We start from the raw sequence: 57,671 nt of genomic DNA, 5'->3' as shown, positions 1-57,671 counted from the left end.
TGTCGGCTTGCTTGACGATAGCATAGTCATCTTTGTCTACCTGATGACTATCGAGTAGTGGGGCGTAGTCATCACGGAATTCCTCGGGCAGCATAGACAGTAACTTCTTCTCGGCTGCGAGCTCTATCTTTTTATATTCCTCGGCAATAGCCGGATTGTAGTACTTGATGGGGGTGGGCATATCGCCAGTCAACACTTCACTACAGTCGTGGAACATTGCCAGCAATGCTATTCGCTCAGGGTTGGTGTTGCCGCTGAATTTACGGTTTTTGATCAAAGCGAGGGCATGGGCGACAAAAGCGACCTGAAGGCTGTGCTCTGAGATGTTTTCGGTTTCGACACTGCGCATCAACGGCCAGCGTTGGATCAGTTTCATTCGGGCAAGATGAGCAAAAAAATGGCTTTGTTTCATAGCGATACTTCTTGGCAGTGAGGACAGGGAACAAAATCAGATATGTTTTAAAGGTAACAGAATTTACCGCGAAGCAAACGATAATAAATAGGAAAGAGAAGCTACTTGGGTATAGATTGCCAAAAGCCCCTCACTGAGGGGCCTTAAATTATTTTGCTCTATCGATTACTGACGGTAACCGTGTAGGAAACGCTCCAAACGTCCCATCGCCATTTCTAAGTCATCGACTCGTGGCAAGGTAACAATGCGGAAATGATCCGGTTGCTTCCAGTTGAAGCCGGTACCGTGGACAACCAGCACTTTTTCTTGCTGGAGGAAGTCCAAGGCGAAGCGCTGGTCATCGATAATGTTGAATTTCTTTTGATCCAGTTTCGGGAACAGGTACAAAGCCCCTTTTGGCTTCACACAGGACACGCCCGGGATCGATGTTAACAGGTCATAGGCACGATCACGTTGCTCCAACAAACGGCCGCCCGGCAGGATCAGTTCATTGATACTCTGGTAACCTCCCAGCGCGGTTTGGATGGCATGCTGCATCGGCACATTGGCACACAAGCGCATCGACGAGAGCATCTCGAGCCCTTCGATATAGCGTTTAGCCAAGTGCTTAGGGCCGGACAAGACCATCCACCCGGCACGGAAGCCACATACCCGGTATGACTTGGATAGACCGTTGAAGGTCACACAGAAGACGTCTTCGGCAAGCGGTGCAATCGAGGTGTGTTGGGCACCTTCGTATAAGATCTTGTCATAGATCTCATCGGCGAAAATGATCAGCTTATGCTGGCGGGCTATTTCTACCACTTCCAGTAGGAAGTCCCGGCTGTATACTGCTCCTGTCGGGTTATTCGGGTTGATCAGCACAATCCCACGGGTGTTTGGGGTGATTTTGCTGCGGATATCGTCGAGATCTGGATACCAGTCGGATTGCTCGTCACAGGTATAGTGCACGGCTTTGCCGCCAGATAGCGAGACTGCGGCAGTCCACAGCGGATAATCCGGTGATGGAACCAGCATTTCGTCATTGTTGTTGAGCAACGCTTGCATCGCCATCACAATCAATTCGGATACACCGTTGCCGATGTAGACATCTTCCACATCCAGATCTAGCATTCCGCGTTTTTGGTAATGCTGGACTACCGCTTTTCGGGCCGAGTAGATACCCTTGGAATCACAGTAGCCTTGAGATGTTGGCAGGTTACGGATCACGTCCACCAGAATTTCATCAGGGGCATCAAAACCGAACGGCGCAGGGTTGCCGATATTAAGTTTGAGTATTTTGTGCCCTTCCTCTTCCATGCGTTTTGCATGCTTCAGAACGGGACCTCGAATGTCGTAGCAGACATTATTGAGTTTTGATGACATCCCGATGTTTTGCATTAGTGGTGGTATCCTGTTTCAAGCCGTTAATTACAACAAATTACACTATAAAACCTTAATAAATAAACACCCAGCAGGAATAAGTAGCGTAAAATAGTGGTTTGTATAATTAAATTCTAACTTGTCAGGTTGGATCCACTGGCTGGGTGACAAAACAGCGGGGATTTACCTCTTTGAGTAGAATAAAATATTACAATGCAGGGAATTGCTGGAGATTTCAGCAAAAAGTGGTGCTATTTGAGTCGGAATTGTCGAATTTGACGGCAAAATAATATCTTGTTAGTCCGTTATCGGCACGGCTTGGTAATTATGGGGCTGAAGCATTAAGTTGTGATGAGATATGAAGATTCATGTTGAGTCATTACTTTATTAGTCAGAATGGGAGTTCTGGGGTAGAATGCGAACATTCGGTATGTGGTCTATTGCTTCCAGCTGTATGACTTGCTGGGGGACCACATATAGGGCGAAAGATGCTAATTGATTAGCCATTTACCATCAGCCAGGGATGAGCCAATTTTGTGCTTGAGAGCTGAGTGAGGTTACCTTGACCGCGTTACAAAAAGCCGTTGAGTTACTACTTGAAAAAATTCGACAATCCACGCCAACAACTCAACGAATCACGGTAAAGCTGGATCTGCCAGCCAATACCGATCTGATTGATTGGATGGAATCCCAACCCCTGTTTCCTAAGTTCTACTGGCAATCCCGTGATTGTCGCGAGGAAGTAGTGGCGCTCGGGCAAATTAAAACATTTACCGATCCTAAAGCTGCCGAGAAAATCTTGGCAGATGATCAGCGTATTTGGGGAGGCCGCTCATTTGATGGTCGCACCCAGCGTAACAGACGATGCATGCCTTCTTTCTTCTTCCTGCCGGTATTGGAAATCTTCCGTTTGGACGGTGGTTGGAATGTTGCGGTAAACCTGTCTACCGAGAGCCAAGCCAAAGTGGGTGAGGCTTTGACCCAGCTAACGCTTGATACGGTTGAGGTCCCGCAGATCACCAGCAAGATATTAGGCCGGACATATAGTCCGGACTTCGCGGGTTGGTCACAGATGATAGGCAGCGCCCTCGATGCAATCTCCCAGAAAGTGTTCGAGAAGGTGGTCTTGGCGCGTAAAACGACCCTGACCCTCGATACGCCTGTCTCTCCGGCCCAGCTGCTAAAAGCGAGCCGTGACAGTAACCATAACAGCTTCCATTTCATGATGGCACTCGATGCGAAGCATTGCTTTGTCGGCTCGACGCCTGAGCGGTTGTTCCTGCGCCAAGAGCAAGATCTGCTTACCGAGGCGTTGGCAGGCACTATCGGCCGTGGTGTAGACATGGCGGAAGATAATCGCTTGGCACAATGGCTGCTTGATGACAACAAGAACCGTTATGAAAACCGCTTGGTGGTTGATGATATCGTTGACCGTCTGGTCCCTCGTTGTATCAGCATGAATGTGGCTCAGACGCCGGAGCTTATCCGCCTGCGTAAAGTCCAGCATCTCAAGCGGGGGATCGATGCCCAGCTTAATGACGGCGTTGAAAACTCTGAATTGCTCGATAGCCTACAGCCTACGGCGGCCATTGCAGGTTTGCCGAGGGATAAAGCGTTGGATTTTATCAGCGAGCATGAACCCTTTGCCCGCGGCTGGTACAGTGGTGCGGTCGGTTTTCTGGGCGCGCGCCGCAGCGAATTTTGTGTCGCTATCCGTAGTGCGTTGATTATGGGTGATGAACTACATCTGTTTGCCGGAGCCGGTATTGTTCCTGGATCGACCGCAGACAGTGAGTGGAAAGAGCTGGATCGTAAAACATCGACTCTTTGCAGTTTGCTGGCCAGTGATGAGCCTGATTGGGAGCGCCAGACGGCATGAGCAATGGGGTTTTGACAAGAGCTGCCTTGAACCAGTTGTGGGCAGGGCTGATGCTCGAAGAGTTAGTACGCCATGGGGTAAAGCATATCTGTATTGCCCCTGGCTCTCGCTCTACACCGCTAACACTGGCAGCCGCAAAAAACGGCAAACTGGCAATTCATACTCATTTTGACGAGCGTGGCTTGGGTTTTCTGGCTCTTGGTCTTGCCAAAGCAACCAATGAGCCTGTAGCAGTAGTGGTAACATCCGGTACCGCCGTGGCCAACCTGCTACCTTCAGTCGCAGAAAGTGGCCTGACTGGGGAAAAGCTAGTGTTGCTCACCTCAGATCGCCCGGTTGAACTCATTGACTGCGGTGCCAACCAAGCGATTCGTCAACATGGTATTTTCTCAACCCATGTCTCCGCGTTTGAAGATATTCCGTCGCCCACTCAGGACATCAGTCCGGCATGGCTGCTATCTACTGTAGATAAAGCTATGTACCAGCAGGCACAGCGTGGTGGTGCGATACATTTCAATTGCCACTATCCTGAGCCGCTATATGGTGAGGAGTGCGATTTTTCCGACTACCTCCGTCCGGTTCAATATTGGCAAGAGAGCCATTCGCGTTTTACCCAGTATGTGGATGCCGAGCGAAACAGCGTTGCTCTCGATGCTGAGCAGTGGCAAGCAATGCAAGGTAAGAAAGGGATCGTGATTGTCGGCCGAGTGGCTCCGGATGAATTCGCCGCTGTGAGTGCGCTGGCACAGGCGCTTGGCTGGCCGTTGTTAGCCGACCCACAAGCGGGGGGGAGCAGTGATTGGGCAGGGTTCGATGTCTGGTTGCAAAACGAGGCATGCCGTCAGTATTTGCTGCAAGCGGACAGTATTATTCAGTTTGGCGGTCGTCTGGTGTCCAAGCGATTGGGACAGTGTATTAGCGCCAAGCACTGGCAGGATTATTGGTTGGTGGATCCATTGGCAGTCGCACTTGATCCAAGCTTTGCGGCAACGAGTCGAATCCAAGCCAACATTACTGATTTTTCGAATTTACTGACGGAGCACACCGCCAGTGTGGTGAGTAGCGGTTGGGCTGATAACCTTAAAGGGGCTTCAAGCCTTTGCCTTAGCACTATCCAAAACAATTACATGGCGCTGAATGAAGTAAGTTTGGCGGCCAATATGATGGATTGGGTTGTCCAAGACACGACTCTGTTCTTGGGCAATAGCCTGATTGTCCGCTTATTGGATATGTGCGGTCGTATGCCTCAAAGTGCGACGTTTGCCAACCGCGGAGCATCGGGTATCGATGGCTTGATAGCCACTGCCGCCGGTGTGCAGCGTGCGGGTGAGCAGCCAATGCTTTGTGTGCTGGGTGATACCTCGCTGCTTTATGACCTCAATTCACTGGCCTTGCTGAAAGACATCGAGCAACCGGTGGTTGTCTTGGTGACTAACAACGACGGTGGGGCGATCTTTGATTTGCTACCGGTGCCGGATACTCAGAAAGACAGCTTATACCGCATGCCCCATGGCCTAAGCTTTACTCATGCTGCAGATATGTTTGGGTTGGAGTATGCCTGCCCGACTACTCTGGATGACGCTAAAATGGCCATCAAAAATGGCTTAGCAACTGCTGGAGCGACACTGGTTGAAGTTCAGACTCCAGCAGGGGAGAGTGGCGACTTGCTGCGCGAGATGTTTAGCGAGATCAAGCATGCGACTTTACTCTGAAACATTTTCTTCTGTTTCGCCTTACTCCATCCCTCAAGTCGACCAGACTCCACCGACCCTGGTGTTTCTGCATGGCTTGCTGGGTTCAGGCCGAGATTGGTTGCAGGTCATCAATCAACTGAGCGGGCAGTATCCCTGCCTGACCGTTGATTTACCCGGTCATGGTCATAGCCGATTAGTCCAAGCTGACGGCTTTGCACAAACCAGCCAATGGCTAACTGATACCTTGGTCACCCGTGGGGTGAAACACTATATCCTGATTGGCTATTCACTCGGCGCGAGGGTGGCGATGTACCATGCCTGTCATCAAGGTGTTGAACAGAAAGTAAAACTGTCCGGCTTGGTTTTGGAAGGGGGGCATTTCGGGCTACCGCAAAGTGAGCGGGCCGCAAGGCAGGACAATGATCAGCGGTGGGCGCAGCGATTTGCTTCTCAGCCCATTGCTGATGTGCTGAGCGATTGGTACCAGCAACCGGTATTTTCATTACTGAATCATGACCAAAGACAAGGTTTTATCGCCAAGCGCAGTGATAATCTTGGCTCTTCTATAGCACATATGCTACTGGCTACATCGTTAGCCAAACAACCTCTCCTGCAGTCTCAGTTAACCGGGTTAACTATACCTGTGCATTATCTTTGCGGAGAGAAAGACCAAAAGTTTACGCGTCTGGCCGAAGGCTCCGACTTATCTTATCAGGTGATTGAAGACGCAGGCCATAATGTTCATGTTGAGCAGCCATACGCTTTTGCCAGAGCAGTAGACGATTTTATTTTAAGTACATTATTTTAAGCACATTCTTTTAAGAATAAGGCAGATGGAGTTTTATGATGCGTAGCGCGAAACTATACCAATACCAGCTTCCTATGGACTCCGGTGTGATCCTGCGTACCCAGCGGTTAGTTAACCGTGAGGGTTGGGTTGTCGAACTGCAAGACGGCGATCAAAAAGGCTACGGTGAAATTGCGCCATTGCCTGAGTTCAGCCAAGAGAGTGCAGAGCAAGCTGGTGAGCAGGCACAAGCATTGTTGGATCAGTGGGTAGCAGGTCAAGCTATCGATTTAGAAAAAGCGCTTCCATCTGTTGCGTTTGGTCTGAGCATGGCAGAACTTGAACTTCAAGGCGGTTTGCCACAAGTCGGTAACTATACAGTTGCTCCGCTTTGTTCGGGTGATCCCGATGATCTGGTTATTGCATTGAATGACATGCCGGGCGAGAAAGTGGCCAAAATCAAAGTAGGCATGTACGAAGCGGTGCGTGATGGCATGGTCGCTAATATGTTTATCGACTCTATTCCAGGGATCCGCCTGCGTTTGGATGCCAACCGCCAGTGGACACCACTGAAAGCCCAGCAGTTTGCTAAGTACGTGAAACCGGAGAATCGCGGCAGTATCGCTTTTCTTGAAGAGCCTTGCCAGTTGCCAGCCGACAGCTTGGCCTTTGCTCAGGAAACCGGGATTAATATTGCCTGGGATGAAACCGTGCGTGATGAAGGCTTCGAGGTAAAAGCAGAGCCGGGTGTGGTGGCGATTGTGATTAAGCCTACATTGGTCGGTAGTGTACAGCGTTGTATCGAACTGGTTAAACAGGCGAATGAACAAGGTTTGACTGCTGTGATCAGCTCAAGCATGGAAACCAGCCTTGGCTTGAACCAGCTAGCCCGTTTTGCTGAATGGCAGACTCCGGATGTGATCCCTGGTCTTGATACCATGCAGTTGTTCCTCAGCCAGCTGGAAACACCGTGGCCGCAGTGTGAGTTGCCGCTGAAAACCTTGGCTGAGCTGGATTTGGCATGGTCGAAGTAAGAAATAGTGTTCATGTGGAAGCCGTCGCGGACGTGACGTTTTCCACTTGGCCATGGCAACATTGGGCAAAAGAGCGGCCGTCAGCGGTCGCTCTCTCATTTGGCGAGCAACAATTCAGCTGGACTGAACTGGCTGAGCGAACCGATGAATATGCACAAGGCTTGGTAGAGCAGGGGCTGAAACGTGATCAGCTGGTTGCCGTCGTTGCGCCTAATTCAGTATCTGTGATCTGGTTGTTGTTAGCCATCTTGCGAACCGGGGCGCGCTATGTTGGGCTAAACCCACGCTTGAGCCAGCAGGAGCTATCTAACCAACTGGCACAACTTGAGTGTGACTTTGTTTGGTATCCGGCTAAATCGGGTATTGCGTTGGACCGTGTCCAAGGCTGTGAACCGGACAGTAAACAAGCGTTACCACCGCGCTTACAGCTGCTGCCACCGCAAACGCCGCGTATGGTGCCGGTTACTTGGCAAGCTTCTCGTGCCGCTACCATGACCATGACCTCAGGATCGACAGGTAACCCTAAAGCTGTAGTGCATAATGCGCAAAGTCATTTGGCTAGCGCAGCAGGTTTGCTGCAATGGATGTCGTTTGATGCTGAGGATAGCTGGCTGTTGTCACTGCCGCTATTTCATATATCAGGTCTGGCGATTGTCTGGCGTTGGCTATATCGCGGCGCGCAATTGACCGTTGAGCCATCGCAGGATTTGGATGTGGCGCTCAGCAAGGTTACCCATGCTTCATTGGTACCGACACAGCTTCAGAGAGTGCTGGACAGTAATAGTGCCGTGGTATCAACATTGAAGCGAGTACTGCTTGGCGGGGCGGTGATCCCGATCAGCCTGACCGAGCGTGCGAAACAAGCTGGTATCGAGTGCTGGTGTGGCTATGGTATGACTGAAATGGCCTCGACGGTCACGGCTAAGCCTGCTGATGGCAGTGCGGGTGTCGGTTCAGTATTGCCAAATCGTGAGCTAACGCTTAAAGATGGCGAAGTGTTTGTTAAAGGGAAGACCTTGGGAATGGGGTATTACCGTAATCGCACTATCTTTCCTTTTTCAGATCAAGAATGGTTTGCGACTAAAGATTTGGCCGATTGGCATGACGAAGAACTGTTTATCCGTGGCCGCAAGGACAATATGTTCATTTCTGGCGGTGAGAACATTCAGCCGGAAGAAATCGAGAAAGTGCTACTGGCATATTCAGGTGTGTGTCAGGCCTTTGTGTTGCCTGTTGATGATGCGGAATATGGACAGCGTCCAGTTGCGATAGTTGCAACCTCTTGTGAACTTGAAGAGCCACAGGTATCGGAGCTTGCTGATTATATGAAACAGCAAGTGACTAGCTTTCGTCGCCCGGTGAAGTACCTGCCTCTACCTTCGCACCTTAGTGCTGGCGGTATTAAAATATCCCGCAAACAATTGGCGCTGTGGTTGGCTGAACAAACCTAATACCAATCTGGATAAATAGTTGGACAAATATTTATGTAGATTGGTATAAGCCCTTCAAATTAAAAAGGCCCGCAGTAAACACTTCGGGCCTTATTCTGTTCGCTTATTTATAGGTTCTAGGGGTTTTACCTGTTATCCCCACGCAGAGTCAGTACTTCTTCCCTAAGGTGGACACTGTTAGTCTCTTCAGGTGAAATAGGCTCACCCGCAACAATCGTCACTTTTGACCAGAAGCGCTTGGGTACTTTCAACAAAGCCCGGCCGCCTTCTCGGCTAAAAATACTTCCCCACAAACCCTGGATAGCTACAGGTATTACCGGAACTGGAGAGCGCTTGATAATAAGATCAATCCCCCGCATGAAAGGCCCCATTTCGCCATCATAGGTTAATTGGCCTTCGGGAAAGACACAGACCACATCACCACGTTCAAGCTGCTTGCTGACATCGACAAAGGCTTTCATGACCGATCTTCTATCCGTTGCATCAATTGGCACCACTTTACAGGCACGGCAAAAGGCGCGGATCATCGGCAAGTTATAAATGTCCCTATCCATCAAAAAGCGGATAGGGCGCGGACAAGCGCCGGCTAGCAGCAGCGCATCCATATAACTCACATGGTTGCATACAATCAGCGCGCCGCCTTTTTCTGGAATATTGGTGAGGTTTTTATGGGTCACCCGGTACATGGTGTGGCTGACAAGCCAGACGATAAAGCGCCAGAAGAAATCCGGAGCCTGAATATAAATGTAGACCACCACGATAAGGTTTAGCACCGAGAGGATCAGGAAGAACTGAGGTATGGTGAACTCCAGTACCGACAGCACCACAATCCCACTGATTGCACTGGTAACCATGAAAATGGCATTCCAGATATTGTTGGCTGCAATAACCTGAGCCCGCTCTGTTTCTTTGGCTCGATGCTGCATCATGGCATACAGTGGTACGATGAAGATCCCACCCGATACCCCAAGCATGGTTAAGCATACAAACACACTTAGCAGTTGTGGATCTGTCACAAACGCGATAATGGACTGGGTCTCTGGCAACGAACTGGGTGTACTGAACATCAGTCCTGCACCAAACAGGGTTATCCCCATGCTACCTAGAGGTACGATACCCGGCTCGATGCGATGGCCCGACATGCGATCACACAGCAGCGAACCGACAGCGATGCCAACTGAAAATAGTGTCAGCAGGAAAGAGACCGAGGCGGCATTTCCCCCCAAGTACAGCTTGGCAAAGTTCGGAAACTGTGTCAGGTAGCTGGCACCAAGGAACCAGAACCAGCTAATCCCCATAATACATTGGAAAACGGTTTTATCTTTGCGGGCAATCGCCAAGGTCTTACGGGTCTGGCGTACCGGTTGCCATTTGAATTTCAGATCCGGATTTCTCGGTTTAGTCGAGGGGATCCCTTGTGAACACAAATAGCCAATAATCGCAAAGCTAACCACACTGATTGCGGCGATATAGGTTGCCTGCTCTTCATTGGCAATGACGCCGGCGAGCAAGGTACCAATAAGGATAGCAAGGAAGGTTCCGGTTTCGACCAAGGCGTTACCCGATACCAGCTCTTCTTTTTTCAGCTGCTCGGGAAGCAGAGCATACTTGGCGGGACCGAAAAATGCTGACTGGGTACCCATCAGGAACAGCAAGATCAGCAACATTAGGTAGTTTTCGCTGATAAAGGCAAAAGCTGCCAGCGACATAATGACAATTTCAGCCATTTTCACCACCCGCATGATAGTGGCCTTGTCGTACTTATCGGTGATCACACCAGCGGTCGCGGAGAATAGGAAAAAAGGCAAAATGAATAAGCCCGCAGCCAAGTTGATGATTAGATCGCTATCTACCGGCAAGGTGCCAGGTGCCGCAAAAGCAATCAGGATAAGCAAAACATTTTTGTAGATGTTGTCGTTGAAGGCTCCGAAGGCCTGCGTAAGGAAGTAGGGCAGAAAACGCCGCTGGGTTAGAAGTCGAGACTGATCTGACATGAATACTTTAGCCTGAGTTCGAATTGATCATCGAAAGTAATCACCGCAGGTATTGCGGGTTGAAAAATGACGTTATCACTTGTTGACATGAGAGTATAGATATCTGGCCTCAAACAAGGCCAGATATGGCATAATTATGCGTCGTTAATTAACCTTTCCAAGCATTGAGGTAAGTGCTTAGTAGGTTATTAATCAATGCCTTGCCATCGACAGGTACTGAAGTGAACAGCTTGTCATCAACGGATAGCAAGGTGATCCCGTGAACGCCAGACCAGATAACACGGCTTGCCTCAAGGGTTTCATCGCTGCTGAGCTGAGGGTTGATTTGTTGGATCAGGGTTTCTAGCATACCTGTCATGTTGTTGATTCGTTCCGACTGCCACTCAGGCAGCTCTTCACCGTTCATGGTGTGTTGGAAAATCAACTGCCAGCGGTATGGGTTTCGCGAGGCAAAGTCAAGGTAACAAAAGGCAAGGCGCTTTAGGGCATCTTCCGCTGATGAGGCTTCTTTCATTTCTGCTTCTGCTTCTGCGAACAACTCATCAAGAGTCTGAGCAACAGCGTGTAGCAGTAGCAGGTTGTAGTTGCCGAACACGTTAACCAAAGTACTTGGTACATAGCCAATCATCGCTGCAACTTTGCGCAGGCTAAGTTCATGGTGAGGGTGCTGGGCGAGAAAGTTTTTGACTTGCTCCAGTGTCATACTTACCAACTCTTCGCGAGTATGGTCGTTTCGTCTTGCCATCGAAGTTACTCTTAATCGAATAAGTCTTATTTTGCTTAATTGTAATATGCCCAACTAAAGAGGGTATGATGCAAAATAAGTTTTTTTGCAGAAAGGCAAAAAATAATTAGAACATTGTTCGATATTCTAGTGTTAACCACAAGAATAGGTCAAGTCTCTTATCTTTCTCGATAACTATTTCTAACAATTACTTGGTGAGTTGTGAGCCTAGTCATGGCTAATGCCAGCACTTTTCTGAATGCTGGCATCATTATTGACGACTTTGGAAGCGTAGTTAAGCCCGGCGCCGCTCTTGGTTTTGAATCGAGACTTGATCGTTGAGGGTCCAGAAGTCGACTAAGATGCCAATTAGGAAAAAACCGAAGGTACAAAGGTACAAAATACCGGTGAGCCATTTCCCCATGTACATTCGATGCAACCCAAACACGCCAAGGAACGTCAACAGTAGCCAGGTAACGGTATAATCGATCTCTCCGCCCTGAAAACGCATGTCAGCTTCCCTGTCCATTGAAGGGATCAGGAACAGGTCAATTAACCACCCAATGCCGCACAGTCCCAGCGTGAAAAACCAAATAGTGCCAGTGACCGGTTTGCCGTAGTAAAAGCGGTGGGCACCAGTAAAACCGAAAATCCACAATAGATATCCGATCAGTTTGCTATGAGTATCTTGCATATATGAACCCGCCTAGATAAATATTATTAACACTTTGAAGTTATTAAGGTTAAATCCTTACCCAGTCTAGCATGACACAGTAAAATTTCATCGATACTAAATATTAGTAACAATTTGCTTGTGCGGTTTGGTTGACATTCAGTTGAAGCGGTTTACGATGCAATCTCTAATATGAGGCAAAGGTAATTCACTCAAATGAAACGCATCTTCACAATATTTGCTCTGATAATAACGGTCGCGTTTGTCGCTCCGCAGGTTGAGGCAAAGAAATTTGGTGGCGGTAAATCATTTGGCAAAAGCTTTAAAACTGCGCCAGTGAAAAAGCAGCAACCGCAACAAACGGACACCCTGAGACAGCAGCAGCAACCAGGTGCTAATCAGGCAGCAAAATCAAGCAAAAAAGGACTGATGGGCGGCCTGATGGGCGGACTATTGGCGGGTGGGTTACTTGCAGCCTTCTTTGGCGGTGCGTTTGAAGGTATCCAGTTTATGGATATTTTGATCATGGGCTTGATTGCCTATGTTATCCTCAAATTATTCAAAACCATGCGCAGCGCGAAATCGACCCCGATGGGTCACCGCGAAGCGTATTCTGGTAACTCCCCGCGTCAGCCGCAGCAACCGAACCAGTTCCGCCAGCAGGCGAACCAGGGTGGTCAAGGTGGCATGGCACAGGACGAGTACGTATCAACCGATAGCGATGTACCATTCAATCTGCCTCCGGGCTTTAATATGAATGCATTCCTAAACGGTTCTCGTGAGCACTACCGTACGATCCAAGGTGCGTGGAATCATAATGAGCTAGATAAGATCCGCGAGTATGTCAGCCCGGCATTGCTTGATGATCTGATTGCCGAGCGTGCCAAGCTAGACGGCGAACAGCATACCGAAGTGATGTATGTGGATGCTGAGTTGGTTCGTGCTGACTACGATGCGAATATCGCGCAGCTGAGTATTAAATTCTCTGGCCGTTACAAAGATGGTCAGGAAGGTGTTGAAGAGGATATTACTGATATCTGGCACCTTGAACGTGACCTGCGGGCACCAAATGCCCCTTGGCTAATCGTTGGTATTCAAGCATAACGGTTAAGCGCAAGAATTAATAAACCGCCCTTCTGGGCGGTTTTTTTATAACAAAAATATGATCTTGCTCGCTTTCGTGATGTCACTGAATTGATCTCAACACCTACTAAAATTCTGCCAAGCCGCTAGTATTATTGTTAGGTTAATTCAGTAAGAGAGAAAAGCATGCCGTACAATGCCGATTTAGTTCATGAGATGAACTTGCTAGTGAAATTCCCAATGCACAGTGATTTGGAGGGGATAAAAGTACGCAGTGATGCCATGCCTGAGCTGGTGCAAGCTGCACAGCGGTTGTATGCAAAAGGGTTGGTTACACAGGAAGATGGCGGTTACCTCACTCACTCAGGACACCAGGCCGTTGAGCACGCCAAGTCTGTTTTGCGTATCTTAACCGGTAAGATTGCGGTTTAGGTCAGACTTTCCAATTCGGTAATATTATCCAATGCCTGCTTGTTACTACTCCCACACAGTGACGGGCAGGCTTTAAATTGATGACAGACAGCAGGACGTTCTGGCTTGCCGAAAATCTTGCACAGGTTGTTATCATTGAGCTGAATGCAGCGAACGCCCGCTGGTTTACCTTTTGGCATACCGGGGATCGGCGAAGAAATACTTGGTGCAATACAGCACGCTCCACAGCCTAATCGACACTCCATCACTTACCACTCATCTACACTAAATATAAAGGTTGCGCACGTTACCACTCTCTCCGCTAGGGATCAAAAAAATGTAGCTTTATCGGCTATGGATAGGAGTGATTCTTATTACATGATGATATTGGCGCTAAAGGGGCGGAAGTACTTGCACTTTGTGGGTGTGAAAGCTATAAAACCGCCTATCATGATAGGCCTTGACTAGTCGCAAGGTGAGAGCAACAGAAGGCAAAGTGATGACGCACTATTGGCAAGAGAAAGATTTGAAGGAAATGACCGACCAGGAGTGGGAAGCGCTCTGTGACGGCTGCGGTAAATGCTGCCTGCACAAACTGATCGATGATGATACCGATGAAATCTACTACACCAATGTTGCCTGTAGCTTGCTGGACAACAAGACCTGCTCTTGTAAAGACTACCCAAACCGCTTTGAATCCGGTGAAGAGTGCCTTAAGCTGACCCGTGACCGCATCGACGAGTTCGTCTGGCTGCCGGAAACGTGTGCCTACCGCTTGCTGGCTGAAGGCAAAGCACTGCCTGAATGGCACCCATTGCTCACTGGCTCGAAAGATGCCATGCATGCGGCTAATGAGTCGGTGCGTGATACCGTGGTGTACGAGATTGATGTTATCGATTGGGAAGACCACATTTTGAATCATCCTAATCGCTAATTTCAGCCGTTTTGTACCTTCCCTCTTTAATTGTTATTGAGACTCAAGAGGGGAGGTGAAGAGCTTGTTTACCCCTCCTTCCTTGATTGAAAGCACCCTAAGCCTTATAACTTCAAGCCTTCATATATATTTTCTTTTACCATCAAACTCTTGAAAAAATTGTCTGCATATGGATACTTACTCGAAATGATGATGTAGGGTAAGTGCAATGAGTGCTCTGAGGCGGGCATACAAGCCAAGAATTCCGATGCCAAGCCACCAGTGCTCAATGGTCAACCGTGAGACACTGCCGCGGGAGTGTGGGGTGTACGCCATTTCGCAGGGGTTCGAGTGCCTGCTGGTGGGGAGTGCGACTGATGTGGGGAAAGCACTGCAATCTCTGCATAAGGTGGGTGATGTCCAGATCACCCATGGCTGTACAGCACAGTTCTGGCGTTGCAGATCAGAGCACCGGCAGGCAATGGAACTGTCGTTTATCTATTCGATGGATCCCAAGTTCAATATCCACCTGCCGGATGACTTCGTTAAAATCATGACTGACTACCTCAAGCCGGATTCGAGTTTGGCGGTAGAAGATATCGAACGTTTCTTCCAGCATTTTCAAGCCAACCGGGCGTACAAAGTGCATGAGCAGGAAGAGCGCCATCGTAAGAAAGAAGTAACCCGGCTTGCCTATTTGGCGGCGTTTAGCAAGCTAAGCGATGACGAGCTGGATACGGTTCAGGATGCATTGGATCAGATCCGGCGCGAACGCAGGGTGTGAGCCCTAGCGAGTTGAATACTTGATTAAGTACTCATCCAGAATGGTAATTTAGTCCAAAACAGAAAAAGCCAGCATATTCATATATTGCTGGCTTTTTTGTATTTGGATACCGATGGAAATCAGGCTGCGATATCGGCGTAGCTGCGCTGGAGAATATCAATAATAGGGGCCGCTTTGTTGTGCTTGCGGATATCGGCAAATAGCTCTTTGGCCTGCGGGTACTCCTGACGTAGGTAGGCAAACCACTGTTTGATCCGGTTCGGGTAATACAGCCCTTTATCCCCTTTGATTTCATAAGTCGAGTATTTCAGTAAGAGTTGAAGTACCGCTTCCCAGCGCATGTGATCTTCATTGTATTTCATTACATTGCCAAGGTTTGGCAGGTTAATCGCACCACGGCAAACCATCAGGGCATCACTACCGGTAGTCTTCATGCAGCGCTGGCCATCCTGATAATTCCAGATCTCGCCATTGGCAATGATTGGCGTGGTGATTTTTTCTTTTAGCTGGTGGATGTAATCCCACTTAATCGTCTCTGCCTTGTAGCCATCGGTTTTGGTACGGGCATGGACTGCAATCTCATCGGCACCAGCTTGAGCCACGGCATCGGCAATTTCAAAGCAATGGCTAGGATCATCCCAGCCCAAACGGACTTTGGCCGTGACAGGAAAGCGGGGATCGGTTGCGGCACGTACAGCTTTGACAATGCCGTACATCAAGTCCGGGTCTTGGAGCAGCACAGCTCCGCCACGGCTTTTATTGACCGACTTGGCCGGGCAGCCGAAGTTGATATCAATACCGGGGGAGCCAAGTGAAACGGCGCGGTGGGCATTTTCAGCCAGCCAGTTTGGGTCCTGCCCCAACAGTTGGACACGAACCGGCGTACCCGAGACGGTTTTTCCGCCTTGATGTAACTCGGGGCACAAGCGGTAGAAGACACTGTTTGGCAATAGCTGATCAACCACACGGATAAACTCCGTGACGCACAGATCATAATCATTGATGTCTGTCAGCATTTCCCGCATCAGGTGATCAAGAACACCTTCCATCGGGCCTAGAATTACTCGCATGTGATTTCTCTTTTGTGCCAATGTGCAAAAGTATAGGCGAGGGCTGATCCGATTTGTCAGCGCAGAGCCTGTTGGGAGCGAGATTCTAGTGGGTAATGGCCAGCTTGTCCAATTCCAGAATATGACTCAGCTTGAGGCAAGCATCCGGCCCGAAAGAGTAAATACTTTCGGTAGTTCGTGCCTTTGGGCCTCTTGGGCAAGTGCTAACATTTTCTGGGCAACTTGTTCTGCAGGGATAGGGTCAAGGTTGGCGAGAGGGCCAACAGCCAGCGGGTGGAGCACATCGAAGATCCCTTGAACCAGCAGCTCGTCTTTTCTGGGTTTGCTGCGATCTCCCTTGAGTGGACCAGGACGGACAAAGATGCAGTGTTCAAAGCCCATTTTTACCAGCGCTTGCTCCATTTTCCCTTTGCAGCGAAGGTAGTGAGAGGGTGACCAAGGGCTGGCAAACAGGCTGGATATCACTACGATATGTCTGACGCCCAGCATCTTCATGGTTTTGGCGACGTTTTTGACCAGTTGGTAGTCCACCGCTTCCAGGGCTTTCTTGGTCCCTGCCTGTTTCTTGGTGGTGCCTAGACAGATAAACCCCACGGTGGGAGTTGGAGAGGAGTCTTCCCATTCGGTGATACGTAATTCGGGATGAATGATCTGACGAAGCTTGCTGCCGTGCAGGGGCAGTTCGCGCCGGGAGAGGGCGTAAACTGTCGCTATTTCCGATTGCTTGAGAAGAAGATGTAAGAGTTCATCACCGACCAACCCACTGCCGCCAGCGATGATTGCACTGCTACCTGTCATTTATTTCCACCATCCTGATGATAACTCCTTCTTTTTGCCACCAATTGCTGCAAAGTTCAACAGGTTTGTCTTTTTGTCGGCATTTTCCTGTTCTGGCGCAAAAAGCGATATGGCTAAGTAAACTCTGAATCCTGCAACTTGCTGTGACTTGGGTATATAATCAGCTCACGAAACAGACAACGAGAACCGACCATGACACAACTAATGACATTACCTGAAGCTTGGGAAGGAATGCCGGCAACTTTTATAGAAGGGGCCTTGCTAGCAGCCAATGCTAACCCAAAACCGCTAGCGCCAGAAACCTGGCTACCAGTACTGCTTACAGGTGGTGTTGACGAAGATGAGCCGGTTGCGCTGGGCCAAGATGACAAAATGGCGGTGTTAAACCATTTTGAACTGCAGTATCGCTATATCAAGGCTGGTGAGTATTTACTACCATCAGAGCTGAGTTTTGAACACTCTGGTGAACTAACTGAAGCGATGCAGCAATTTGCTCAAGGCTTTTTGGCTGTGTGGCCGCATATCGAACCTAGCTGGGCCGAGCAACCGCTGACTGACGGCACAATGCGAATGCTATCGGCATTGATCACAACCGTGATGCTGATGATGGATGAGCAAAATACCCTAGTTCAGATGCAAGAGGCCGGCATAACAGGAATGCCAGCACCTGCAGAACTGTATGCTCAGTTGCCGCTGATGTTATCTGAAGTCGTTATGGCGGCTGATGACCTTCAGCAGGGCAATGCTGCTAAAGCGGTGAACCCATATAAAGAGATAGGCCGAAACGATCCTTGCCTGTGCGGCAGTGGCAAAAAGTTCAAGCAATGCTGCGGTAAATAGTTTAATGGCATCTGATCTAAAGACAGTTAAGCCCGTTATTCTGGTGGTGGCTGGCGTGATAGAGAAGCAGGGTAAGTTTCTGCTCACTCAGCGTTATGAGCATGCTAGCCAAGGCGGCTTGTGGGAGTTTCCCGGTGGTAAGGTAGAGGCCGGGGAAAGTGATGCACAAGCACTGGAGCGTGAATTACACGAAGAGTTGGCAATTGAAACGACGACTGGAGAGTTCCTTGCCGACAGTGTGTTTGACTACGGTGATAAAGTCATTCATCTAAAAGGCTATTTGACTCATTGGGTATCCGGTGAACTGGTACTCCATAGTCATCAGGCTGCGACATGGGTTGAGCGTGATGAAATTAAGGACTTTACGCTCTGTCCGGCAGATTACCCTATCGTTGAGGTACTTCAATCACTGCCACTAGAGTGACAGTTTTAGAATCACGGCCCACAGCCTCAAGCCCTAGCTTTTGCTGGGGCTTTTTATTGAATCATCCATGGAGAACAGCGACTAAATATTCTCATCTACCCTAAAGATTTAACTGCTTATTATTGCAGCTTGGTTTGATTTTGTGTTGTTAGGGTGAATAAATGATTACCTTTTATGGTTTTTTCACTTGATATACGCAGCTTAAATTAGGAATATTTATCCAGGTGATTTACCACTCCAGTGGCTTGAATGTTATTTTTATATTTATACCCTATAAATCAATGAATTATGATTAAAGCCTGCCACTATAAATAATGTTATGAGTACTTTGCTATAGAGCTGAACTTCATTGGTATCTTTACCATAACTTCCAAAATCATAATCAAAACGGCCATTAATGCACTCCAATTACCCACTAAATGCTGTCTTTTGGGGGGTAGGAGAGGTGTTGATACAGGTTGTGGCACGCTAGATCTGCTTGAGTAGCTGATCGTGCCAAAGAGTGAGTCATAATTAGTTGTAAACTTACAAACAATAACGATCTTTGGTGGGTAATTCTTTAAATTTCCTGTTCTAATACGCACATCAACTGGGTTGTTGTCGTTTACCCAGTTCATCTAACTGCTCAGATTTCAATGTCTGGTTATATTTACTGTATTTTGAGGTTTTGTTATGTCTGTTAAAGGGCAATTTAACGTAAGAAGTGCTGCCGCCGATACTTTTGCGATGGTAATTTTTAGTTTTATTACAGGCATGATGATAGAAGTGTTCATTTCTGGAATGACATTTGAACAGTCACTTGCTTCAAGAACCTTGTCGATTCCGGTAAATATTGCGATAGCTTGGCCATATGGTGTTTTCCGCGACCTGATGATCCGACAAGGGATGAAACTGTCATCGTCTGGTTGGATGAAAGGACTATCTGATATGTTGGCCTACGTGATGTTCCAGTCGCCGGTTTATGCATGTATCTTGTTGGTCGTTGGAGCCGACATCGATCAGATCATAACAGCGGTTACTAGTAATGCTTTTGTTTCCGGTGCACTCGGCGTGGTTTATGGTCAATTTCTAGAAATGTGTCGCCGTATGTTCCGAGTACCTGGCTACTACCAGCAAGCGTAAAAGACACAAAGCCGCCACATATATTTGCCCCTGAAGGATAATGCCTTTAGGGGTTTTTCGTTTACGCCTACAAGATCTGCACATAGCTCCCTCGTTAACCATCCCAACATTCTCTTCGTGTCTAATATTTTTAGGCTACTTGTGCATATCTGCTTCTAAATTGCACGAAAGTGCTTGGATAAGCATTGAACAAGCTGTTTCTGATTGTAAGAACATATCTCTGAGTGTGATGCTCATGAAAGAGCTTAAAGTTGATTAACATCAAGGAAGTGTTCGTGGTAATGTTGGGTTGTTGCTTGTTTGTTATCCTTGCTTGGTGTTTTGTCTTTTTATTTTAAATAAAATCAATGTGTTATATTTGTAGTATTATAATATGTTAATTGTTTGCTGTGTTTTCACGGTTGGGATCTTTGATTTCATAAATGGTTGGACGGGGGCGAAAGTGAGCAGTTCAGGTTAAATTCAGTTACAGCCATAGGCATATTATTCATGATTTTATTGGCATAGTTACCTCAGTCAGTTCTGCAAGCAAAACTATAAAAAGTGGGGAAGTAAAATGATTGAGGTACATTGGTCGCTAGCAGCAATGTTAGGCGTTAGTCAGTTTGTCCTATGGTTGAAAATTGGTCTTTTTGGTCGCTTCTTTTCTTGGGTAGACCGCTGTTGCCAGGGCGTTGCAAGTAACATGATTCGCGTTCTCTACGTGCGGATGCGTCCGACCAGCAAGGCGGCCGTGGCACCTTCTGAGTTACCCTATATCTTGCGAGGTAAACCAGCCTCGATGCATTTAGGCAGCTATATCCAAATGCAAAATGACCGCGCTGCAGAACGAAACAAATAATTAGAAAAAAGCCCCGAAAGGGGCTTTTTTGATATTGGAGCAATCAAACCTACGATGTCGTTGTACGGCGACGCTTCATCTGTATTTCAAGCTGCGGGTTGGCTATTTGGATACCGTGTCGCTTGAACTTCTCTTTGATCCGGTTGTGTAAGTCATGGGTCAAACTTAGGCGGTGTGACGTTTCTGCCGCATAAGCTCTGACCTCGAAGTTCTGGCTATCAGCGGTTAGGGTCAGGAAGAAGACCTCAGGGGCTGGGTTATCCAGTACTAGGTCGCATTCATCTGCCGCTTCAAATAACAGTTTGGTAACCAAATCGGTATTGGCTGAGTAATTCACACTGATTGACAGGGTTACTCGGGTTATTGGATCTGACAGTGACCAGTTGATGAACTGCTCGGTGACAAAGGCCTTGTTTGGCACAATCACTTCCTTTCGGTCAAAATCGACAATCGTTGTGGCGCGGGTATTGATTTTGGCAATGATCCCAGTCAGATTGCGGATCGTGATGGTATCCCCGATACGAATTGGTCGTTCAAACAAGATGATCAGGCCAGAAATAAAGTTGGCAAAAATTTCCTGAAGGCCAAAGCCCAAACCGACACCAAGTGCAGCGACAAGCCATTGCATTTTGGACCAGTCAAATCCCACCAACCCTGAGCTAATCAGGATCCCCATGGTGATAGCGACATAGCGCGTCAAAGAGGTAATGGCATAACCTGTGCCCGGTGATAGATCCAGATGCTGGAGGATCAATAACTCCATGGCACCTGGTAGGTCTCGGGCAACGATGGCAGTCAGCCAAACGGCGAGAAGCCCCAGCAATACGCTACTGACCGAAATAGAGCTGAGTTCATCGATACCATCAATTTTGCTGGTTACATCCCACAGGGTCACATCACCAAGGTAGGATATTGCCTGATAGAAGTCGGCCCATACCGTAGAAAGGCAGGCTAAATAAATCAGTAGCAACAAAGAGCGTAGCAAGCGAAGTGACTGGGCACTGATTTTATCCAGATCCACTTCTGGCTCTTCGATTTCAATCTGCATTTCGTTGCTGCCAAAATGCTCTTCTTTATCCTCTTCTACCTCAGCGATCCGCTGGGCGATGATCTCTTGACGTTTGGCCTTGGCGCGCTCAAAAGCCAATCGCCGTTTTTGGATCAGCATCAACCGCTTGACGAGGTAGTAGATCAATATGGTGATCACCCCAATGACCGCCGAGAACTCCAGCTTGTGCATCACATCCTGCGATGAGGAAAGATAGCCTTTGAGTGCGGTGTAATTCAGCCCCTGTGGAACAAAAATCAGTGTCCACCAAAACAGGTGGTGGCCAATATGGGCTTTACCTTCCGGCAGATTGCCATAGGTCATCGGCAGTTTTTCCTTGCACATCCGCCACAAGAAATAGCTGATTGAGATATTGCTGATGATAAATGCCAACCGGCCTAAGGTAGCATTCACATCAATATCGCTGTAGAGGTGGGCAAATTGCTGGATCACCATCATCGGCAGGTAGATCCACAACAGTTGCTTATAATGGGTAAAGCAGCGACCAATAAGATCTTGTTCCCATTCAAAATGGCTAACCAACAAGCCATTAGGGCGCACTAACTCACGCATGAAGCAGAACATGACAAGAGCCATCGGTAGCGTCAGAGCCTGACCGAGGTGATGGACAAATGGGTATTGCCAGCCACTGGAGAATATTAACCCCACCAAACCAATAATAATCGGGATCGGCCATGCAAGTAAAAACGAGAAGAAGACATTGTTATAGCTGTAGCGGAAGGTATCTTGGGTGACCTTGCCGATTTTCTTGCTGGTATCGGTAAGGTAGCGCTTCCAGTATTTTCGGCACCAGCTCAAGCCGAGAATGATGACGGCAATGATGGTCAGTGCGAACGACAGTTTCACTTTATCGGCAACCGCTGGAAACTTGATAAAGCCAACCCATTGGTAAGGAGAAAAGAACCACTTGAGCTTTTCCCAGGTGGCAATAACAAAGTTGATGCTAACCGGGTTGGTATCAGGAGCCCAGAACAACTGCTTGTTTGCTGAGGTATGCAAGTCGTTGAGATTACTGTTTAGCTGCTCGTAAGAGACTTTCAGTGTTGCTTGTTGATAGATCAGGGTATCGGTTTGGTCTATGAGTTTTTCGAGTAGTATCTGGTTGGCTTCAATGAGCGCATTTTCCTGTAATAGCTGTTCTTCATTCAGATCGCCAGTACTTGGGGAAGAGTGACTTTCTTTAAGTGAGTCAGCCAGTTGTTGGTATTCGTATTTTTTGATTTGATTTTGGGCGATATCTTTGTCTAGCTGCTCAATGGGCGGGTTAGCCGGTAAGCGGCTGATGCGGGTGCGTAAGTTTTCGCTGAATGCAGGGCTGAGCTTGAGCCATTCCGCCATAGTTTCCAGATCGTCGGCAGTGCTTTCGACTTCGCGAATTTGTTTACGGGTGGTGGTGAGGCTTTGCTGGACCTGCTCACTGCGCGATGTGATGCCCTTTAACGCCGCTATGTAACGTTTGTTGTTGATAGTCAGCTGGCGAAGGCTATCAGGCTGGTCGTCAAGATCCAACTCAAACTGGTCGTTCTCCTCCGAGGATATGTCGGTATCAAGACGTTGCTGGCGGGATAACTCACGTTGTAACGTATTGCGGTAAGCTAGCCGTGCATCAATCTCTAGGTTCTGTAGTTGGATACGTTGCTTAACGAGGGTGCGGCGGTTACCGGCACTGAGCTGCTCCGCTTCCAGCATATACAGTTCGCTGACATAGTACTGGTGAGATATTTGATGGACCAGTTGCTGGTTGTTGGTATCTGGCTGGTTCTCAATTTGTCTCAGCGCTTGTTCTTCTTGCTTGATCAAGTCACGCAGTTGGGTAGAGCGGCTAGAAAACTCATCGATCCCTTTTTCAATCGACCCTAACTCGTTTTTGCTGCTGTTACGGCTTTGCTCCAGCTGCTTGATTTTAGCGTCTTGCTGTTTAATGGCATCTGCTAACTCTTTTTGCGACAGCTCCCTGAAGTCAGGAAATTTGGTGGTGGCAAAGCTATCGACTTGCTGTTTTAGTTTGTCACTAAGTGCTGGAAACTCTTCGATCAGTTGGCGGTAGCCTTGCGTTTTTTCATCAAAACCGACCGCGTTCTCAATCATCCCCTTGGCATTTTGCAGGGTATCAAGCTCTTTGACTATTTCTGGTGTGTTGTCCTGGGCACTGAGTTGTTTAATTTGCGCATCCAGAGTTTGGTTCCAAACGTCGTAATGTCCCTCTAACGCATGGCTGGGGGGAGCAGCAAGGCTTAACGCGAGGAAGAAGAGAGCAGAAAATAGCCGGAAGATCATAACACTCCAAAAAGACAGAGACTCAAGCCTGAATGAGACAGTTAGGTAAAATTGGCTTGAGAGATAATAGATTGATAATACGTGTTAAATTGTAGTGTATCTTGCGTATATAGCACACGCCATCGATATTTGGATTAGCGTTTTGCTGGACATTGGTACAATTTGAACCATTCCTCGCCAGTTGGAAAAGAATTCGGTAAAAGCACTTGACCCTGATACGCTAAGTGATTACATTAGCCGCCGTTGAGACGCAAGGCGTCAAAGCAACAATGTGGTGAGGTGTCCGAGTGGCTGAAGGAGCACGCCTGGAAAGTGTGTATACGGCAACGTATCGAGGGTTCGAATCCCTCCCTCACCGCCATCATCTTTTAAGGTGATACAATTCGGAGAGATGGCTGAGTGGTTGAAAGCACCGGTCTTGAAAACCGGCATACGTTTGTAGCGTATCTAGGGTTCAAATCCCTATCTCTCCGCCACATTTAGAAAAAGCCCAGCAGAAATGCTGGGCTTTTTTGCGTCTATACCTGCTTAACGTATATTTCTTCAAGCATGAGCTGCAACTCCGGCAAGCAACTTCCGCATCCGGTCCCTGCTTGGGTCGCATCGCTGATCTGTTTCACCGAACAACAAGACTTTGCTCGAATTGCGTGTTCTATGGTTCTAACGCCTACTTGCTTGCACGCACAAACCAGCCGTCCATTTTGGTGTCCCGGTGGCGCTTTGCCGGTAAATAAGGCTTGCACGAGCGGGTCTGATAACGGCCTGCCGATTAAGGTATATAAGTAGTCATAATCGCAATGGTGTAAGTCAGCGCTAACAATAAAGGCACTGTGGATATGGTTGTTTTGAAATAGGGCATAACGGCTTTCATTGTTCACTTCAATATTAATGAGCTGCTGGCCTTTCCCCCGAACACTGCTCTGCACATTGCTAAGGTGCGCCGCAAGCGATGCATGTAATTGCTCTGGTTGTTGTTGGGATATCACCCGAAAAAGGTGACCGTTATGGGTGCGCTGGCTTGTCCAATGCGCTTGGTGGCTCATACTCGTTGCAGCGCGCTTATCCTGAGTGATCAGTAGCGCTTCACTTTGATAGGGTGATGGTTCAATGTTTACCGGTGTTGCCTTGAACTCCGGTTGCCCTGATAGTGGGTCTCGCTCTGCGGCGATAAGCGTATTCACTTTGCCCATACTGGTGGTGCAATTATTCCAATGAAACGGGGCAAAGACTTGGCCGGATTGACACTCCTTGCTGATCCGTGCCCGTAGAAATATCTCACCCTTGTAGCTGGTGACTTTAATCAAGGTGTTGGGCTTTATTGAGAATTGTTTGGCATCTTTGGCCGATAGGGCAAGGTAAGGCTCGCTGATATGCTCGCTGAGGCGAGGAGATAATCCGCTTCGGGTCATGGTGTGCCAGTGATCCCGTATTCGACCGGTATTCAATAGCAACGGGTACTGGGAAGATGGGATCTCTGCGATAGGCCGATAGTCGGTGGCAATAAACTGCGCTTTACCCGAAGGGGTGGCAAACTCACCATTGCCAAATAGCCGTGTCGTCGGTTGGTTATAGGTTGTGACTGGCCATTGTTGCGGAGGCATTTGGTGGTACTGTTTTGCTGTTAAGTCAGTAAGCCCTGACAGGTTCAGCGGTCTGGACAGTGCACAGACTCTATGTTTAGGTATATCGGCAATTTCTTCCCCTTGGCCCAGAGCTGTCATCTGGGCATATTCGCGAAAAATGTCGGCTTCATTTTGGTAGTCGAAGGCATAGCCAAAGCCCATCTTTTTGGCCACTTCGCTGATGATCCACCAGTCGGGTTTGGCCTCGCCCGGTGACGGCAATAAGCGTCGCTGTCGGGAGATCCTTCGTTCCGAGTTGGTGACGGTGCCTGACTTTTCACTCCAGCCTTGGGCGGGCAATACCACATTCGCATGGCGCAGTGTATCGGTATCGGCCATGCAATCAGACACCACCACATAAGGGCAATTCGCTAAAATCGTGTTGATACAGTCGCTTTCTGGCAAGCTGACAGCGGGGTTGGTTGCCATTATCCAGATGGCTTTGATTTGCCCGCTCTCGACGGCGTTGAACATATCAATAGCTTTGAGGCCCGGTGCAGAAGCGAGATTATCCGTTTGCCAAAATTCGCTGATCTGTTGGGTATGTTCAGGGCTGTCAAAGTCCATATGGGCAGCCAACATATTGGCCAGTCCACCAACCTCGCGTCCCCCCATCGCATTGGGTTGACCAGTTACGGAGAAGGGGGTGCAGCCCGGTTTACCTACTCGGCCAGTCGCCAAGTGGCAGTTGAGAATACTGTTGACCTTATTGCTGCCTGATGTGGACTGGTTGATGCCTTGCGAGTATACAGTAACGGTTTTCTCGCTAGCGGCAAAAAGTTGATAGAAAGCGAGGATCTGCGTTTTATCGAGCCCTGTCACAGCCTGCACCGATTCAATATCACCAAACCGGAAAGCCGTCGCTAATGCTAGAGCCAGCCCTTCAGTTGCTGCTTCTATGTACTTATAATCTAATGCGTTATTTTCACTGAGGAAAGCCAGCAAGCCATTGAACAGGGCGATATCGCTGCCCGGTAAGAGTGGAAGGTGCATGTCGGCAATGTCACAGGTCGGTGTCTTGCGTGGATCGATCACGATAATTTTGCAGTGTCGTTTGGCTTTAGCCTCTCGCAGCCGCTGGAAGAGAACGGGGTGACACCAAGCCAGATTAGAGCCCGTTAGTATGATTAAGTCAGCCAATTCGAGATCTTCATAACAGCCCGGCACAATATCCGCTCCAAATGCCCGTTTATGCCCAGCGACACTGGAAGACATGCAAAGACGAGAGTTGGTATCGATATTGGCGCTGCCGATGAACCCTTTCATCAGCTTATTGGCGACATAGTAATCCTCCGTCAGTAATTGACCTGAGACGTAGAAGGCCACTGCGTCATTGCCATGTTGCTCGATAATATGTTTGAACCGAACTGCGACGTCGGCCAGTGCTTCCTCCCACGAGACATCCTGTTGGTTAATTTGCGGTTTTAGCAGCCTTCCTTCTACCCCTACCGTTTCTCCTAGGGCTAACCCCTTAGAGCATAACTTGCCAAAATTGGCGGGGTGCTGGCTATCGCCACGAACTTCCAATGTGCCATGACTGTTTGCTCTCGCTTCAATGCCACAGCCTACTCCGCAGTAGGCACAGGTCGATTTAATCCAGGTATTTTCTTTTTGGTTCACCTGTTGTTCTCCTTGGCTTTGAAAATCAGTACGTCGAATAAGAGATGAGCAATAACCAGGCCAGCTTTCTTGGTGCTGGTATGGGTAGATGGGTTGGTGGATTGAATGGTTTTTTGGTTGTTTTATGGTTAAAAGCTCCGTGTGTACCCCTAAAGTAGTACCTTTGTTTGTATAAAGTACTGGGGTGGTGGCTATTTTGGTGCAAGGCAGGGCTTTCTTTGCACGGGGACTGGGCAGTCATCGGAGGAGAAAAGTGGTTGTTGCCAGCGCGGCAGGTTTTACGCTTTTTAATTAAAGATATTAATAACAGTTACTTGGCAATGCTATTGGGTTCGGCCAGTTGTAATTATTTTGAGCTGGCATCGTCTTTGCTCACTATCTAGTAACAGATTTCAAAGGATATGAACGGGTAGGAGATGTATGCCAACGATCAGAGAACGTGCTGGGGTGTTGTACCCAGCAGAGAGCATCCAGATAGGAGCATCGCCTTTAACCGGGCGTAAGGTAGGGAAAGTGGACTTGGTCGGGGCCGGACCTGGCGATCCTATGTTGCTGACACTTAAGGCGGTGGAAAGTATTGAGCAGGCGGATGTCATTGTCTATGACCGCCTCGTGAGCAAGGATATACGGGCACGATTTCCGGCGGATACCCAAGCTTTGTATGTCGGCAAGGCGAAGGGAGAGCACAGTGCCAGCCAAGAGGCGATCAATGAGCTGTTGGTGAAACTGGCCTGGCAGGGTAAGACGGTTTGCCGGCTTAAAGGGGGTGATGCCTTTGTTTTTGGCCGTGGTAGTGAAGAGATGCTGGCACTAAAAGCCGCTGATGTGCCTGTTGAAGTTGTACCGGGGATCACGGCGGCAGCAGGTTGTACCAGCTATGCCGGTATCCCACTGACGCATAGGGGCTATTCACAAGGATGTACTTTTGTAACCGGGCATGCCGAGCAGTCATTGGATCTTAACTGGCAAGTGCTGGCACAGCTTGATCATACCTTGGTGTTTTATATGGGGGTCAGTAAATCAGCCATGATCCGGGACAAGCTACTTGCCGGTGGCGCAGAGCCTAACACCCCCGTGGCCTTGATCGAGAAAGGATGTTGCCCCGAGCAACGAATAGTGACCGGATTATTGCAGCATTTACCTGAACTGGTACAGCGCCATCAGGTGATTTCACCGGCTTTAATTGTTGTCGGTGAGGTCGTTGCCCTATCAGAGCAACTGCAGTGGGTTAGCCTGGTTGCCGAACAACAGATCCAGCTGTCGGCTTGAGAGCAACAGAGAGTAAGCAGTGAAGTCAGTCGCTCAGGGGAGAGCAGAAATGGATAAGAAAAAAATTATTGTGGTCGGCAACGGTATGGTTGGGCACAAGTTCATTGAAGACATGTTGGTTCAGGATAAGCAACAGCAATTCAGCATCCTGACCTTTTCCGAAGAGCCAAGGTTGGCCTATGACCGAGTGCAGTTAAGTAGTTATTTTGGCGGAAAAAGTGCGCAAGATCTGGCGTTAGCGAATGAGCTTGATTATCAAAATAATAAGGTCGAGTATCTGCTCAATGAACAGGTCAGCGAGATAGATACCTCAGCAAAGATCATTGTCACCCAAAGTGGGCTGCGTGAGCATTATGACAAACTGGTGCTGGCAGCAGGGTCTTACCCCTTTGTTCCGCCAATCCCCGGTAACGACCAGCCGCATTGCCATGTTTACCGAACAATCGAAGATTTGGATGCCATTGCCCACTCTGGAGCCCAGAGTCAAGTGGGTGTCGTTGTGGGGGGCGGGCTGTTGGGGCTTGAGGCTGCCAATGCGCTTAAACAGTTGGGAGTCGAGACCCATGTGGTGGAGTTTGCGCCGCGCTTGATGGCGGTACAGTTGGATCAGGGCGGAGGAGACTTGCTCGCTCGCCAAATCTCAACACTTGGCGTATCGGTGCATACCGAAAAGGCCACGACCGAGATTGTTGCTGGTGAAAGCTGCCGGTATCGGATGAATTTTGCTGATGGCTCATGCTTGGAAACCGATATGATCGTGTTCTCAGCGGGGATCCGCCCACAAGATACGCTGGCTCGCCAGTGTGGTCTTGAGGTTGGGGAGCGGGGCGGTATTGTGATTGATGACCATTGCCAGACCAGTGCGGACGATGTCTACGCCATTGGTGAATGTGCCCTGTGGCAACAGCGGATTTTTGGACTGGTTGCTCCCGGCTATCAAATGGCAAAAGTACTGGCAAATCACTTCTGCCAGCCAGATGCGGGTTTGTCTTTTGTCGGTGCGGATATGAGCACCAAGCTTAAATTACTGGGAGTCGATGTTGCCAGCATTGGTGATGTCAGCGGCGCAACACCCGGCGCACTGTCTTACACCTATAGCGATGACTTGGAACAGGTCTATAAGCGCTTAATTCTATCCCCCAATGGCGACAAGATACTGGGTGCCGTGCTGGTGGGGGATGTCAGCAACTACCAGTCATTGCTGCAGATCAAGCTTAATGGCATGCCTTTGCCAGAAAATCCGGCGGTATTGATACTGCCCCAGCTCGAAGGGGAAGGCGCGGGGGCTGGGCTGGGGGTCGAAGCGCTGCCCGACAGTGCCTCGATATGTTCATGTTATGACGTGACCAAAGGGCAAATCAGACAGGCTGTGGCTGATGGCTGTTCATCGATGGCTGATTTGAAAACGGCCACCAAAGCCTCAACCGGTTGCGGCGGTTGCTCGGCATTGGCTAAGCAAGTGATGGATGCCGAGTTGGCTGCGATGGGCGTTGAGGTGAGCAACCACCTCTGTGAGCACTTTGCCTATTCCCGTCAAGAACTGGCTGACTTGGTCAGAGTGAAAAAGATCACCACCTTCGATGCATTGCTCAAAGAGTATGGCAGCGGTTTGGGCTGTGATATCTGCAAACCTGCTGTGGGCTCGATGCTGGCGTCGTACTGGAATGACTATGTATTGGCCGACTCGCACCTAGAGCTGCAAGATACCAATGATATCTTCCTCGGCAACATGCAAAAGGATGGTACTTATTCGGTTGTGCCAAGGATCCCGGGCGGGGAGATCACTCCGGACAAGTTGATAGTGCTGGGGCAGGTGGCGAAGCAGTTTGATCTCTATACCAAGATCACTGGTGGGCAACGGGTGGATTTGTTCGGCGCCCAACTGCATGAATTACCTGAAATCTGGCATTTTTTGATCAATGCCGGTTTTGAGACAGGCCATGCTTATGGTAAGTCGGTTCGTACCGTCAAATCTTGTGTCGGGAGTACTTGGTGTCGATATGGCGTGGCAGACAGTGTCGGCTTTGCCATTGATCTCGAGCACCGCTACAAAGGGCTACGCGCCCCTCACAAGCTCAAGTTTGCCGTATCAGGTTGTACCCGAGAATGTGCTGAAGCCCAGTCTAAGGATATTGGTGTGATTGCAACAGAAAACGGTTGGAATCTGTATGTCTGTGGTAACGGAGGAATGCGTCCTCGCCATGCCGATTTGCTCGCTACTGATTTGGATGCTGATACCCTGATAAGTTATGTCGACCGGTTGCTGATGTTCTATATTCGCACTGCCGATCGTCTGCAGCGAACATCAGTATGGTTGGAAAACTTAGAAGGTGGGTTGGATTATCTCAAAAAGGTGGTGGTTGATGATCACCTTGGTCTGGCTGAAGAGCTTGAGCAGGAGATGGCTCGCACGCTCAGTCAATATCAGTGTGAATGGAAAACGACCTTGGCCTCGCCAGAGAAGCTGCAGCGCTTCAAACACTTTATCAATAGCGAACAGCAAGATAGCCAACTGGCCTATGTGTCAGAGCGGGGACAGCGTAGGCCACAGACTCTTGCGGAAAGGAGCCTGCAGGTTAACTTACCGCAAGGGAGGGGGGCTCAAGGTGTAGCCGGCGAGCAGATCAATGTCATTGATATTACTAAGTAGATAAGTGGGGGTGAGCATGGAGCAGAAGCAGGCAAAGTGGTATACCGTGTGCCATAGAGATGCATTAATCAAAAACGCGGGTGTTTGTGTCTTGTGGGGACATGAGCAAGTGGCGATTTTTTATTGTCATCGTACAGATTCATTATATGCGGTTGATAACTATGATCCGGTTGGTAAAGCCAATGTGCTGTCACGAGGGATCTTAGGATCGAAAGGGGATGACATTGTTGTCGCATCTCCCTTGTATAAGCAGCACTTCAATCTGTTAACGGGTCAATGCGTTGAGTTACCAGAGGTGAATTTGAAAACTTTTTCGGTAAGATGTCAGGGTGAAGATGTTCAGCTAAGTGTGTAAAGGTAAGCTTTATATGAAAAATCACAGCATAAGCTGTGATTTTTTATATCTATTCTATTTATGAGCTACTATGAAAGAATATTTATATGTTGTAGATGTGGGTTTAACCGCCTGTTATTGAATATTTTGGTTAAATGTGGTGCTTACTTTTTTGTTTTTGATTCATATTGGTGCTTCTTGTGGTTTTATTTGATCTTTGTGTTTATAACATTCTGATAAAGTAGAATTTTATTTTTTGGTATGAACAATGCATGACTAATGGCAAGTCAGTATAAAAAGGAAACACCAAGATGTCAGAAACAGGCAAGTTCAATATCTTTTCGTTTAAGGGGAAAATGAAAATTCTCCACCTTAGCTGGTTTGCGTTTTTCATTACCTTTTTTGTGTGGTTCAACTTTGCTCCTCTACTTCAATCGGTAAAAAGCTCTTTAGGATTAACCACGGCGGAAATAAAGACCCTACTGATCCTCAATGTCGCTTTTACCATTCCCGCGCGGGTGGTTATCGGGATGCTCACCGATAAATATGGACCACGGTTAGTCTACTCCGCGCTGTTAGCTGTTTGCTCTATTCCCTGCTTTGTCTTCGCTCTTGCCGACAGTTTTGTTCAGGCAGCGATAGCCCGTTTTGCGCTCGGGTTTATCGGTGCTGGGTTTGTTGTCGGGATCCGCTTGGTCTCCGAGTGGTTCCCGCATAATGAACTGGGCACGGCTGAGGGCATTTATGGGGGGTGGGGTAACTTTGGTTCGGCTGCCGCTGCCTTTACCTTACCCACTGTCGCTATTATGTTCGGTGGCGAAGATGGTTGGCGTTATGCCATGGCTATTACTGGTGTCATGAGCCTACTTTTCTCCTTTGTGTTTTACGCCAATGTGACGGACACACCCAAAGGGGCAACCTACTTTAAGCCGAAGCAGTTAGGGGCGATGGAGGTGACGTCCAAAGGTGACTTCTTCCTGTTGCTGTTCATGAAACTGCCTATGTACGGTGCGTTGGCCTTGTTGGCTTGGAAATTATCACCGTCGGGGATCGGAATGCTTGGTGATGTTGCCGTCATGGGGATCTATGTCCTTTTAGTCTTGATTTACTGTTATGAAGTCCTGCAGGTATGGCGCGTTAATAAAAACGTGTTTGTAAAACCGGTTTCCGAGGTACATCGTTACAAGTTCAAGCAGGTTGCGGTGTTGAATGTGTTGTACTTTGCGACCTTTGGCTCTGAACTGGCTGTCGTCTCAATGTTGCCGCTGTTTTTTTCGGAAACTTTTGAGCTGACCCCCGTGATGGCTGGGATGGTTGCGTCTGCTTATGCCTTTATGAACCTGATGTCTCGTCCTGGCGGAGGTTGGATCTCCGACAAGTTTGGTCGTAAACCCACCTTGCTTATCTTGACTGCCGGTTTGGCTGCCGGTTACTTCTTGATGGGCCAGGTCGACAGCAGCTGGCCGGTATGGTTAGCAGTGGTCGCCGCGATGGCATGCTCTTTCTTCGTCCAGTCGGGTGAAGGGGCTGTTTTTGCCACCGTACCACTGATCAAGCGCCGGATGACCGGACAGATCGCCGGGATGACCGGTGCCTACGGTAATGTCGGGGCCGTGTGCTACCTCACCATTTTATCGGTAGTTGATTACAGCACTTTCTTCTATGTCATTGCAGCAACAGCGGTGATTGGTTTTATCACCTTGTTGATGATGGAAGAGCCAAGCGGCCAGATTGCTGAGGTGAATGAAGACGGCAGTATCATGATGATTGATGTCGCTAATCGATAAGCCTTTCCGGCTTACTCGGCAACGGTTGAGTAAGCCGGTCAACTAGTTTGAAAGGTGATGTGTATGAGCGAGATAATGCACTCGAAAGTAGCCGCTGACTTGAAGCGGCAAAACCATCAACAGGTTAAGGAAACCAATACCTTGCAACTGGATATTGGCGGGTGTTCGGTGGCGGGGCGTAAATCCAGTAATCAGGATGCCTTTGCGGTTTACCAGCCCAAGCGGCGTGATGAGTGTTTGCACAAGGGGATTGTCGCCTGTCTTGCTGATGGCGTGAGTTGCAGCGAGCAAGGCCAGAAAGCGAGCCAATTATGCGTCACCCAGTTTATAGAAGAATACTATGCAACCCCGAAAACGTGGGGGGTAAAGCAATCAGCAGGAAAAGTGCTTCACGCTCTGAATCAATGGCTTTTCCATCAAGGTCGTCAAACTGAGCTGCAGCATAACGGGTTGGTAACAACCTTCTGTGCCGTGATCATTAAATCCAATACTGCTTATATCATGCACGTGGGCGATACCCGCGCCTACCTGTACCGCGACCAAGCACTGATCCAACTCACCCAAGATCATCGCCGCCATCAGTATGGTCAGCAGTACTTTTTAACCCGTTCGCTAGGCATGGATAGCCATCTTGAAGTTGACTTTCAGCAGATACGGTTAGAAAAAGGAGATCGCCTGCTTCTGGCGACAGACGGGATCCATGAATGGCTGGATGACGTCGATCTGCAACGTATGTTGTCGTCAATGCCCTCGCCGTCAGATGTAGAACAGCAATCAGAACTGCTGGTGGAAGCGGCGCGAGATGCAGGAAGCCAGGATAATGTGTCGAGTGTGCTGCTTGAGGTGACGTCTCTCCCCACCCTTACTGCGGATGAATATATTGAAGAGCTGACAAGGCGGGTGATCCCTCCAGTGATGGAAGAGGGGAATCGGATCGATCAATATCGAATTTTACGGGTATTGTACAGCGGACCACGCAGTCATATTTACTTGGCCGTCAGTGAATTTGATACCAAGCGCTATGTGCTGAAGATGCCTTCACTGAATTTTGCAGAGGATTACCAATACTTGCAAGGCTTTGTCCGTGAAGGTTGGATCGGTGAGCAGGTATCCCATCATAGAATAATGAAGATCTATCCTTTTTCTCACCAATCTTCGTTTCTCTACCATGTTTGTGAGTGGGTAGAGGGCAAATCACTGCGCCAATGGATGGAAGACAACCCTTTACCTGATTTAGAAAAAGTACGGGTTATGGCGGAAGAAATAATTAAATCCGTTCGAATTTTACAACGCCACAGGCTTATTCACCGTGATATTAAGCCAGAAAATTTGATCGTTAATCAATTAGATCAAATTGTTATTATTGACTTTGGTTCCGTGTATTCAGAGCATTTCGATGAATTAAATACACCGCTAACAGAAACCCTTCCTGTTGGTGACGTAAAATATTTATCACCAGAAGGTTTATTAGGGGGGGAAGTAACAATGAAGTCTGATATGTATTCAATATCTATCATCATTTATGAAATGTTGACTGGCCATTTTCCCTATTCATTTCCAAATATATTTAAATCACCATCCGCACCGAAGCCCTCACCACTATCAAAGCCTTCACAATCAATAAATCAATGGCCGGAATATATACCTTTGGAGAATTACCGTGATGACTTGCCGATGTGGCTGGATGTGGTGATAAGAAAAGGGTGTTTCCCCCAAGCCAGTCAGCGCTATGAGGCACTGTCTGAACTCGCAGGTGATCTCTACCGTCCATCCTCTGAGGTATTAAAACAGGCAAGTAGACGTCCTTTGAAGAGTAAGAACCCGACCAAGTTCTGGAAAATAATCTCGTTCTGTTTGTTTTTTGTTGTTATTGTTCAAATTGTCATCCTTGCCTCCTGATATTGCCTTCATAAATAGGCTTGATATTTATATTGGTTAAGTAAATGCTTCTTGATGAATTAAATATTTCATTTCAATCAATTAATTTTATTTATCTTAATGAATGAAATTAAATGAGATCACCATTCCATTCTTAATTACTGTTTTTTTGCTGGCAATAAAAAACAATCTATAAATAAATTCGAATCACTTCAATACACGGGATCAACTTGAACCAACGTTGGAGTGAGTTACCTTTATAATCGTCAGCTAAAGGCTAAACAAAATAATCATAATGGAAGCTAAACATGAAAAATGTGATTAACTTTTCTTTGGGCGCGATATCCATCATGGCCGCCCTTTCTCCGTTGCACGTCAGTGCTCACGGTTGGGCCGATTTCCCTGCGGCTCGTCAAGTGATCTGTGAGTCTGATGGTGGTCATTGGGGGCCGTCTGATGGCTCGCAGATCCCTAATGAAGCTTGTCGTGCTGCATTCCAGGAATCTGGTACTTATCCACTGGTGCAGAAAAATGAATTTGCGGCGTTGGTACCAGACTACAACAATATGGATGCGGTTAAAGCGGCTGTTCCCGACGGTTCGATTTGTTCGGGTGGTGATGGACGTAAGAGCGGTATGAGTGTTGCGTCACAACACTGGCAGCGTACTGATATGAAATCCGGTGAAACTTTCACCTTGCGATATCGCGCAACGGCGCCGCATAACCCGAGCTTCTGGCAGTTCTACCTGACCAAGCCAAACTACAATGCTGGCCATAGTCGTTTAGGGTGGGATGATCTGGAGTTGATTGATACCGCGGGTAATGTGGAAGTAACGCAGGAAGCGAATGGACAGTATTACTACATTGATGTAACGCTTCCTAGCGGCCGCAGCGGTGAAGCCACGCTGGTATCTCGCTGGCAGCGTAATGATCCTGCTGGTGAAGGTTTCTATAACTGTAGTGATATCCGTTTCGATGGTGAAGTACTACCACCAGAGTGGACCTCGAAGGGCCAGTACATTAAACCGGGTGTTGAAGCCCAAGATGGCGATAGTGTTTGGTTCCGTATTTTCAATAAGCAAGGTTCGGAGGTTGTGTTCGAGAAGCTGGCTATTACCGCAGCGAATGAGAACATCAATACGTGGTCCTATGAACTGGCTCAGTTGATCAACGAGAAATACGTAACTGTTACCCAAGTAGGCGTTGAAGAAGCCTCTGGCGACATTATTTATCAGCCATCGGATCTGTATACCAACCAAGTATTTGTCACCAACGCGGATTATAACTATGCACTGGATGTGCGTGATGGGGACGTGATTGAACCTGCTCCGGTAACAGTCCAAGGCCTAGAAAGCGAGTATACCCAGGGTGCTGATGGTAAAACCAATATTGATGCAACGGTGAGCTCTGAGGGACGCTATTTAATCAATATGAAGCTGCTAGATAGCACGGGTCACCAGCTGGCACTGGCGAGTGACATTGTCGACAAAGGCAACATTGATTTGTCGCTGTTTACGACCCAAACCGGATCGTTCAGCGTGGTTGTGACTGCTGCCAAACAAGACAGCAGTGAACATAAGGTGGTTGAGACCAAGTCACTGACTATCAAGGATAGCTCAGGTGGTGGTGATTATGACTACGCTTACCCAGAGGGCATCGGTAGTTATGTTCCGGGTCAGACTGTGGTTCTAGGTCGTGATGGTAGTACTTACCAGTGCCGTCCGTTCCCTGAAGGTGGCTGGTGTAATATTGATTCACCGTATCATTATGAGCCGGGATTTGGTTCAGCGTGGCAAGACGCTTGGATCAAGCAATAATCAATAAGCAACGACTTGTAGGATCAGAAAAACGCTGGCATAAGCCGGCGTTTTTTTATGAGCGTTAAATCACAAATTACCGTCATGTTTAGTGATAAATCGAAAGGTAGTGTTTCCAGTGGTGGACAATATTGATATGTAACTTGTTGATTTGGTGATCTGGCTCAAACTACACCGAATGAATTTTTCTTGGGGATTTATAACTTGTCCAAGATCAATTTGTTGCACGCATTTTAGGTGGTAGCTTTTATTCGCAGAGAATAAAACTGATTACGTCTAGCCTGTTTAAGCATAGTGATAAATGTTGTTTGTAAGCTGGTTAAGGTAATTAGTTTTTGATAATTATGGAGAATTTATCATGAGTAGTGCATTTTTCATCCCTGCCGTAAACTTGATGGGTGCGGGCTGTTTGACTGAAGCTGTTGATGCGGTTAAAGCGCATGGCTTTAAAAAAGCCCTGATTGTAACTGATAAAGTGCTTAGCCAAATTGGGATGGTAAAGCAGGTTTCGGACTTGCTTGCACAGTGTGATGTTGATTCTGTTGTCTTTGACGGTACACAACCAAACCCAACCATTGGTAATGTGGAAGCGGGTTTGGCACTGCTTAAAGAGGGTGAATGCGACTTTGTTATTTCATTGGGTGGCGGCTCTCCACACGATTGTGCCAAGGGTATTGCTTTGGTGGCCTCTAATGGCGGTAAGATTGCCGATTATGAAGGTGTTGACCAATCAGCTAAACCTCAACTGCCGTTGGTTGCAATCAACACGACAGCGGGAACAGCAAGTGAAATGACTCGCTTCTGTATCATTACAGACGAAGCGCGCCACATCAAAATGGCCATCGTTGATAAAAATACCACACCGTTGATGTCGGTTAACGATCCTGAGCTGATGCTAGCTAAACCTGCGTCTTTGACGGCGGCAACCGGTATGGATGCATTGACTCACGCGATTGAAGCTTATGTGTCTACTGCGGCAACACCAATTACCGATGCGGTTGCAATTAAAGCGATCGAATTGGTTCAAGCCCATTTACGTACAGCTGTGAAGGATGGCCAGAACATTGAAGCCCGTGAGCAAATGGCGTACGCACAGTTCATGGCGGGTATGGCATTCAACAACGCCTCGCTAGGCTATGTGCATGCAATGGCGCACCAGCTAGGTGGTTTTTACGATCTACCACACGGTGTATGTAACGCGGTATTGCTACCACATGTTCAGCGTTATAACGCGCAGGTGTGTCCTGACCGCCTAAAAGATGTGGCAAAAGCAATGGGCGTGAATGTGGAAGGTATGACAGCAGAGCAGGGCGCTGATGCGGCACTGCAAGCGATTCAGATACTGTCTAAAGATGTTGGTATTCCTGCGGGTCTTCAGCAGTTGGGTGCCAAAGAAGAAGATATTGCCGTGCTGGCAGATAATGCGCTGAAAGATGCTTGTGGTTTCACTAACCCTAAACAAGCAAGCCACGAAGAGATTTCTTCCATCTTTGCTGCGGCAATGTAAGTCTTTTTCAACCACTGCATTATTGATATTTTCGCCCACCGCTGGTGGGCGTTTTTTTGCCTGCTGTTTTGTTTGGCTTCAGAGGATATTTAGACACTTTTTGTAAAGGGTTTTACTTTGGAGGAAGCGGAACCGGGCTTTGCTGTCGTAATATCATGCGCAGTCGAAGTAAAATGGAGTACCCCATTTTTACCTTGTTGCTTGACCTCGTACATCGCAAAGTCAGCTTGTTGAAGTACTTCACTCACACTCGACGCATTAAGTGGGAATTCGCTGCTACCGATACTGGCGGAAATAGAAAAAGTTTTGCCGTTTAGCACTGCCGGTTGCTGGAAACTGTTGAGTAGCTTTTGGCTGATATTGATTTCGTGCTGGACCGAGAGGGATTCGATAACTGCAAATTCATCTCCGCCCATTCGGGCGACGTGGTAGTGCTCCCCGTTGAGCGCCGCCAGCCTTTTCGCCACCACTTTCAGCAGCTGATCCCCCATGTGATGCCCTAAGGTGTCATTGACCAGCTTGAAACCATCTAAATCGATAAGGTAGAACCGAAAAGGTTGCTGAGCCTCGATTAACTCATTGAGATGATTGTTGAGCCATAACCGGCTGTGGATTCCAGTTAGGGTATCGCTCATCGCCAGCTTGCGCATGGATATTGATTCGCGCCACAGCGCCCAGCATAAAATCCCGCCCATTAGCACGATGGCACAGAGTAGGAAGTAGATAAGTACTTCCATTGTTTGGGTCGCTTCTACCCGTTTCAACAGATCGCCGCTAGAAAGCCGAAATTTGTGGCTGAGGAAAACCACCAGGTTTTCGTAACGTTCTTTTACCTGCTTGATTAATATTTGCTCAGTATCGCCCGGCTCAAGGGCAATGAGTTGTGGCTCTATGGACCGGATATAAGCAAATTGCTTGCTGATTTGGTGGTAGGCACCATCAAAGTGATAAAGGTGGCTGATATGGGTGTTGGTCAGAATGGTTGTGAATCGGCTCCACAAAATTTCATATTGCAACATCATATCGTTGTGATCACTATTGCCGGTCGCGTAGCGATGCAGTTGGTGATGGAACTCGGCATACTCTTTGTTGAGTTGGAGCACGTACCATGCCGCTTCATTCTGACTATTGGCGATGGTATCTGAATTTCGTTTCAAGGCTGCCACCGCAATCAGAATACTGATAATAAGCAGCGGTGTTATGTAAGTGAACAGGGAGGTGATTTTACGGCTACGACAATTACCCATATCACGACTCGCTAGTGGGCTTCAATAACAGTCAGTTGCCAAACCATATTGGCAAGATGCTTGGTTTCGGCGGCTTCTGGGTATTCATTGAGTGAAATAATGACCCAATAAGGACCGTAATCGCGCACTTTTAAATATTGGCCATCTTTTTTTATTGCCAGTAACGGATTGTATTGTGTGATGTAGTCATGGTTGATGACGACGGAATAATCGTTTAGCGCAAGCAATTTTAGTTTGTTGGCAGGCAAATCAAAATGCTCGATGAGGGTGAGAAGGCGGACGCCTTCGAAAGTGGCGCTTTGCTCTAGCCAAGGTAGGTTGGTTGATAATGTGGTTTGGGGTAGCTGTTCGAGTTGGTTGCGTTGAATCTCGAGTGTCAGCATTTCACCGGATGGATTTTGCCCGGTAATCACAAGTGGGGTAGGTTGGCTCCATGCCGCGAATGCCGTGAATAGAAATAAAAAATTAAGAAGACAAAACATCAGTAGCTTCGAACGAGCTTTTTGCATACATCTCCCCCAATATTCATCCTTAATGGTATACCCAAGTTAGCTCAAGGCGCTTGGCTTGCAAACACCGTGCAGTTACTTGGATTTAATTGTAGTTCCTTCTCTTAATAGTGAGGCAAAGAATTTCTAACAAAATACAAAGAACTCATTGTATTTTTGAATTTCAAGTTTTCATTACAATCATATGGTTAAAGATAAAGTGTTTGTTTTTTGCTCGCTAATAAGTTGTGAGATCAAAATAATTCCTGAAAAAACTTGAGCTAGTCAGGGGAACTCACTAGAATCCCCCTTCCTTTTTCGCTTGTATGGCACCTGGTCAGACAAGTGAATCTTATGGTGAAAACCATGTCTATCAGGGCGGAGCCCCTGTTTTGACAACCGTGTGGTTGTATCAATGTTTCCGGCATCTAAGCGGAAATAATCAATAAACAATCTGTGTTCAACTCTTTAATCCAGGAGTGCAAATTGGAAATTTTCAATTTCGTTCTGGACAACTGGGATGTCATTGTCTCTCGAACTGTAGAGCATCTGTCGTTAGTTAGCTTGGCGGTTGGCCTGGCCTTGATGACAGGGGTACCTATTGGTATCGCAATTACCCAGAATCAGCGTGTAGCCAATGTGGTGCTATACGTTGCGTCCATTATTATTACGATCCCTTCTATTGCCTTGTTCGGGATCATGATCCCCGTGCTGTCGATTATCGGCCAGGGTATTGGTTATCTGCCAGCAGTGATTGCAGTTTTGCTGTACTCGCAGTTGCCCATTATTCGTAATACCTATACCGCAATTAACAACGTTGACCCAGCTTTGCGCGAAGCGGCAAGAGGCATTGGTCTGACTAATATGCAGCGCCTTCGACTTGTGGAGATTCCACTGGCAATTCCGGTGATTATGGCGGGTGTTCGCACTGCCGTCGTGATGAATATCGGTGTTATGGCAATCGCGACATACATTGGTGCTGGTGGTTTGGGGACGTTCATTGCCCGAGGGATCAGCCAGTCTGATCCGCGCCAGCTGATTGTTGGTGCTGTAGCTGTGAGCCTGTTGGCCATTTTTGCCGATACGGTATTGGCGAAAATCCAGAAGAAATTCACGCCAAAAGGTGTCGTCGTTCACGGCTAAAGATATACGAATTAAAGAGGGCGTTTTCATGATCCAACTTGAGAACCTGACAAAAGTTTTTGAAACACCACAGGGTGTGGTGACAGCGGCCGATCATATCAACATGGAAGTACCGACCGGCGAAATTTGTGTCCTGCTAGGTCCGTCTGGCTGTGGTAAAACCACCACATTGAAGATGATCAACCGTCTGGTAACACCAACATCTGGCCGTGTATTGATCAACGGCGAAGACACAACCGGTATCGATACGGTAACGCTGCGTCGTAACATTGGTTATGTTATCCAGCAAATTGGCCTGTTCCCTAATATGACCATTGAAGAGAACATCAGCCTAATCCCTAAATTGATGGGGTGGGATACTAAGCGTTGTACCCAGCGAGCGAAAGATCTGCTGGATATGGTGGCACTGGATCCCAATGCTTTCATGAAGCGCTACCCGAATGAACTTTCAGGTGGCCAGCAGCAGCGTGTGGGTGTGATCCGTGCGTTGGCGGCCGATGCACCGGTACTTTTGATGGATGAACCTTTTGGTGCAATCGACCCAATCAACCGTGAAGTGATTCAGGAAGAATTCCTGAAGATGAACAAAGAGTTGAAGAAAACTATCATGTTCGTTTCCCACGACATTGATGAAGCTGTGAAAATGGCTAACAAAGTGGCTATCTTCCGTGATGGTCAGCTTGAGCAATATTCAAGCCCAGATCAACTCTTGGCCCACCCTGCGACTGACTTTGTCTCTGATTTCGTCGGTACTGACCGCACATTGAAGCGCCTTCAGTTATCGACTGCTGGTGAAGTGATGGATCGTCAGGTACCAACGGTATCGCCGAGTGATTCGCTGGACGTTGCCCTTCAGCGCATGAACGATTACGGCCACGGTATGATTGTGATGGTGAACAACCAGCAGCAACCCGTCGGTATGATCACCAAGTCGGTGGCGATGAGTCAGCGCGGTTTGTGTAGCGATCATTACGATGGCCTACCTATCCTGATGAAACAAGAGCAGGATTTGCGTGCCGTTGTTTCTAAGATGTTTGCCCATGATATTAGCTGGCTGGCTGTCGTTGACGAGCAGGGTCAACTATGTGGCGAAATTTCACAGCGTGGTATTACACACCACCTGGGAGCCAGTTTCCGAAAAAAGGGGTAAGGGATGAAGTCAATTAACTTAAGCCCTTACTTTAATGCGCTATTGTTGGTCACAGTATTCCTACTTGGGATCTGGGTACAGTCATCTGGCTTTGTCGAGCAGTTTGTCCATTACTGGGATGAAATCCTGTATCTGTCAGGCCACCATATCAAGCTGACGTTGATCTCTGGTTCAATTGCGATCCTAGTGGGTGTACCGGTCGGCATTATTCTGAGCCGCCCGTCCTGTCGTAAATCGGCCGACGTTGTGATGCAGATCTTCAATATCGGTACCACGGTACCGACGCTGGCTGTGCTGGCGCTGTCGATGAGCTTCTTAGGTATTGGTGACAAGCCGGCGGTATTTGCCCTGGCTTTTGCCTCGGTACTGCCGATTTTGCGCAATACCTACACCGGTTTGCTTTCTGTGCCGGCACACCTGAAAGAGGCGGCAATCGGTATTGGTTTGACGCCGATGCAGCAGTTGATGAAGGTTGAGCTACCTAATGCCATGTACGTCATTATGGCGGGTATCCGCACTGCATTTGCCATCAATATTGGCACGGTTCCCCTGGCTTTCCAGATTGGTGGTACTGGCCTTGGTGAGCTGATCTTTGCGGGTATTGATCTCTACGATACACCGATGATGTTGGCTGGTGCGATCCCGACAGCAGTATTGGCACTGATCATGGATGTGATACTGGGTTTGGTAACTTTCCTGATTGTGAGTAAGGGTGTGAACCCTAACCGTAAGTAATGGCACGGAGTGAAACAACGATGAAACGCGTAACTTCTTTATTGGCTGCCGTGGCAATGATGCTCTCGGCAATCGTGTGCTCTGCTTCGGCGCAGGCTGCAGGCAAACTTGTGGTTGGTGGTAAGGGTTATACCGAGCAACTGATCATGTCTTCGATGACGGCGCAATATCTTGCCGGCCTGGGCTATGATGTTGACCAGCGTGACGGTATGGGCTCAACAGTATTGCGTACTGCACAGCTGAACGGTCAGGTTGATCTGTACTGGGAATACACCGGTACTGGTTTGGTGACATTCAACAAAGTGGTTGAGAAGCTAAACCCAGCACAGACTTATCAGCGGGTAAAAGCGCTGGATGAAAAAGTTGGCCTGATCTGGCTTGACCCCTCGCAGGCGAACAATACTTATGCATTGGCAATGCGCAAAGATTTTGCCAAAGAGAAGGGCATTGAATCGATCACCGATATGATGAACTGGCTGCAGTCTGAAGATGGCAAAGACGCGCAGATGGCCAGTAACGTTGAGTTTTCGGCTCGTCCGGATGGTTTGAAATCACTGCTTGAAGCGTATGACTTTGAGATGCCGCGCCGTAACCTGCGCAAAATGAACTCTGGCTTGGTCTATCAAGCGCTGTCTCAGGAAGTGGTTGATATCACAATGGTGTTCGCTACCGATGGGCGTGTAAAAGCATTTGATTTCTATGTATTGAAAGATGACCGCAATCATTTTCCTAATTACGCCCTAACGCCAGTTGTCCGTCAGGATGCACTGGCGGCCAACCCGGAATTGGCAGCGCAGCTTAACGTGCTGTCGGCGCTGATGAACGATGCCACGATGTCGAGCCTTAATGCCCTAGTCGATGTTGATGGTCTATCGATTGAGCGTGTCTCTCGCCAGTTCTTGGAGCAAAACGGTTTACTGTAATCACACTTGATACAGTGACTGAGTGCCCTTAATGATTCAAAGGCCAGCGAAAGCTGGCCTTTTAAGGTTTTTATCATGACGAAAGAAGTATTACGTGTCGGTATTGCCCAGATCGCGCCTGTATTGGGTGATGTCGAGGCCAATTTGGAAAAGCACCTGAGCTATATCAAACAGGCTTGCGAGCAAGGTATTGAAGTCTTGTTGTTTCCTGAGCTGTCGCTAACAGGCTATAGCTTGAGGGAAAAGACGCTAGATGTGGCAATGGATACTGCTCATCCGTTGCTGCAAAAGCTCGCTGATGCTGCTGGCGACATGGTCGTCAGTGCTGGCTTTATCGAAGAAGCTCAGGCTGGTGAGTTCTACAATGCGCAGGCGATGGTGAAAAACGGCCATTTGCTGCATGTACACCGTAAAATTAACCTACCTAATTACGGTGGGCTGGAAGAAGCTAAGTGGTATAGCAAAGGTCAAGATCTTGAACTTTGCGAGCCAATTGTCGGCTGGTCGGTGCATACCCTGATTTGTGCCGATCTATGGAATCCGGCATTGCCTCACCTAGCAATGCTGGACAAGCCTGCGTTGATGCTGGCCCCGGTCAACTCGGCTGCTGATATTGTGTCTGATGAGTTCTCTAACCCACAAGGCTGGAAAACCAATACCGATTTTATTTCGATGACCTATGGTGTTCCGGTGATGATGGCAAACAGCTGTGCCTTGGAAGGCAATAGCCGTTTCTGGGGTGGTTCGCGTATTTTGGATGCTTTCGGTAACTGCCTGGCTGAAGCTGGCAGCGAGGAAGCGTTGATTAGTGCAACGGTATCAATCAAAGATACCCGCGAGGCGCGATTCCAGCTACCAACTATTCGTGATGCAGACAGCCGTTTGGTACTGGATTTGCTGGCTAAGCGAGTAGGAAAGTAATCAAAGCAAGTGAGTTTTATCCTACTCTATGCAACTTAACTTGGCGTAATCTCAAAAACGCATAAAGGCATCCATGCCGCTCCGACCCGCCATCCCTGGCGGGTAGGTTTTGAAATTACACCAAGCTAACTTGTTTTTATGCAAACCAAATCTACTTATTACAACAACGGGCTGAACATATAGAAGAATTGTTCAATCAGCTTGTTGCTGATATGCCGCTCCTCCCACTTGGCACTGTCGACCAAGCTTGAATCGCTCATATACTCTTTCTGAAGCCAATTAAGCTGCTTGGTGAACTCGGGGTTATCCACAGCCAGTGTTACTTCGAAGTTCAGCCACAGGCTACGCATATCCAAATTAACCGTACCAATCAAGCAGTGGGTATTGTCGATCACCACGGATTTGGTATGTAGTAAACCGCCATGGAAGCGGTGAATGCGGACCCCCGCAGTTAGCAACTCCGAGAAAAAAGAGCGGCTGGCCCATTCCACCATGATTGAGTCGTTTTTATCCGGGATGATGATATCGACAGTGACTCCGCGGTGTGCTGCGCCTTTCATTGCATGTAATAGGTTTTCGCTCGGCACAAAATATGGCGTGGTGATCACCACACTTTCTTTGGCTTGGTAAATACTTAGTAGGAGCGCTTGGTGGATGATTTCGTCGGGCATCCCCGGCCCTGACGGGATCACCTGGATCATATCTGAAGCTTCTGACTGACTTGGAAGCGAGCACTCAGGGAGTTGTGGTAAGAAGCGGTCACCCGTTTCCACTTCCCAGTCCCACGCTTGGATACCGTTGAGCACTGCAACAGATGGCCCCGTTACTCTGACCATGACATCAATCCATTGGCCGACGCCGGCATCGGTTTTGAAATAGGCAGGGTCAACCAAGTTCATAGACCCGGTGTAGCCAACCTTTTCGTCGATGACAACAATTTTGCGGTGCTGGCGCAAGTCCATCCGACGCAAAAACATCCTGAACGGGGTAACGGCCAATGCTTCTACAATTTCGATACCCGAATGGCGCATAAGCTTGGGCCAATGGGAGCGAAAGAAACGCATGCTGCCAGCGGCATCAAGCAATACCCTGACTTGAACGCCACGTTTGGCGGCCATGATCATTGCTGTCGCGACTTCATCGGCCAACCCTCCTGGGTGCCAGATGTAAAACTCCATATGGATAGAGGCTTCGGCCTGGTGAATATCTTCGATAAGAGAGCGCAGGATAGTTTGTGGAGAATCTTGTAGTGAAAGGCTATTGCCGCTAAGAGCTGGGATCCCTAGCCGGTTTTCGCACAAGTCACTGATAGGCCTTGCATGTTCGCTCATCAGTGCTGGTTGGTGGCCGGGGCAGTCATTGAGACGTTGGAACCAATCACCAAACGGTTCGAACATAATTTTGGCTCGCTGGGCGCGTTTTTTGCCTAAGTTGAGTTCGCCAAACAACAGGTAAGCGATCACTCCGCCGATCGGAATGATATAGATGATCATGAGCCAAGCTAGAGAGACACCGACTACTCTACGCTTGAAGACAATGCGCATGGTCACGGCGGCGATCATCAACCAATAGAAGAAGACACCTGCCCAAGCAAGAACTTGATAGAACTGTTCCATTCGTATTTTTTATGAGTTTGTAGTTTTACTCTATTTTGCATTGAAACTAGAGGAATACCAGCGAAATTTCACGCGAAATATGTGCTAAGTTTGATAAGAGGAAATCACTGAATTGTAGGAGGAATGTGAAATTAGCAAACGTTATTCGTGCAAAATATAAGCAAAATGCGTGGAAATGATGTAAAAAAACAGTAAATGATCAAAATTTAGAAGCGCGGGCTTCACATTCTAATCGCAACCTGTTTTACTTGCCATATATAGAGCGTCAATAACAATCCTATAAGTGTGTAGATAAGTTTACACACAAGTTTACACAACATATTTTCGACGCCTATTACTAGCAAACCTCTAGCAAACACAACAAAACCTTGGAGAGAACGTGGCTACTAGTAATACAACCACACAACCCCGTGATAATTGGGGGTCAAAATTAGGCTTCGTTATGGCCGCGGCAGGATCCGCAGTAGGTCTTGGTAACATCTGGAAGTTCCCATACACAGCTGGTGAGAGTGGTGGTGGTGCTTTCGTAGCTATATACCTATTGTTCGTTATCTTTATCGGCTTCAGCGTCATGCTGACTGAATTTGCCGTGGGTCGTAAGACAGGTCTATCCGCTGTAGGTGCATTTAAATCAACTGATCGCCGTTGGTCATTTGTTGGTGTGATCGGTGTGGTCAGTGGCCTGCTTATTATGGGCTTCTACCCGGTCGTAGGTGGCTGGGCTATTGCGTATATCTATAAAATCGGGACAGGCTTGCTAAGCACACCAGAAGCCATTGGTGATAGCTTTGGCAGCTTTATCTCGAACCCAATTCAGCCTCTGTTGTGGATGGGTCTATACCTGATCTTTAACATCTTGGTAGTTATCAAAGGGATTTCAGGCGGTATCGAGAAAGCCGGTAAGGTGTTGATGCCTCTACTATTCGCAATCCTTATCTTGGTTGCGGTCAAAGGTATGAGCCTTCCTGGTGCGTCAGCGGGTCTTGAATTCTTGTTCAAACCTGATTTTTCTAAAGTCGACAGTACTGTTGTACTGGCAGCATTGGGTCAGGCTTTCTTCTCATTGAGCTTGGGTATGGGCTGTATGATCACATACGGTAGTTACCTGAAGCGTAAAGAGAATCTGGTTCAAACTACGGCAATGGTAACGGCAATGGATACAGCTGTTGCAATCCTTGCTGGTGTGGCTATGTTCCCGGCTATGTTCGCATTCAACATGGAACCAGCTGCGGGCCCGGGCTTGATTTTCGTTGTTGTCCCTCAGCTATTTGCTGAAATGGGTGGCATTGTGGGTCTATTGCTGGCGCTGCTGTTCTTCATCGGTTTGAGTGTTGCGGCACTGACGTCTTCGGTATCACTGCTAGAAGTCGTGGTGTCTTACCTGATTGACGAAAAAGGCATGAAGCGCTCAACAGCGGTATTCTCGGCAAGTTCTGTTATGGCAGTACTGTGTGTGTTCGCTTCGCTTTCTCTTGGCGGCGTTGGACCGACACTGTTTGAAACCGGCGCGTTTGACATCTTTGACCTGCTAACTGATAAGATCTTCTTGGCTGTTGGTGGTATGTTGGTGTGTATCTTCGCAGGCTGGCGCTTGAACCGTAGCGAGCTTGAAAAAGAAATCACCAACGACGGTGAGTTCAAGTTCCCACTGTTCGGTCTATGGTACAACCTAGTGAAGTACGTGATCCCATTTGCTATCGCGATTGTTGCGATTGCGGGTGTGAAAGCAGGCTTTGACAGCGGTAAAGGTGAAATCATGGTATTGGGCCTCGCCATTATTGGTATTGGAGCCCTGGTTTCCAAGAAGCTGTAAATAGTGAAGCGGTAACCCCAGTTACCACTTGCAAAGCGGGAGCCATTGGCTCCCGCTTTTTGTTGCTTGGAGGCTGTGGAAATGCGCCCGATAAGCGGTATACTTCGCACTCCCAATCTGCCATGAGCTTGTTATGTTCGATATTCTTCATACCCACCCAGACTTTCTTGTGATTAATAAGCACTCTGGGGTGTCAGTACACAAAGATGATGGCGATGTGATGCTACTGCAGGAAGTGGCGAAACAGAGTGGGGACAAGCAGCTTTACCTCATCCATCGCTTGGATAAGATGACATCGGGTTTGCTATTGCTCGGCCGTAACCGTGAGGCTGCAGCTGCTCTATCTAAGTGTTTTTCCGATCGCGTCGTCGAGAAGTTCTACTTGGCTATTGGCACCAAGAAGCCGAAGAAAAAGCAGGGTGTGGTTATCGGTGATATGACCCGGTCGCGACGCAGTAGCTGGAAACTGGAAAACAGTCGCGAGAACCCGGCGGTCACCCAGTTTTTCTCTGCTGCCGCAGGCCAAGGTCGACGCTTGTTCTTGTGTAAACCACATACTGGAAAAACTCATCAGATCCGTGTCGCTTTGCGCAGCGTGGGCTCAGGGATCACAGGTGATACTATTTACGGTAATGAATCGGCGGATCGTGGTTATCTTCATGCCTTTGCGTTGCGCTTTCCCTATGCTGAGCAACAATGGCAATTTCTCTGTCTGCCATCGCAGGGCGAGTTATGGCAGCTAGCAGAAACTCAGCAGGTATTAACCGAATGGGTGGCACCTTGGGCGCTGGCTTGGCCGCTTTTGCCTGGAAAGAAATAACGGCACTTCGGAATAAGTATGAAGCGTCCGGGAAGACTCATAGGTGGGGTGGTTATCGTTTAACCACTAATCATCAGGTTGATGTAGTAAAACAGCGCTTAATGATAATAATTTGTTTAAACCCCGTGTTTTTCCTTGTTAATTTGCGACCAACTGCTGCTATTTTGACCTTTCATAAATTACATTACCGTAAAGTTTCACTTATAATACCGGTCTAGGACTTACCTAGACCGAGATTCAATATGCGCCTTACCCGCTCCGTATCGCTTCGCATGCGATTGAAGAAAAAAAAGAACCAATCACGTTTTTGGGGGCTGGCGTCATTCCGTCGACAACGAAAAATAGTCAAAAACCGTACCCGCCGCCAACGCCAAGTCCGCCTTCAGGCAGAATATGTTCACCTTGCTAGCTGCCGCCAACCTGAACAAGAAAATCTTAAATTGGTTGCTTGATGCTATACCCAAGTAGCTTGGGTATATATCGTTTTGAGCTGAATGGATTGATTTAGCTCTGCTATAATACCGCCCCTGAATTGACCAACGTAGTAGAACTATGGAACCGAGTGCATTAATAAACCTTGAGCAACACCTGATGGCTGAGCTGGCGACACCGCCAAATGAAGTGCGCCGGTTATTCCATGGACGTGGCCGTTGCTGGCCTGGCCTTGAGCAGTTGACTGTCGACTGGTTAAGCGGACAAGTCCTTGTTTCACTCTTTAAAGAGCCGTCTGAAGAATTCTTAATCCCATTGCGTCACATGCTTGATACGTTGGTTGAAACCTCTGTGTGGCAACAGTCTGGGGCAACATCGTTACTGCTCCAGCACCGTGACCGTCAGGGTTCACCGATGGATGTGTTGTGGGGCGAGAGCAGTGAATATCAGGATGTGATGGAGAATGGCCTCAAATTTAAATTGGATCTTGGCCGCAAGCAGAATAATGGTTTGTTCTTGGATATGCGCTGCGGTCGTGACTGGGTGATGCGCCATGCAGAAGGCAAACGGGTGTTGAACCTGTTCGCTTATACCTGTGGTTTCTCTGTGGCTGCTATTGCCGGCGGGGCAGAGCATGTGGTTAATCTTGATATGGCCAGAGCCGCCTTGAGTCGAGGCCGAGACAACCACCACTTGAACCAGCATGACTTGTCCAAAGTCAGTTTCCTTGGCCATGAGTTGTTCAAGTCATGGGGCAAGGTGCGCAAGCTTGGCGCGTATGATCTGATCATCATCGATCCGCCATCGTTCCAGAAAGGTAGCTTCGCTTTGACCAAGGATTACCAAAAGATTTTACGTCGTTTGCCTGATCTGCTGACAGAAAACGGTCAGGTGTTGGCTTGTGTCAACGATCCGGGTGTGTCGTCGTCTTTCTTGATTGAGGGAATGGCTGCGGAAGCGCCTGAGCTTGTTTATCAACACCGCTTGGAAAACCCACCGGAGTTCAAGGATATTGATCCGGAAGGTGGTTTGAAAGTGTTGTTGTTTGAGCGGTCGTAATCTCGTTTATGTAAAAGCAAAAACGCCAGCAATGCTGGCGTTTTTTGTATATGACTTCAAATCATCGGAACCCCGTTGATTAAAGCTTCAATTCGGCTGTTTAGATATAGTCTTCACAGCCCTAATGCTAGTTTGCGATTTGGCTACAAACCTCAGCGGTGATCGGCTGGGTCACCATAGGGCGGCCACGCATATCCATAATCACGATATTGTAGTTCACACCCTCGCTCACCATTGGGCTTAATTCTGCGCTGTTGCAATAGTTTAGCGCAGCACTTTTGGCGGCCGTAGTCGGAGGCGTTTTACCACCGCCACCATATAAAATGGTGATCTCGACAATGTTTTCCCGTGCTTGGGCTTTCATGATCTGGTATTGATCAATTTTTTCGTACGGGGCTTTGTTGTTGATAGCCATGGCTCGGGCTTTCGCCAAATCCATGATCGCTTGCTCTTCTTTATTTGAAGCACAGCCTGCCATCAAGACAGCGCCTAATAAAACGAGGGTGCGTTTTAGCATAACGTAGTTATCTCAAATTACGGGTTATGGAAGGACTTTCTTGAACGGTTTGACGATAACCTTCTCGTAGACACCGGCGTCGATGTACGGATCGGCATCGGCCCAGGTTTGGGCATCGTCCAAGGAATTGAATTCAGCAATCACGGTTGAGCCTGTAAATCCGGCTTCTCCCGGGTTTTCACTGTCGATGGCTGGCATTGGGCCAGCAACTAACAGGCGGCCTTGTTCTTGCAGCGCTTTCAATCGAGCCAAGTGCTGGTCACGTACACTTAGGCGACGCTCAAGGCTGTTATCGACATCCTGGGAAAAAATAACGTACCACATGTAACTCTCTCCTTGTTTCTGCTGGCCTCAATATACATTAATGAAATTTTTGGGACGGCAGCAATGTGTGACAAATTTTTCCTATCATAAATGAAAAAAAAAGCCCTAGCATTATGTTAGGGCTTTTTTGCGGATTTCTGCACTGTTCTATACCAGCCTACATAAATCTGTGACGCCATTTTTATAGCAAATGGAATAGATCAATGACTTATAAAGATTGGCACAATCGATTTATTTTTTAACCGGGCGAGGGCGACCGTCACTGTCAATGGCGACATAGTTAAATGTTGCTTCACATACGCGATAGCGTTCGCCGACAGCATCAATTGCCACAGGCTTAACCCATACTTCAAGTGCGACGCTCATTGATGAGTTACCGATACGGCTACATTCGCCGTAGCAGCATACAACATCACCCACGCTGACAGGGGCTTTGAAAGCGATGGTATCGACAGACACGGTAACAACGCGGCCACCGGAGATTTCTTTCGCTAAGATAGCGCCGGCTAAATCAAGTTGAGACATGATCCAGCCGCCAAAAATATCACCGTTGGCATTGGTGTCGGCTGGCATTGCAAGAGTGCGAAGCAACAATTGCCCGCGAGGAATATTATTTTCTGATGTCATGATGCGGCTCTGTACTACTCTGAATCGGGTTCTTTGGGCATATGGTGGTAAATATAGCCGCCGGTGGCAATGGTGAAGATCAAAGTCAGGATCAATAGACCGAATACTTTGAAATTAACCCACACATCCAGCGGTAAACGAAAAGCAATATAGACATTCACGACGGCACATACAACGAAAAACAGGGCCCAAGCGGCATTGATTCGGCTCCAGACCTTATCCGGTAGGCTGAGATCTTTGCCTAACATGCTCTTTATCAGCGGCTTGCCTAACAATTGGCTAATAGCGAGTCCAATCGCAAAAATGCCGTACACAAGAGTGACTTTCCATTTGATGAAGTTTTCATCGTGCATGAAAATCGTTAGTCCGCCAAACACAGCGACCATGACAAACGTCACCAGCTGCATCTTCTCTACCTTTTTATACAGCATCCACGTTACAACGAGTTGAATGGCCGTGGCGATAATCAATGCGCCGGTCGCGACATAGATATCATGGGTTTTATAGAGAATAAAGAATATGACCAGGGGAATAAAATCAATCAGTTGCTTCATGTTGGGAGCCATTAATTACATATAAGCTGCTTATAGTATAAGAAAAAGACTGCAGGTTTAACCCTGCAGCCTTTTGATTTTATAGTCTCTTTAGGAAAGACAAAGATTAAACGTGATGGCTTGATGTTGGCTCAGGAGTGTCCTGAGGCGCATCGTTAATCATATTATCGACAATAACGGCACATGCGGCGTCACCGGTAATGTTCAGGGCGGTACGGATCATGTCGAAGATGCGATCAAGGGCAAACAGCAACGGTAGGCCTTCGATAGGGATCCCGGCGGCGAGCAATACGGCAACCACTAAGAACGACGGTCCCGGTACACCGGCTTGGCCGATAGCACCTAGGGTAGAGGTAATGATGATGGCCATGTAAGCCCCCATACCCAGTTCAATATTGAACATCTGGGCAAAGAAGACGGCCACCAAGCCGTAATAAATAGCATTACCGCTCATATTGATCGTCGCGCCAAGCGGGAGTACAAAAGAGGCGGTAGAGTTTTTCACCCCAAGCTCTTCTTCACACACTTCCATGGTAACCGGTAGGGTTGCCATTGAAGAAGCCGTAGATAGCGCGACGGCTTGCGGCTTTTTCATTGCTGATAGGAACTTAAGCGGAGAGGTTTTGCTGAATACCTTGATCATGGCGGGATAGAAGATAAAGCCATAGATCAGAATCGCGATGACGTAGACCACAAAGAGCTTGAATACCACCATCAGGGCACCAAAGCCAAAGGTACCGACGGCATCTGCCATCAAGCCAAAGACACCTAACGGGGCAACTTTCATTACAACGTTGATCATCCATACCATGGCATCGACGATGGCATTCACCCCGTTGATCAATGGGTCGCGGCGTTCTTTTTCCAGTTTAGAAACGGCAATACCGAAGAAAAGGCAAAATACTAAAATTTGAAGGATATTAGCTTCATTCAGTGACTGAAAAACATTGGTCGGGATCATGCCAAGTACGGTGGCCCAGAATGTCGGCATCTCGCCCTTGTCGGCATACACATTGGAGAACATGCCTTCTACGCCAGTCATGTCGACGCCGACACCCGGCTGGAATACAACGCCCATGAACAGGGCCAGCGCAACCGCGACAGCGGAAGTCAGGCCGAAAAAGCCCAGCGTTGACAGACCGACTTTCCCTGCTGACTGGCTACTACCAAGCCCGGCAGCACCGGAGATAATGGCGACGGCAACCAATGGGATCACCAACATTTTGATTAAGTGGATGAAGATGCTCCCCAGTGGGGCAAACATACTTGCAGACTGGCCCATCATCGCACCGACGAGCGTCCCCACACACATGGCAATCACGACTTGTACGCCGATGTTGCCAAATAGTCCTTTTTCTTTTAACACGGTTAGATACCTCAGTTGTGTTTGATATTGTTCGCAAAGCTATTGGCAATTTGTTTTGTAATTGTACTAATTGTTAAGCCAATATTTTGCGCGTGTGTTTTTACACGGAAATACCATATCGATCAATCATTCTTTCACTGGATTTATATTTTTGACTTTCAATCTTGCAAATTGTTGATACCAAGCATTAACAAGTTGGTTACTGTATTGGGAGAGGGGGAAGAGATCTTTGATCTCGATTAATAATACCGAACAGATTTGTAATCAGCTTGCTATTAAGTCTCAGTGTAATAGAAAAAGCCGTCCGCAAGGTGACTTGGGACGGCTTTTGTCGTGAAGCTCGACGCGAAGAGGCTATTAGCTGTTACGTGTAGCGGCCTTCATGTTGCTGATAAAACTGTGCATGTTGCTGAGCATGGCGTCGTGATCATCAAGATTGTTTTCGATCACCTTTACCACGGCTGAGCCAGAGATGGCGCCCGCCGCGCCGGCTTTGATGGCTTCGGCAACTTGCTGTGGCTCGGAAATACCAAAACCAAGCAGGGCCGGAGGAGCATTATGGGCCTTGAGGCTATCAAGCAGATGGTTGATTGGTGCACCCGCTTTGGTTTCGGTACCCGTGACGCCCGCGCGTGATAGTAGGTAGGTGTAACCCCCACCGAACTCCGACACGGTTTTCAGTGTGGCTTCATCGGCATTTGGTGGTGCGATGAAGATCGGGTGGATACCGTACTTGGCCGCAGCAACGCGGAATTCTTCCGACTCTTTTACCGGTACATCAGCAACCAATACCGAGTCAACGCCCGCTTTGGCACATTGCTGGTAGAAGTTTTCGATTCCGTTAGCAAACACCAAGTTGGCGTACATCAATAAGCCGATTGGCATTTCTGGGTACTTTGCGCGGATCTGGCTTAGTAGATCAAAGCAGACTGTAGGCGTGGTACCTGATTCCATCGCGCGAATGGTCGCGCCTTGAATCGTCGGGCCATCGGCGAGAGGGTCGGAGAAGGGGATGCCCAGCTCCAGGGCATCAGCGCCAGCTTCAACCAAGGTCTCGATAATTTTCAGTGATTGTTCCGGAGTCGGATCACCGATAGTGACAAAAGGAACAAATGCGCCTTCGCTTTTTGCCGCCAGGCGTTCAAATTGGGCTTGGTAACGATCCATTACAGCACTCCTTTTGCATCTAAAATATCGTGTACAGTGAAAATATCTTTATCGCCACGGCCTGATAGGTTAACGACCAGTAGCTGTTCTTTTTCTGGGTTTTCTTTGATCATCTTCAAGGCATGAGCCAGCGCGTGAGCGGATTCAAGCGCTGGGATGATCCCTTCGCTGCGTGCTAGCTCTTGGAAAGCATCCAGCGCTTCGTCATCGGTAACAGCTTCGTATGTTGCGCGGCCAATCGCATTGAGGTGGGCATGTTGCGGGCCAACCGATGGGAAATCAAGGCCTGCCGATACTGAGTAAGATTCTTCAACCTGGCCGTGCTCGTCCTGCATCAGTGGAGCTTTCATACCAAAAAAGATACCCAGCTTACCGTGCTTAAGTGGTGCACCGTGCATGTTGGTATCCAGACCTTTACCTGCAGGCTCTACACCGATCAGGCCAACACTTTCCTCTTTGATGAAATCAGAGAACATACCGATAGCGTTTGAACCACCGCCGACACAGGCGATAACAGCATCTGGCAGGCGGCCTTCTTTCTCTAGGATTTGGGCCTTGGTTTCTTCACCGATGATGTGTTGGAATTCACGCACGATAGTCGGGAATGGGTGAGGACCTGCTGCAGTACCCAATAGGTAGTGTGCTTTGTCATACGTCGCAGTCCAGTCACGCATAGCTTCGTTACATGCATCTTTCAATGTTGCAGAGCCTGAATGGACAGGGATCACTTCTGCGCCCATCAACTTCATACGGAACACGTTCGGGCTCTGGCGCTCAACGTCCTTGGCACCCATATAAACCCGACACTTAAGGCCTAGCAGTGCACAGGCAAGGGCGGTTGCTACACCGTGCTGACCAGCACCAGTTTCAGCAATGATCTCGTCTTTGCCCATGCGCTTAGCTAGCAATGCCTGGCCAAGTACCTGGTTAGTCTTGTGAGCACCGCCGTGTAGTAAATCTTCACGCTTGAGGTAAAGCTTGGTTTTGGTGCCCTTGGTCAGGTTTTGGCATAACGTCAGAGCGGTAGGGCGACCTGCGTAATCTTTTAGTAGATCGATAAACTCTTTTTGGAACTCAGGATCTTGCTGGGCTTCCGTAAAAGCGGCTTCCAGTTGGTCCAATGCAGGGACCAGGATCTGTGGTACGTATTGACCACCAAAATCGCCGAAGTAGGCATTTATCTTGCTCATGGTTTATTTTCCTTAATACTTTCTGATAGCCGCGAAAGCCGCTTTCAATTTCGTTGGGTCTTTTTTGCCGGGCTCGCTTTCTACCCCGGAGTTCAAATCGAGTCCTTGGCAACCTAGGCTTGCCGCTTCACAGACATTGTCTGGATTAAGGCCACCGGCTAGCATAGTGATTTGTTTTTGCTCATCGGGGATCAGGCTCCAGTCAAAAGCAATGCCGGTACCGCCTGACTGGCTTCCGATCTTGCTGTCGAGTAAGTGGCGGTCTACCTGCCATTCACCCAGTACCGGTGCATTATCTGTTACCCCGTGTGCTTTCCAAACCTCACACTCGGCTGGCAGTTGCCCCTTCAGGGCCGCTACGTAGTCATGATCTTCATCGCCATGAAGCTGAACCGCTGATAGCGACAAGGCTTTTGCTGCCTTGATCACTGCTTGTGGATCGGCGTTACGGAATACGCCGACATATTTCAGTGGTGCGCCACTCATCACCATACGGGCTTGTTCGATATCGACATGACGTGGTGAGCCGGAGACAAAAATTAAGCCGCCGTAGATGGCACCGCTTTGGTAAGCGGCTGCCGCATCGTCGGCGTGGGTTAGGCCGCAGACCTTGTTTTCGCCAAGCAGCACGCGGCGTACAGCCATCTCGATGTTGTCTTCTGCCATCAGCGAGCTGCCAATCAAAAAGCCATTGGCATAAGCTGACAGTTCACGTACCTGCTGGTGGTTGTAGATCCCCGATTCGGAAATCACAATCGTTCCTTCTGGAAGGCGAGGTGCCAGCTCTTTGGTACGGTTCAGGTCGATGCTGAGATCGCGCAGGTTGCGGTTGTTGATGCCCACAACTTTAGCCTTGAGGGCAATGGCGCGCTCCAACTCTTCTTCGTTGCTGACTTCGGTCAGGATACCAAGGCTAAGTTGCTCGGCAACCTCAGCCAGTTCACGGTACTCATCGTCATTCAACACCGACAGCATCAGCAAGATAGCATCGGCATTGTAGTAGCGTGCCAGATAAACCTGATAAGTATCAATCATGAAGTCTTTGCACAACACGGGTTGACGTACTTGGTTACGTACTACAGGCAGGAAGTCAAAGTTGCCCTGGAAATACTTTTCGTCGGTTAGTACCGAGATTGCACTGGCATGGCCGTTGTACACCTTGGCAATCATGTCGAGGTCGAAATCTTGGCGGATCAAACCTTTAGATGGTGACGCTTTTTTGCATTCAAGAATAAATGCTGCTTGATCACCGGATAGGGCGTCGTAGAAGCTGCGATCGCTTGGCTGCAAACCATCTCTGAAACTTTCAAGCGGTTGCTTGGCCTTGCGTTCATCAACCCAGATACGTTTGTCGGCGACAATTTTTGCTAGAACCGTTTCCATGCTCAACCTCGTGCTGCTAGTTGGCCGACAAGCTCAAAGGCTTTGCCAGATTTCATGACATTGATGGCCT

At 48.3% G+C, this 57,671-nt stretch carries 51 protein-coding genes and 2 tRNA genes (2 of these 53 cut by a window edge); 31 read left to right on the top strand and 22 right to left on the bottom strand.

Annotation, left to right across the window (positions count from 1 at the left end):
- Together yfbR and ACVA58_RS07300 are read right to left on the bottom strand one after the other, a co-directional pair.
- Window positions 1-412, bottom strand: partial view of a 5'-deoxynucleotidase gene (gene yfbR / locus ACVA58_RS07305; RefSeq protein WP_255043444.1) — the 5' portion only. 173 nt of this gene lie to the left of the window's left edge; the window shows 412 of its 585 coding nt (coding positions 1-412); it begins with the start codon at window positions 410-412; its stop codon lies off the left edge, out of view.
- Window positions 413-577: 165 nt separating this feature from the next.
- Complete coding sequence (locus ACVA58_RS07300) at window positions 578-1,792, bottom strand: pyridoxal phosphate-dependent aminotransferase (RefSeq protein WP_446509770.1); 1,215 nt, start codon at window positions 1,790-1,792, stop codon at window positions 578-580.
- Between the two features lie 544 nt (window positions 1,793-2,336).
- Between ACVA58_RS07300 and ACVA58_RS07295 the strand changes: the two genes are divergently transcribed.
- The 5 genes from ACVA58_RS07295 to menE are packed head-to-tail and all read left to right on the top strand — an operon-like array spanning window position 2,337 to window position 8,619.
- Window positions 2,337-3,653: an isochorismate synthase gene (locus ACVA58_RS07295; RefSeq protein WP_446509769.1), complete on the top strand. Its 1,317-nt coding sequence runs from the start codon at window positions 2,337-2,339 to the stop codon at window positions 3,651-3,653.
- Window positions 3,650-5,365, top strand: coding sequence for a 2-succinyl-5-enolpyruvyl-6-hydroxy-3-cyclohexene-1-carboxylic-acid synthase (gene menD, locus ACVA58_RS07290; protein ID WP_446509768.1), 1,716 nt, complete (start codon window positions 3,650-3,652; stop codon window positions 5,363-5,365). The genes ACVA58_RS07295 and menD overlap by 4 nt, the downstream gene beginning before the upstream one ends.
- A complete protein-coding gene (gene menH, locus ACVA58_RS07285) occupies window positions 5,349-6,155 on the top strand; it encodes a 2-succinyl-6-hydroxy-2,4-cyclohexadiene-1-carboxylate synthase (protein WP_446509767.1) in 807 nt (268 codons plus the stop codon). The genes menD and menH overlap by 17 nt, the downstream gene beginning before the upstream one ends.
- A gap of 38 nt (window positions 6,156-6,193) precedes the next feature.
- A complete protein-coding gene (menC, locus tag ACVA58_RS07280; protein ID WP_446509808.1) occupies window positions 6,194-7,168 on the top strand; it encodes an o-succinylbenzoate synthase in 975 nt (324 codons plus the stop codon).
- Window positions 7,156-8,619 carry an o-succinylbenzoate--CoA ligase gene (gene menE, locus ACVA58_RS07275; RefSeq protein ID WP_446509766.1) on the top strand — a complete coding sequence of 488 codons (1,464 nt, stop codon included), beginning with the start codon at window positions 7,156-7,158 and terminating at the stop codon, window positions 8,617-8,619. The genes menC and menE overlap by 13 nt, the downstream gene beginning before the upstream one ends.
- Window positions 8,620-8,744: 125 nt before the next feature.
- On the opposite strand, the gene ACVA58_RS07270 is transcribed toward menE, so the two are convergent.
- The 3 genes from ACVA58_RS07270 to ACVA58_RS07260 form a co-directional block, all read right to left on the bottom strand.
- The gene (locus ACVA58_RS07270; RefSeq protein WP_446509765.1) at window positions 8,745-10,613 is read right to left on the bottom strand and encodes an MFS transporter; all 1,869 of its coding nucleotides are present in this window, start codon (window positions 10,611-10,613) and stop codon (window positions 8,745-8,747) included.
- Window positions 10,614-10,761: 148 nt separating this feature from the next.
- Window positions 10,762-11,358 carry a TetR/AcrR family transcriptional regulator gene (locus ACVA58_RS07265; protein WP_446509764.1) on the bottom strand — a complete coding sequence of 199 codons (597 nt, stop codon included), beginning with the start codon at window positions 11,356-11,358 and terminating at the stop codon, window positions 10,762-10,764.
- A gap of 274 nt (window positions 11,359-11,632) precedes the next feature.
- On the bottom strand, window positions 11,633-12,031 hold the full coding sequence (locus tag ACVA58_RS07260) for an NINE protein (RefSeq protein ID WP_446509763.1): 399 nt from the start codon (window positions 12,029-12,031) through the stop codon (window positions 11,633-11,635).
- A 195-nt stretch (window positions 12,032-12,226) separates the two neighbouring features.
- Between ACVA58_RS07260 and ACVA58_RS07255 the strand changes: the two genes are divergently transcribed.
- The gene (locus ACVA58_RS07255; protein ID WP_446509762.1) at window positions 12,227-13,114 is read left to right on the top strand and encodes a Tim44 domain-containing protein; all 888 of its coding nucleotides are present in this window, start codon (window positions 12,227-12,229) and stop codon (window positions 13,112-13,114) included.
- Between the two features lie 165 nt (window positions 13,115-13,279).
- Complete coding sequence (locus tag ACVA58_RS07250) at window positions 13,280-13,525, top strand: TIGR02647 family protein (RefSeq protein ID WP_446509761.1); 246 nt, start codon at window positions 13,280-13,282, stop codon at window positions 13,523-13,525.
- Here the strand turns inward: ACVA58_RS07250 and ACVA58_RS07245 are convergent.
- Complete coding sequence (locus ACVA58_RS07245; RefSeq protein ID WP_255043431.1) at window positions 13,522-13,770, bottom strand: YkgJ family cysteine cluster protein; 249 nt, start codon at window positions 13,768-13,770, stop codon at window positions 13,522-13,524. The two genes, ACVA58_RS07250 and ACVA58_RS07245, sit on opposite strands and share 4 nt — an antisense overlap.
- Before the next feature lie 233 nt (window positions 13,771-14,003).
- On the opposite strand from ACVA58_RS07245, the gene ACVA58_RS07240 reads away from it, so the two are divergent.
- Together ACVA58_RS07240 and ACVA58_RS07235 are read left to right on the top strand one after the other, a co-directional pair.
- Window positions 14,004-14,438: a YcgN family cysteine cluster protein gene (locus ACVA58_RS07240; protein WP_446509760.1), complete on the top strand. Its 435-nt coding sequence runs from the start codon at window positions 14,004-14,006 to the stop codon at window positions 14,436-14,438.
- A gap of 208 nt (window positions 14,439-14,646) precedes the next feature.
- Complete coding sequence (locus ACVA58_RS07235; protein ID WP_446509759.1) at window positions 14,647-15,201, top strand: hypothetical protein; 555 nt, start codon at window positions 14,647-14,649, stop codon at window positions 15,199-15,201.
- A gap of 119 nt (window positions 15,202-15,320) precedes the next feature.
- On the opposite strand, the gene dusC is transcribed toward ACVA58_RS07235, so the two are convergent.
- Both dusC and ACVA58_RS07225 read right to left on the bottom strand, forming a co-directional pair.
- Entirely contained in the window at window positions 15,321-16,271 is a 951-nt protein-coding gene (dusC, locus tag ACVA58_RS07230) for a tRNA dihydrouridine(16) synthase DusC (protein ID WP_446509758.1), read from the bottom strand.
- 126 nt (window positions 16,272-16,397) lie between these two features.
- Entirely contained in the window at window positions 16,398-17,069 is a 672-nt protein-coding gene (locus tag ACVA58_RS07225; RefSeq protein WP_446509757.1) for an NAD(P)H-binding protein, read from the bottom strand.
- A gap of 192 nt (window positions 17,070-17,261) precedes the next feature.
- Here ACVA58_RS07225 and ACVA58_RS07220 point away from each other — a divergent pair, with 192 nt between their 5' ends.
- The 4 genes from ACVA58_RS07220 to ACVA58_RS07205 all read left to right on the top strand — a co-directional run bounded on the left by ACVA58_RS07220 (window position 17,262) and on the right by ACVA58_RS07205 (window position 20,296).
- Entirely contained in the window at window positions 17,262-17,909 is a 648-nt protein-coding gene (locus ACVA58_RS07220; RefSeq protein ID WP_446509756.1) for a YecA family protein, read from the top strand.
- Window positions 17,910-17,913: 4 nt separating this feature from the next.
- Window positions 17,914-18,333, top strand: coding sequence for a (deoxy)nucleoside triphosphate pyrophosphohydrolase (locus tag ACVA58_RS07215; protein WP_446509755.1), 420 nt, complete (start codon window positions 17,914-17,916; stop codon window positions 18,331-18,333).
- A 672-nt stretch (window positions 18,334-19,005) separates the two neighbouring features.
- Window positions 19,006-19,455, top strand: coding sequence for an L-alanine exporter AlaE (locus ACVA58_RS07210; protein WP_446509754.1), 450 nt, complete (start codon window positions 19,006-19,008; stop codon window positions 19,453-19,455).
- Between the two features lie 556 nt (window positions 19,456-20,011).
- Window positions 20,012-20,296, top strand: a complete 285-nt coding sequence (locus ACVA58_RS07205; protein WP_446509753.1) for a hypothetical protein — start codon at window positions 20,012-20,014, stop codon at window positions 20,294-20,296.
- A gap of 49 nt (window positions 20,297-20,345) precedes the next feature.
- Here ACVA58_RS07205 and mscM read toward each other — a convergent pair whose 3' ends face one another.
- Window positions 20,346-23,642: a miniconductance mechanosensitive channel MscM gene (mscM, locus tag ACVA58_RS07200; protein ID WP_446509752.1), complete on the bottom strand. Its 3,297-nt coding sequence runs from the start codon at window positions 23,640-23,642 to the stop codon at window positions 20,346-20,348.
- Between the two features lie 273 nt (window positions 23,643-23,915).
- On the opposite strand from mscM, the gene ACVA58_RS07195 reads away from it, so the two are divergent.
- Window positions 23,916-24,003 (top strand) — tRNA-Ser (locus ACVA58_RS07195).
- Between the two features lie 24 nt (window positions 24,004-24,027).
- Window positions 24,028-24,118 (top strand) — tRNA-Ser (locus tag ACVA58_RS07190).
- A gap of 42 nt (window positions 24,119-24,160) precedes the next feature.
- Here the strand turns inward: ACVA58_RS07190 and ACVA58_RS07185 are convergent.
- Window positions 24,161-26,884 carry a nitrate reductase gene (locus ACVA58_RS07185; protein ID WP_446509751.1) on the bottom strand — a complete coding sequence of 908 codons (2,724 nt, stop codon included), beginning with the start codon at window positions 26,882-26,884 and terminating at the stop codon, window positions 24,161-24,163.
- A 420-nt stretch (window positions 26,885-27,304) separates the two neighbouring features.
- On the opposite strand from ACVA58_RS07185, the gene cobA reads away from it, so the two are divergent.
- From cobA to yiaY, 7 genes are all read left to right on the top strand, one after another.
- Entirely contained in the window at window positions 27,305-28,153 is an 849-nt protein-coding gene (cobA, locus tag ACVA58_RS07180) for a uroporphyrinogen-III C-methyltransferase (RefSeq protein ID WP_446509750.1), read from the top strand.
- A 49-nt stretch (window positions 28,154-28,202) separates the two neighbouring features.
- Window positions 28,203-30,803, top strand: a complete 2,601-nt coding sequence (gene nirB, locus ACVA58_RS07175; protein ID WP_446509749.1) for a nitrite reductase large subunit NirB — start codon at window positions 28,203-28,205, stop codon at window positions 30,801-30,803.
- 16 nt (window positions 30,804-30,819) lie between these two features.
- Window positions 30,820-31,158, top strand: a complete 339-nt coding sequence (gene nirD, locus ACVA58_RS07170) for a nitrite reductase small subunit NirD (RefSeq protein WP_446509748.1) — start codon at window positions 30,820-30,822, stop codon at window positions 31,156-31,158.
- A 290-nt stretch (window positions 31,159-31,448) separates the two neighbouring features.
- Window positions 31,449-32,924 carry a NarK family nitrate/nitrite MFS transporter gene (locus ACVA58_RS07165; protein ID WP_446509747.1) on the top strand — a complete coding sequence of 492 codons (1,476 nt, stop codon included), beginning with the start codon at window positions 31,449-31,451 and terminating at the stop codon, window positions 32,922-32,924.
- A 63-nt stretch (window positions 32,925-32,987) separates the two neighbouring features.
- Window positions 32,988-34,823, top strand: coding sequence for a protein kinase domain-containing protein (locus tag ACVA58_RS07160; protein ID WP_446509746.1), 1,836 nt, complete (start codon window positions 32,988-32,990; stop codon window positions 34,821-34,823).
- A 287-nt stretch (window positions 34,824-35,110) separates the two neighbouring features.
- Window positions 35,111-36,619 carry a lytic polysaccharide monooxygenase gene (locus ACVA58_RS07155; RefSeq protein ID WP_446509745.1) on the top strand — a complete coding sequence of 503 codons (1,509 nt, stop codon included), beginning with the start codon at window positions 35,111-35,113 and terminating at the stop codon, window positions 36,617-36,619.
- 358 nt (window positions 36,620-36,977) lie between these two features.
- The gene (yiaY, locus tag ACVA58_RS07150) at window positions 36,978-38,126 is read left to right on the top strand and encodes an L-threonine dehydrogenase (RefSeq protein WP_446509744.1); all 1,149 of its coding nucleotides are present in this window, start codon (window positions 36,978-36,980) and stop codon (window positions 38,124-38,126) included.
- A gap of 89 nt (window positions 38,127-38,215) precedes the next feature.
- Here the strand turns inward: yiaY and ACVA58_RS07145 are convergent, their stop codons facing one another.
- Window positions 38,216-39,373 (bottom strand): diguanylate cyclase domain-containing protein, encoded by a 1,158-nt coding sequence (locus tag ACVA58_RS07145; protein WP_446509743.1) that lies wholly within the window; start codon window positions 39,371-39,373, stop codon window positions 38,216-38,218.
- An 11-nt stretch (window positions 39,374-39,384) separates the two neighbouring features.
- On the bottom strand, window positions 39,385-39,882 hold the full coding sequence (locus ACVA58_RS07140; RefSeq protein WP_446509742.1) for an oxidoreductase: 498 nt from the start codon (window positions 39,880-39,882) through the stop codon (window positions 39,385-39,387).
- Window positions 39,883-40,347: 465 nt separating this feature from the next.
- Here ACVA58_RS07140 and ACVA58_RS07135 point away from each other — a divergent pair, with 465 nt between their 5' ends.
- The 5 genes from ACVA58_RS07135 to ACVA58_RS07115 all read left to right on the top strand — a co-directional run bounded on the left by ACVA58_RS07135 (window position 40,348) and on the right by ACVA58_RS07115 (window position 44,733).
- The gene (locus tag ACVA58_RS07135; protein ID WP_255044342.1) at window positions 40,348-41,004 is read left to right on the top strand and encodes an ABC transporter permease; all 657 of its coding nucleotides are present in this window, start codon (window positions 40,348-40,350) and stop codon (window positions 41,002-41,004) included.
- A 28-nt stretch (window positions 41,005-41,032) separates the two neighbouring features.
- Complete coding sequence (locus ACVA58_RS07130) at window positions 41,033-42,154, top strand: ABC transporter ATP-binding protein (protein WP_446509741.1); 1,122 nt, start codon at window positions 41,033-41,035, stop codon at window positions 42,152-42,154.
- A gap of 3 nt (window positions 42,155-42,157) precedes the next feature.
- Window positions 42,158-42,889 carry an ABC transporter permease gene (locus ACVA58_RS07125; protein WP_446509740.1) on the top strand — a complete coding sequence of 244 codons (732 nt, stop codon included), beginning with the start codon at window positions 42,158-42,160 and terminating at the stop codon, window positions 42,887-42,889.
- Window positions 42,890-42,909: 20 nt separating this feature from the next.
- Window positions 42,910-43,812, top strand: coding sequence for a glycine betaine ABC transporter substrate-binding protein (locus ACVA58_RS07120; RefSeq protein ID WP_446509739.1), 903 nt, complete (start codon window positions 42,910-42,912; stop codon window positions 43,810-43,812).
- 75 nt (window positions 43,813-43,887) lie between these two features.
- The gene (locus tag ACVA58_RS07115; RefSeq protein WP_446509738.1) at window positions 43,888-44,733 is read left to right on the top strand and encodes a nitrilase-related carbon-nitrogen hydrolase; all 846 of its coding nucleotides are present in this window, start codon (window positions 43,888-43,890) and stop codon (window positions 44,731-44,733) included.
- Between the two features lie 158 nt (window positions 44,734-44,891).
- On the opposite strand, the gene cls is transcribed toward ACVA58_RS07115, so the two are convergent.
- Window positions 44,892-46,349: a cardiolipin synthase gene (cls, locus tag ACVA58_RS07110; RefSeq protein WP_446509737.1), complete on the bottom strand. Its 1,458-nt coding sequence runs from the start codon at window positions 46,347-46,349 to the stop codon at window positions 44,892-44,894.
- A gap of 379 nt (window positions 46,350-46,728) precedes the next feature.
- On the opposite strand from cls, the gene ACVA58_RS07105 reads away from it, so the two are divergent.
- The 4 genes from ACVA58_RS07105 to ACVA58_RS07090 all read left to right on the top strand — a co-directional run bounded on the left by ACVA58_RS07105 (window position 46,729) and on the right by ACVA58_RS07090 (window position 50,473).
- Complete coding sequence (locus tag ACVA58_RS07105; RefSeq protein ID WP_446509736.1) at window positions 46,729-48,162, top strand: sodium-dependent transporter; 1,434 nt, start codon at window positions 46,729-46,731, stop codon at window positions 48,160-48,162.
- A 133-nt stretch (window positions 48,163-48,295) separates the two neighbouring features.
- Window positions 48,296-48,982, top strand: coding sequence for a TIGR01621 family pseudouridine synthase (locus ACVA58_RS07100; protein WP_446509735.1), 687 nt, complete (start codon window positions 48,296-48,298; stop codon window positions 48,980-48,982).
- Window positions 48,983-49,224: 242 nt separating this feature from the next.
- Window positions 49,225-49,434, top strand: coding sequence for a hypothetical protein (locus ACVA58_RS07095; RefSeq protein WP_446509734.1), 210 nt, complete (start codon window positions 49,225-49,227; stop codon window positions 49,432-49,434).
- 100 nt (window positions 49,435-49,534) lie between these two features.
- On the top strand, window positions 49,535-50,473 hold the full coding sequence (locus tag ACVA58_RS07090; RefSeq protein WP_446509733.1) for a class I SAM-dependent methyltransferase: 939 nt from the start codon (window positions 49,535-49,537) through the stop codon (window positions 50,471-50,473).
- Window positions 50,474-50,600: 127 nt separating this feature from the next.
- Here ACVA58_RS07090 and gspS2 read toward each other — a convergent pair whose 3' ends face one another.
- The 9 genes from gspS2 to trpD form a co-directional block, all read right to left on the bottom strand.
- Window positions 50,601-50,990, bottom strand: coding sequence for a type II secretion system pilot lipoprotein GspS-beta (gene gspS2 / locus ACVA58_RS07085; protein ID WP_446509732.1), 390 nt, complete (start codon window positions 50,988-50,990; stop codon window positions 50,601-50,603).
- Between the two features lie 24 nt (window positions 50,991-51,014).
- A complete protein-coding gene (locus ACVA58_RS07080; RefSeq protein WP_446509731.1) occupies window positions 51,015-51,314 on the bottom strand; it encodes a YciI family protein in 300 nt (99 codons plus the stop codon).
- Between the two features lie 231 nt (window positions 51,315-51,545).
- Window positions 51,546-51,941 (bottom strand): acyl-CoA thioester hydrolase YciA, encoded by a 396-nt coding sequence (yciA, locus tag ACVA58_RS07075; protein WP_446509730.1) that lies wholly within the window; start codon window positions 51,939-51,941, stop codon window positions 51,546-51,548.
- Window positions 51,942-51,955: 14 nt separating this feature from the next.
- Entirely contained in the window at window positions 51,956-52,495 is a 540-nt protein-coding gene (locus tag ACVA58_RS07070) for a septation protein A (protein ID WP_446509729.1), read from the bottom strand.
- Between the two features lie 106 nt (window positions 52,496-52,601).
- On the bottom strand, window positions 52,602-53,876 hold the full coding sequence (locus ACVA58_RS07065) for a dicarboxylate/amino acid:cation symporter (protein ID WP_446509807.1): 1,275 nt from the start codon (window positions 53,874-53,876) through the stop codon (window positions 52,602-52,604).
- Between the two features lie 342 nt (window positions 53,877-54,218).
- Window positions 54,219-55,028, bottom strand: coding sequence for a tryptophan synthase subunit alpha (gene trpA / locus ACVA58_RS07060; protein ID WP_446509728.1), 810 nt, complete (start codon window positions 55,026-55,028; stop codon window positions 54,219-54,221).
- Entirely contained in the window at window positions 55,028-56,218 is a 1,191-nt protein-coding gene (gene trpB, locus ACVA58_RS07055; RefSeq protein ID WP_446509727.1) for a tryptophan synthase subunit beta, read from the bottom strand. Before trpB ends, trpA begins: the two co-directional genes overlap by 1 nt.
- Window positions 56,219-56,230: 12 nt before the next feature.
- Window positions 56,231-57,601, bottom strand: coding sequence for a bifunctional indole-3-glycerol-phosphate synthase TrpC/phosphoribosylanthranilate isomerase TrpF (trpCF, locus tag ACVA58_RS07050; RefSeq protein WP_446509726.1), 1,371 nt, complete (start codon window positions 57,599-57,601; stop codon window positions 56,231-56,233).
- A gap of 2 nt (window positions 57,602-57,603) precedes the next feature.
- On the bottom strand, window positions 57,604-57,671 hold the end of the coding sequence (gene trpD / locus ACVA58_RS07045) for an anthranilate phosphoribosyltransferase (protein ID WP_446509725.1). 943 nt of this gene lie beyond the right edge of the window; 68 of the gene's 1,011 nt are visible here — the last part of the coding sequence; its start codon lies beyond the right edge, outside the window — the gene reads right to left on this strand; the stop codon is at window positions 57,604-57,606.

This window comes from Photobacterium sp. DNB22_13_2 (genome assembly GCF_052873915.1).
This window is presented reverse-complemented; position numbering and strand designations above follow the sequence as displayed.

Bases quoted from the DNA above. Each gene is read 5' to 3' on its own strand.
- ACVA58_RS07300 (WP_446509770.1), bottom strand. From the start codon at position 1,792: ATGCAAAACATCGGGATGTCATCAAAACTCAATAATGTCTGCTACGAC.
- menD (WP_446509768.1), top strand. From the start codon at position 3,650: ATGAGCAATGGGGTTTTGACAAGAGCTGCCTTGAACCAGTTGTGGGCA.
- menH (WP_446509767.1), top strand. From the start codon at position 5,349: ATGCGACTTTACTCTGAAACATTTTCTTCTGTTTCGCCTTACTCCATC.
- menC (WP_446509808.1), top strand. From the start codon at position 6,194: ATGCGTAGCGCGAAACTATACCAATACCAGCTTCCTATGGACTCCGGT.
- menE (WP_446509766.1), top strand. From the start codon at position 7,156: ATGGTCGAAGTAAGAAATAGTGTTCATGTGGAAGCCGTCGCGGACGTG.
- ACVA58_RS07270 (WP_446509765.1), bottom strand. From the start codon at position 10,613: ATGTCAGATCAGTCTCGACTTCTAACCCAGCGGCGTTTTCTGCCCTAC.
- ACVA58_RS07265 (WP_446509764.1), bottom strand. From the start codon at position 11,358: ATGGCAAGACGAAACGACCATACTCGCGAAGAGTTGGTAAGTATGACA.
- ACVA58_RS07260 (WP_446509763.1), bottom strand. From the start codon at position 12,031: ATGCAAGATACTCATAGCAAACTGATCGGATATCTATTGTGGATTTTC.
- ACVA58_RS07255 (WP_446509762.1), top strand. From the start codon at position 12,227: ATGAAACGCATCTTCACAATATTTGCTCTGATAATAACGGTCGCGTTT.
- ACVA58_RS07250 (WP_446509761.1), top strand. From the start codon at position 13,280: ATGCCGTACAATGCCGATTTAGTTCATGAGATGAACTTGCTAGTGAAA.
- ACVA58_RS07245 (WP_255043431.1), bottom strand. From the start codon at position 13,770: ATGGAGTGTCGATTAGGCTGTGGAGCGTGCTGTATTGCACCAAGTATT.
- ACVA58_RS07240 (WP_446509760.1), top strand. From the start codon at position 14,004: ATGACGCACTATTGGCAAGAGAAAGATTTGAAGGAAATGACCGACCAG.
- ACVA58_RS07235 (WP_446509759.1), top strand. From the start codon at position 14,647: ATGAGTGCTCTGAGGCGGGCATACAAGCCAAGAATTCCGATGCCAAGC.
- dusC (WP_446509758.1), bottom strand. From the start codon at position 16,271: ATGCGAGTAATTCTAGGCCCGATGGAAGGTGTTCTTGATCACCTGATG.
- ACVA58_RS07225 (WP_446509757.1), bottom strand. From the start codon at position 17,069: ATGACAGGTAGCAGTGCAATCATCGCTGGCGGCAGTGGGTTGGTCGGT.
- ACVA58_RS07220 (WP_446509756.1), top strand. From the start codon at position 17,262: ATGACACAACTAATGACATTACCTGAAGCTTGGGAAGGAATGCCGGCA.
- ACVA58_RS07215 (WP_446509755.1), top strand. From the start codon at position 17,914: ATGGCATCTGATCTAAAGACAGTTAAGCCCGTTATTCTGGTGGTGGCT.
- ACVA58_RS07210 (WP_446509754.1), top strand. From the start codon at position 19,006: ATGTCTGTTAAAGGGCAATTTAACGTAAGAAGTGCTGCCGCCGATACT.
- ACVA58_RS07205 (WP_446509753.1), top strand. From the start codon at position 20,012: ATGATTGAGGTACATTGGTCGCTAGCAGCAATGTTAGGCGTTAGTCAG.
- mscM (WP_446509752.1), bottom strand. From the start codon at position 23,642: ATGATCTTCCGGCTATTTTCTGCTCTCTTCTTCCTCGCGTTAAGCCTT.
- cobA (WP_446509750.1), top strand. From the start codon at position 27,305: ATGCCAACGATCAGAGAACGTGCTGGGGTGTTGTACCCAGCAGAGAGC.
- nirB (WP_446509749.1), top strand. From the start codon at position 28,203: ATGGATAAGAAAAAAATTATTGTGGTCGGCAACGGTATGGTTGGGCAC.
- nirD (WP_446509748.1), top strand. From the start codon at position 30,820: ATGGAGCAGAAGCAGGCAAAGTGGTATACCGTGTGCCATAGAGATGCA.
- ACVA58_RS07165 (WP_446509747.1), top strand. From the start codon at position 31,449: ATGTCAGAAACAGGCAAGTTCAATATCTTTTCGTTTAAGGGGAAAATG.
- ACVA58_RS07160 (WP_446509746.1), top strand. From the start codon at position 32,988: ATGAGCGAGATAATGCACTCGAAAGTAGCCGCTGACTTGAAGCGGCAA.
- ACVA58_RS07155 (WP_446509745.1), top strand. From the start codon at position 35,111: ATGAAAAATGTGATTAACTTTTCTTTGGGCGCGATATCCATCATGGCC.
- yiaY (WP_446509744.1), top strand. From the start codon at position 36,978: ATGAGTAGTGCATTTTTCATCCCTGCCGTAAACTTGATGGGTGCGGGC.
- ACVA58_RS07145 (WP_446509743.1), bottom strand. From the start codon at position 39,373: ATGGGTAATTGTCGTAGCCGTAAAATCACCTCCCTGTTCACTTACATA.
- ACVA58_RS07140 (WP_446509742.1), bottom strand. From the start codon at position 39,882: ATGCAAAAAGCTCGTTCGAAGCTACTGATGTTTTGTCTTCTTAATTTT.
- ACVA58_RS07130 (WP_446509741.1), top strand. From the start codon at position 41,033: ATGATCCAACTTGAGAACCTGACAAAAGTTTTTGAAACACCACAGGGT.
- ACVA58_RS07125 (WP_446509740.1), top strand. From the start codon at position 42,158: ATGAAGTCAATTAACTTAAGCCCTTACTTTAATGCGCTATTGTTGGTC.
- ACVA58_RS07120 (WP_446509739.1), top strand. From the start codon at position 42,910: ATGAAACGCGTAACTTCTTTATTGGCTGCCGTGGCAATGATGCTCTCG.
- ACVA58_RS07115 (WP_446509738.1), top strand. From the start codon at position 43,888: ATGACGAAAGAAGTATTACGTGTCGGTATTGCCCAGATCGCGCCTGTA.
- cls (WP_446509737.1), bottom strand. From the start codon at position 46,349: ATGGAACAGTTCTATCAAGTTCTTGCTTGGGCAGGTGTCTTCTTCTAT.
- ACVA58_RS07100 (WP_446509735.1), top strand. From the start codon at position 48,296: ATGTTCGATATTCTTCATACCCACCCAGACTTTCTTGTGATTAATAAG.
- ACVA58_RS07095 (WP_446509734.1), top strand. From the start codon at position 49,225: ATGCGCCTTACCCGCTCCGTATCGCTTCGCATGCGATTGAAGAAAAAA.
- ACVA58_RS07090 (WP_446509733.1), top strand. From the start codon at position 49,535: ATGGAACCGAGTGCATTAATAAACCTTGAGCAACACCTGATGGCTGAG.
- gspS2 (WP_446509732.1), bottom strand. From the start codon at position 50,990: ATGCTAAAACGCACCCTCGTTTTATTAGGCGCTGTCTTGATGGCAGGC.
- ACVA58_RS07080 (WP_446509731.1), bottom strand. From the start codon at position 51,314: ATGTGGTACGTTATTTTTTCCCAGGATGTCGATAACAGCCTTGAGCGT.
- yciA (WP_446509730.1), bottom strand. From the start codon at position 51,941: ATGACATCAGAAAATAATATTCCTCGCGGGCAATTGTTGCTTCGCACT.
- ACVA58_RS07070 (WP_446509729.1), bottom strand. From the start codon at position 52,495: ATGAAGCAACTGATTGATTTTATTCCCCTGGTCATATTCTTTATTCTC.
- trpA (WP_446509728.1), bottom strand. From the start codon at position 55,028: ATGGATCGTTACCAAGCCCAATTTGAACGCCTGGCGGCAAAAAGCGAA.
- trpB (WP_446509727.1), bottom strand. From the start codon at position 56,218: ATGAGCAAGATAAATGCCTACTTCGGCGATTTTGGTGGTCAATACGTA.
- trpCF (WP_446509726.1), bottom strand. From the start codon at position 57,601: ATGGAAACGGTTCTAGCAAAAATTGTCGCCGACAAACGTATCTGGGTT.